Here is a 50,479-nt window from a genome sequence, read left to right on the forward strand (position 1 = left end):
GTCGGCGTGCCTGCGCGCGGGCGGCCCCGGGCCGGTGTCGATGGAATTCGGGGCGGCTGCCCCGGTTCGTCACGCGCCCGCCTGTCGGCGCAGCCGCGCGTGCGCGGGACGATCAGACGATCGATCGCTCACGGTTCTCCGGCAGCCCGCCCTGCTGCGGGTGGCGGCATCGGGCCGGCGGTGCCGCCCAGCCGGGCGGGCGGACAACGACTGCGGGGGCTCGTGCGGAAGCGGGCCGGAGACGGCAACTGCGGTGCGGTCCCCGAGGTGCGGCGCACCGTCAGTCCTCCTCGGGCTCCTCCGTCGCCAGGGACGCGTTCAGGCGCTCCCTCGCGCCGTCCAGCCAGTGGCGGCAGACCTTTGCCAGCTCCTCGCCGCGCTCCCAGAGCGCCAGGGACGCCTCCAGGCTCGTGCCGCCCGCCTCGAGGCGGCGCACGACCTCGATCAGTTCGTCGCGCGCCTGCTCGTAGCCGAGCGCGCTCGTCGGCTCCGGCTCGGTGCCCGTATCCGTCTTGGCCATGGATCCCACCTTAGAGGCGGGCACCGACAGTCAGGCTCCGCGCAGCCGGAAGCCCGGTTCAGTTCTGCGTCTGCTCGAAGTGCAGCGCCGCCGCCATCTTCGCCAGGTCCGCGTACGGGGCCGTGCCCGTCACGACCGTGGTGGCCTTGCCCGTCTTACGGACCAGGGCGTCGTAGTGGTCGCCCTTCCAGCGCTGCCACTCCTCGCCGCCGACGCGCTGCGTCTTGCCCGTGTTCGTGGCGTTCTGGCTCACGCTCGTCACGTACTCCTTGGCGGGCGCCGTCGACTGCTCGATGGCCACGTACTGGCCCTGGGGGTCGAGGAAGCCGATGTGCCAGGCGGCGCCCTTGTCCTGCTGGTACGTGACCGACGTCGGCTTCCACGCCTTCGACAGGCCCACCGGCGCGGCGACGGGGTAGGGCGCGGCGCGGCGGGCCGTGATCAGTTCGACGCGGTAGTCGACGCGCTTGACGGGCGTCGCCTTGTCGTTGTGCGGGATGAAGAAGGTGTAGATCACCGCGACGGCCGCGCCGATGACCAGCAGGGAGAGGATCATGCCCGAGACCGACCTGTTGCCTCGTCGGCGCGGTTTCGCGGTCGCGCCGCCCGCGTTCCCGGGGATGCCACCATCGCCGCCGTCTCCGCCTCCGGTGGCGCCGCTCCCCGCGTCGCCGCCGTCGCCGACGGGAACATCTTCCACGGGCGCGGTCCGCTGCCCCGGGGGGAGCGCCTCGGCGGACCGCTCCTGGGCAGCCTGCTCCGGGGCCGCGTGCTCGTACGGGGTCCGCTCCGCTGCCTTCGGCTGCCGCGCCGTCGTGCCCTGCTGCTCTTCGCCTGCCACGTCCCATATGGTCGCACCTCGCCCACGCGCTCATCCGTGGGGCCCACTGCTCAATCTGGCGACTTCCCGATAGAGTCGGATCATCCGCTCTCCCTACCGGGGGGCGGGCAGGGCCGTCACCCCGACTCACCGACCGGCACCGCAGTGCCGAAAGAGCACTGCCGAGCAGCAGAAAGGTGCGCGCACCGATGACCGATCATCACCTGCCGCCGCCGCTGGAGGTGGCGCCCGAGGCGCCCGACCGCAACCTGGCCCTGGAGCTCGTCCGCGTCACGGAGGCCGCCGCGATGGCCGCCGGGCGCTGGGTGGGCCGCGGCGACAAGAACGGCGCGGACGGCGCCGCCGTCAACGCCATGCGCACCCTCGTGTCCACCGTTTCGATGAACGGCGTCGTCGTGATCGGTGAGGGCGAGAAGGACGAGGCGCCCATGCTGTTCAACGGCGAGCACATCGGCGACGGCAGCGGGCCCGAGGTCGACATCGCCGTGGACCCGATCGACGGCACGACCCTCAACGCCAAGGGGATGCCCAACGCGATCGCCGTGCTGGCGGCCGCCGACCGCGGCACGATGTTCGACCCGTCGGCGGTCTTCTACATGGACAAGCTGGTGACGGGCCCCGAGGCCGCCGACTTCGTCGACATCAACGCGCCCGTCTCGGTCAACATCCGCCGCGTGGCGAAGGCCAAGCACTCCTCGCCCCAGGACGTCACCGTCGTGGTCCTCGACCGTCCGCGCCACGACGCCATCGTCAAGGAGATCAGGGAGACGGGCGCCCGCATCAAGTTCATCTCCGACGGCGACGTGGCCGGCGCGATCATGGCCGTGCGGGACGGCACAGGCGTCGACCTGCTCATGGGCATCGGCGGCACGCCGGAGGGCATCATCACGGCCTGCGCCATGAAGTGCCTCGGCGGCGTCATCCAGGGCAAGTTGTGGCCCAAGGACGACGCGGAGCGGCAGCGGGCCATCGACGCGGGCCACGACCTCGACCGCGTACTGACCACGGACGACCTCGTGAGCGGCGAGAACGTGTTCTTCGTCGCGACCGGCATCACCGACGGCGAACTGCTGCGCGGCGTGCGCTACCGCTCGGAGACGGCCACGACGCAGTCGCTGGTGATGCGGTCGAAGTCCGGCACGATCCGGCAGATCGACTCCACGCACCGGCTGTCGAAGCTGCGCGCGTACAGCGCCGTCGACTTCGACCGGGCCAAGTAGCGAGGCAGCCCACGTAGCCGGCCAGACGAGCGGCCGAGCGGACGAGCGGCCGGGCAGCCGAAGCAGCCACCGCGGAAACACGCGTGAGGTGCCCCCGTTGTGCGGCGGGGGCACCTCACGTGCCCGCGAAGGGCGGCCGGCTCAGCCGGCCGCGGCTATGCGCCCCGACGTCGTGGCGGCCGCCCGCAGTTCCGCGTCCCTGCGCCTGCGGCGCGCGAGCACCACACGGCGCTCGGCGGCGGTGAGGCCGCCCCAGACGCCGTACGGCTCGGGCTGGACCAGGGCGTGCTCCCGGCAGTCGACCATGACGGGGCACCGGGCGCAGACGCGCTTCGCCGCGTCCTCCCGCGAAAGCCGCGCGGCGGTCGGTTCCTTGGAGGGGGCGAAGAAGAGCCCTGCCTCGTCCCGACGGCACACAGCCTCCGCGTGCCACGGCCCTGCCTGATCCTCCCGCGTGGGGTTGTGCTGGGACAAAGCGGCGGCGACCTGCAGTGGCTTCTGCGGCAGATGCAGCACGGTCTACTCCTGACGACGGCTTCGCGAGCGAGAGACGATGCTGGGGTCCCTACCCGCTGTACGCGCGCCTAAGCACTGCGTGGCACTCGGTTCCGGCGCCCGGAACGCAGTACGAAATACCGGACGTGGAACCCGATTCGGCCGAAGTACGGGCAAGGCAATCGCCCGAATCCCGGCAATGCCGAATGGCGCGGGCCGGACCCGTGAGCCGGCCCCGCGAGCCGGATCGCGCACGCCGCGAACCCCGATTGCGGCGTCAGCGCTCCAAATGCTTGCGCAGGCGGTCGTGGAGGTCGGCGATCAGCTTGCCCCGCTTGGGCTTCGCCTCCACGTTCCCGAAAACCGACAGCCCGTTGACGACGACCACCGGCGCGTCCGGATCGGCCGCTTCGAGCGTCTTCACCTCGAAATTGCCGAAAATGCCCGTGCCGTTGCCGCGCAGCGAGATGTTCTCCGGCACGCGCACCTCGACATTGCCGAAAATCGAGGTCGCGTTGATGACCGTGCGCCGCTGCCCGAACAGCGCCTCTGTGAGGTCGATCTCGACATTGCCGAACAGCGTGAACGCGTTCGTGCGCGGGCCGATGCGCCAGCGGCCCTTGCGCGTCGTCGAGCTGAACACGGCGACGAGGTTCTCCGCCGGCGCCGCGTCCTCGGGGCCGTACCCGTACCCCTGGCCTTCCGGGGCGGGCGCCGGACGCGGCGCACCGCCCGCCGCGGGCAGGTCGCGCACGAGCGGCTCCAGCTCGCCCACGGTCTTCGCGCGGTAGGCCGCCTCGACGCGCTCGCCGTGCTCCTCCGCGTCGAGACGCCCCTCGGCCAGGGCCTCCTTGAGGATGTCGGCGATCCTGTCGCGGTCGGCGTCGGAGGCCCGGATGCCCGCGGGCTCCGTCGGCGCCACGGGATTCTGGGGGTGCTTTTCGAGGTCCACGGAGCCAGACTAGCGAAACGCGATAGATCGCGACTAGGGGCTATCGCGTTCCGGCGTGCCGCGGGCTGGCGGTTCCTGCCCGCGCCGATGCCCCCGCAATGCCCGCGCCCGTACGAGCGCGCCCCGCGCGAGATGAGCGGCACCTCACACAAGCGCTGTCAGGGGCTCGTCCTACGCTGGGAGGGCTGCCAGGACGCTGCCGATGACGAGGGCAGCCGCCGGCCCGTCGAGTGAGGAATGGCCCCAACATGCCTGAGTTCGCGTACTCCGATCTGCTGCCCACGGGCGAGGACACCACGCCGTACCGGCTGGTGACCGCCGAGGGCGTCTCCACCGTCGAGGCCGACGGACGTACGTTCCTCAAGGTGGAGCCGGAGGCGCTGCGCGCGCTCGCGGCCGAGGCCATGCACGACATCTCGCACTACCTGCGCCCCACGCACCTCGCGCAGCTGCGCCGGATCGTCGACGACCCCGAGGCGTCGTCCAACGACAAGTTCGTCGCGCTCGACCTCCTGAAGAACGCGAACATCGCGGCGGCGGGCGTGCTGCCGATGTGCCAGGACACCGGCACGGCCATCGTGATGGGCAAGCGCGGGCAGAACGTGCTCACGCGCGGCGGCGACGAGGAGGCCCTCTCCCGCGGCATCTTCGACGCCTACACGAAGCTCAACCTGCGCTATTCGCAGATGGCTCCGCTCACCATGTGGGAGGAGAAGAACACCGGGTCGAACCTGCCGGCGCAGATCGAGCTGTACGCGACGGACGGCGGCGCGTACAAGTTCCTCTTCATGGCGAAGGGCGGCGGCAGCGCCAACAAGTCGTTCCTCTTCCAGGAGACGAAGGCGATCCTCAACGAGGCCGCCATGATGCGCTTCCTCGAGGAGAAGATCCGCTCGCTCGGCACGGCCGCCTGCCCGCCGTACCACCTGGCGATCGTCGTGGGCGGCACATCGGCGGAGTTCGCGCTGAAGACCGCCAAGTACGCCTCCGCGCACTACCTGGACGAGCTGCCCGCGGAGGGTTCGCCGGTCGGGCACGGCTTCCGGGACAAGGAGCTCGAGCAGCGCGTCTTCGAGCTGACGCAGAAGATCGGCATCGGCGCGCAGTTCGGCGGCAAGTACTTCTGCCACGACGTGCGCGTCGTGCGGCTGCCCCGCCACGGCGCGTCCCTGCCGGTGGCGATCGCCGTGTCCTGCTCCGCCGACCGCCAGGCACTCGCCAAGATCACGGCCGAGGGTGTCTTCCTGGAGCAGCTGGAGACCGACCCCGCGCGCTTCCTGCCGGAGACCACGGACGAGCACCTGTCGGACGAGGACGTCGTCAGGGTCGACCTGAACCGGCCGATGGACGACATCCTCGCGGAGCTGACCAAGTACCCGGTCAAGACGCGCCTGTCGCTGACGGGCCCGCTCGTCGTGGCGCGCGACATCGCGCACGCCAAGATCAAGGAGCGCCTCGACGCGGGCGAGGAGATGCCGCAGTACCTCAAGGACCACCCGGTCTACTACGCGGGCCCGGCGAAGACGCCGACCGGGTACGCGTCCGGCTCGTTCGGCCCGACGACGGCCGGGCGCATGGACAGCTACGTCGAGCAGTTCCAGGCTGCGGGCGGCTCCAGGGTGATGCTGGCCAAGGGGAACAGGTCGAAGCAGGTGACGGACGCGTGCGGCGCGCACGGCGGCTTCTACCTGGGCTCGATCGGCGGCCCCGCGGCCCGTCTCGCGCAGGAATGCATCAAGAAGGTCGAGGTCGTCGAGTACGAGGAGCTCGGCATGGAGGCGGTCTGGAGGATCGAGGTGGAGGACTTCCCGGCGTTCATCGTCGTCGACGACAAGGGCAACGACTTCTTCACCGAGCCGGCTCCCGCGCCGACGTTCACGTCGATCCCGGTCCGCGGCCCCGGCCTGGCCTGAGCCTGGGCCTGACCGCGTCAGGGGGCCGCGGCCGAGCCCGCGCCCGTGGGCCGCGGCCAAGCGCGCGTCCGGGGGCCGCACCACGCGGCCCCCGGGCCCCCGGCCCCGGCCGGATGTGAGACGCGTCGCGCGGGGAACACGTTTGGCTGCGGGGGCGCTGACGTGGTGCAGGAGGTACGACGAGAGATGACGACCGAACCGACGAGCGGCACGGCGAGCAGTGCGGCCGGCCCCGCGAGCTCCGCGCCCGCCTACCGGACCGAGCACGACTCCATGGGCGAGGTGCGGGTGCCCGCGCACGCCAAGTGGCGGGCCCAGACGCAGCGCGCCGTGGAGAACTTCCCCGTCTCGGGGCAGCGCATCGAGCGCGCCCACATCCAGGCGCTGGCCCGCATCAAGGCCGCCGCCGCGAAGGTGAACGCCGAGCTCGGGGTCGTCGACGCGGACATCGCGCAGGCGATCGCGTCCGCCGCCGATGAGGTCGCCGAAGGGCAGTGGGACGACCACTTCCCGATCGACGTCTTCCAGACGGGTTCGGGCACCTCGTCGAACATGAACGCCAACGAGGTGATCGCCACGCTCGCCGGCGAGCGCCTCGGCCGTCCCGTCCATCCCAACGATCACGTCAACGCGAGCCAGAGCTCCAACGACGTCTTCCCGTCCTCCCTGCACGTGGCGGCCGCCGCGGCCGTCACGCGCGACCTCATGCCGGCGCTCGACCACCTGGCCGCCTCACTCGAGCGCAAGAGCTCGGAGTTCGCCGGCGTCGTGAAGGCGGGCCGCACCCACCTGATGGACGCGACGCCGGTCACCCTCGGCCAGGAGTTCGGCGGGTACGCGGCGCAGGTGCGCTACGCGGTCGAGCGGCTGGCGGCGTCGCTGCCGCGCCTGGCGGAGCTGCCGCTGGGCGGCACGGCGGTCGGCACGGGGATCAACACGCCGCCCGGGTTCGCGGCCGCGGTGATCGCCGAGGTCGCGCGCGTGACGGGGCTGCCGCTCACCGAGGCGCGCGACCACTTCGAGGCGCAGGGCGCGCGTGACGGCCTGGTGGAGACGTCCGGGCAGCTGCGGACGCTCGCCGTGTCGCTCACGAAGATCGCCAACGACCTGCGCTGGATGGCCTCGGGGCCGCGCACGGGCCTCGCGGAGATCCGGCTGCCCGACCTCCAGCCGGGCTCGTCGATCATGCCGGGCAAGGTCAACCCCGTGATCCCGGAGGCCGTCCTTCAGGTGGCGGCGCAGGTCATCGGCAACGACGCGACGGTCGCCACGGCCGGCGCTGCGGGCAACTTCGAGCTGAACGTGATGCTGCCGGTCATCGCGAAGAACCTGCTGGAGTCGGTGCGGCTGCTGGCCAGCGTGGTCCGCCTGCTCGCCGACCGCACGATCGACGGCATCGAGGCCGACGAGGAGCGGGCGCGCGCCTACGCCGAGTCGTCGGCGTCCGTGGTCACGCCGCTGAACAAGTACATCGGCTACGAGGAGGCGGCGAAGGTCGCCAAGAAGTCGCTGGCCGAGGAGAAGACGATCAGGGAGGTCGTACTGGAGTCCGGGTACGTCGAACGCGGCGAGGTGACCGTCGAACAGCTCGACGAGGCGCTCGACGTGCTGCGCATGACGCACCCGTAGGATCCCCGCATGACGGACACCAGAGCGAGCGAAGGGCAGTACTGGGCTCCCGGCACGCAGATCCTGTGGCGCTACCGGGAGAACGCGGGCGAGCGCATCCACATCTGCCGCCCCGTGACCGTGGCGCACGACGACGCCGACGTCCTCGCGCTCTGGCTCTCCCCCGGTACGCCCTGCGTGCGCCCCGTCATGCTCGACGGCCGGCTGCCGTACGAGGAGCCGCTCGTGAGCCGCTACACAGCGCCGCGCACCGTCAAGCGGGTCCCGTGGGCGGGCAACGGCATCCTGTCGCTGATGCGGCCGGGCGAGCCGTGGTCGGTGTGGCTGTGGTGGGCCGACGGCTGGCGCTTCAAGAGCTGGTACGTCAATCTGGAGAGCCCTTACTCCCGCGGGCCGGGCACCGTCGACTCGGAGGACCACTTCCTCGACATCGACGTCTTCCCCGACCGCACCTGGCGGTGGCGGGACGAGGACGAGTTCGCGCAGGCACGGCAGGACGGACTGATGGATGCGGACCAGGCAGGGACGGTCGAGGCGGCCGGGCGGAAAGCCCTTGCCTCGATCGCCGCGTGGGCGTCGCCGTTCTCGGACGGCTGGGAGGACTGGCGGCCTGATCCGGCCTGGCCCGTGCCCGAACTACCCGGCGACTGGGACCGGATCACGTCGGCTCCGCCCGTACCGTCGGCGTGAGACCCTTGGTGGAGTCACAGGGTCGAAACGTAGGATCGCCGTCCCGACCACGGGGCCCCAAGAGGCGCTCCTCGCTCGCGACCTGATCGCAAGTCATACGCAGCGGACGTGAGAAAGCCGAGTACCACGACGAGGGGGAGGCGGACCATGCGGACCAGCGACCGTCCACTCCCTGCCGGGGCGGCCGCCCACCAGGCGCCCGTCCCAGCCGGGGCGGCCGCCCATGAGGCGCCGGCTTCGCGCACCCATCGGCCCGGACGGACGGAAATCCACGCGTGACGGAGCACCCCACTTCCAAGGAAGGCCGGCAGTCCCTGGCCCCCAGGGCCCAGGGCACCAGGCCGCGCCTGGACGCCCCCGGCGAGGCCGGCCAGGCGCCGACCGCGGCGCCGCCACGCCCCGGGCTCGACCCCGGGGTCGGGGCCAGGCGCGAGGGCGACATGCTCCGTTTCGTGGGCGCTGCGACGCGGCGCATCGCGCGCGGCATGGATCTGGACGAGATCGTGCTCGGCCTGTGCCGGGCGACGGTGCCCACGTTCTCCGACGCGATACTCGTCTACCTGCGCGACCCGCTGCCCGTCGGCGACGAGCGGCCGGTGTCACCGTTCGTGCTGCGGCTGCGCCGCACGGACCGGCTTCGCCTGTCGGGCGAGGACGTCGAGACGCTGAACGGCATCCCGCCGCAGCTCTCCGACCTCGCCGAACTCTCCGGCGTGCCGTCCACCAGCTCGCTGCTGCTCGACCCCGGAAGCGACGTGCTGCCCGCGGCCGAGCTGTGCGAGGTCAGGATGGGCGGCTCGCTCGGCGAGGTGCTGCGCGGCGTGCGTCCGCTGTTCGGTGACGCGCCCACGGCGCGTGAGGCGCTGCCCGAGTTGCTGGGCGAGAACCGGCTGCTGCCCTCGGGGCACCGGGTGATCCTCGCGCCGCTGCGCGGCAGGCGGCGCGTGATCGGCGCCGCGGTGTTCCTGCGCAGGCCGGAGCGCGCGGTGTTCGAGCCGAACGACCTGCTGGTGGCGGGGCAGCTCGCCACGCACACGGCGCTCGGCATCGACAAGGCGATGCTGTACGGCCGCGAGGCGTACATCGCGGACGAGTTGCAGCGCACGATGCTTCCGGAGAACCTGCCGCAGCCGACGGGCGTGCGGCTGGCCTCGCGCTACCTGCCCGCGGCGGAGACCGCGCGGGTCGGCGGCGACTGGTACGACGCGATCCCGCTGCCCGGCAGCCGGGTCGCCCTCGTCGTGGGCGACGTGATGGGCCACTCGATGACGTCGGCCGCGGTCATGGGCCAGTTCCGCACGACCGCGCAGACGCTCGCCGGGCTCGACCTGCCGCCCCAGGAGGTCCTGCACCACCTGGACGAGCAGGCGCAGCGGCTCGGCACGGACCGCATGGCGACCTGCATGTACGTGGTGTACGACCCGGTGGCGCACCGGATCACGATCGCCAACGCGGGCCACCCGCCGCCGATACTGCTGCACATGGGCGGGCGCGCCGAGGTGCTGAAGGTGCCGCCGGGCGCGCCGATCGGCGTGGGCGGGGTCGACTTCGAGGCGGTCGAGCTCGACGCGCCCTCGGGGGCGACTCTGCTGCTGTACACGGACGGCCTCGTGGAGTCCCGGCTGCGTGACGTGTGGACGGGCATCGAGCAGCTGCGCGAGCGCCTGGAGGCGACGTCGCGGCTGACGGGCCCCGACCACGCGCCGCCGCTCGAAGCGCTCTGCGACGACGTGCTGGACGTGCTGGGCCCGGGCGACAGGGACGACGACATCGCCCTGCTGGCCGCCCGCTTCGACGGGATCGCGCCGAGCGACGTCGCGTACTGGTTCCTGGAGCCTGAGCACGCGGCGCCGGGCAGGGCGCGGCGGCTGGCCCGCAAGGCGCTGTCGCGCTGGGGCCTGGACGACCTGAGCGACTCGGTCGAGCTGCTGATCAGCGAGGTCGTGACGAACGCCGTGCGGTACGCGGAGCGGCCCGTGACGCTGCGGCTGCTGCGCACGGACGTGCTGCGGTGCGAGGTCGGCGACGACTCGCCGCAGCTGCCGAGGCAGCGGCGCGCCCGCGACACGGACGAGGGCGGCCGCGGGCTCTTCCTCGTCAACCGGCTGGCACGGCGATGGGGCGCGACGCGCCTGTCGACGGGCAAGGTCGTCTGGTTCGAGATCCCGACGGGGAACTGACCGGAACCGAGCATGACGAGGGCCCCGGCCCGGCGCGAGTACTCGCGCCGGGCCGGGGCCCTCGTGTGCCGGTCCTGCGGACCTCGGCCTGCTGGGCCGCTAGCCGAGCAGGCCTCCGCCACCGTTGCCGTTTCCGTTGCCCTTCCCGTTCCCGCCGTTGCCGTTGCCCGGCGGAGTGACGGGCGGGGAGGACGACGTCGTCGGCGACGACGGTGAGCCGCCCGGCGGTTCGGCGGTGTCCGACGGGGTCCCGCCGTCGGTCGACGAGGCCGGAGGCGAGGCCGGCGCGCTCGACGTCGGCGGCGCGGGCGGGCTCGCGGAGTGCGTCGGCGACGTGGTCTCGCTCGGCGTGCTGCTCGGCGACTGGGAGTTCGACGGCGAGGTGGTCGGCTTGACGCCCGCGCCCTGGTCGGTCTTGAGGTCGAACTTGCCTGCCTTGCCCGTGGCCGTCTCGGCGTGGGACACGTACGCGTTCCAGATCTCGGCCGGGTAGCCACCACCGTTGACGCGGCCGCCCTGATCGGTGAGCCCACCGGTGCCGGTCAGCGGCACGTGGGCGAACTGGTGCACCTTCTTGCCGTCGATCGTCTCCGCCTTGGCCGCCTCACCGAACAGGCCGACCGAGGTCACCAGGTTGGGCGTGAAGCCGCTGAACCACGCCGACACGTCGTTCTCCGACGTACCGGTCTTGCCCGCGACCTGGTACTTGTCGTTGCGGACCATCGTGGCGGTACCGCTCTTGACCACACCGGTCAGCACGGAGGTGACCGCGTCGGCGGTCGAGCGCTTCAGCACCTGGTCGCCGATCGGGTCCGGCAGCTTGACCTTCTCCCCGCCGTGCTCGGCGGACTTGAGGATGGCGGGCGTGACCAGCTTGCCGTGGTTGTCGAACGTCGCGTACACGCCGGCCATCTGGAGCGGGCTCGCGCCCATCGTGCCGAGTGTCTGCGACGGGTACGGCTTCTGGTTCTTCATGTTCATGCCCAGGGTGCTGCCCATCTTGAGCACGTCGGACATGCCCACGTCGACGCCCATCTGGGCGAAGACCGAGTTGACCGAGTCGTCCATGGCCTTCTGGACGGTGATCTTCCCGTAGTTGACGTGGTCCTCGTTCGTCGGCGCGAAGGCGATGCTGCTGCCCACGACCGGCCGTCCGCTGGTGCCGTCGTACATGGTGCTCGCGGTGATCGGCTTGCCGTCCTGCGTCTGCGAGCCGTTCTTCAGGGCGGTGGCGAAGATGACGGGCTTGAACGTCGAACCGGGCTGGAAGTCCTGGCGCGTGGCGTTGCTCGTCGCGTGCTTCAGGTAGTCCACGCCGCCGTACATGGCGACGATCCTGCCCGTCTTCGGGTCGACCGAGACGGCGCCTGCCTGGGCGTCGGCGTCACGCGGGCGCTTCTTCTTGTCGAGCTTGGAGGTCAGCGTGGTCTTGACCGCGTCCTCCAGCTTCTTCTCCTTGCCCGGGTCGATGTTGAGCGTGATCGTCCAGCCGCCGGCCGCGACGCGCGCCTGCGCGTCGGCCGGGGACGCGCCCTGGTCCTCGAGGTGGCTCTCGAGCTCCTTGTTCGCCGCGTCGACGAGGTAACCGGTCTGCCCGGCCTCGCCCTTCGGCGGCTTGGGCTTCTGCGGGACGGGGAACTTCATGGACGCACGGTCCTGCGCGGAGAGCCAGTGCATGGCGACCATGTTCGTCAGCACCTTGTTCCAGCGCGCCGTCACCAGCTTCTTGCCCGTGGGGCTCGCGACCGCCCAGTCGTACTGGCTCGGGGCCTGTAGCAGCGCGGCCAGGTAGGCGCCCTGGTCGACCGTGAGCTGCGAGGCGTCCACGCCGTAGTAGGCCTGCGCGGCGGCCTGGATGCCGTAGGCGCCGCGGCCGAAGTAGCTGGTGTTGATGTACCCGGCGAGGATGTCGTTCTTCGACTCCTTGCTGTCCACCTTGAGCGAGATGACCAGTTCCTTGAGCTTGCGGCTGATCGTCTGGTTCTGGCTCAGGTAGTAGTTCTTCACGTACTGCTGGGTGATGGTCGAACCACCCTGCTTGCCCTTGCCGGTGACCGTGTTGAACAGGGCGCGCGCGGTGCCCCTGAAGTCGACGCCGGAGTCCTGGTAGAAGGTCTTGTTCTCCAGCGCGACGAACGTGTGCTGGACGCCCTTGGGCACCTGGTCGATGCCGACGATCTCGCGGTTGACCTCGCCGGTCCTCGCTAGGACCTTGCCGTCGCCGTATTTGTAGACGTTGCTCTGCTGCTTCGCCGCGGCGTTGGCCGCGGGCACCTGGACCATGTTGTAGATGACGACGAAGCCGCCGATCACCACCACGATCAGGCCGAGCAGCGTGCCGACGACCTTCTTCCAGGTGAAGAGTCTGCGTATGAAACTCTTCTGGCTCTGGCCGCCCCGGCGGCGACTGCCCCGACCCTGGCGGTGACCGGCCCGGCGCGTCGCCTGCTGGCGCGCGCGTCGTTCTTCAGCTCGGCCCATCGATATGTCGCTCCGCTCTCAGGTCTCGGTACCGGTCACCCGTGTCGAGGCCCCCGTCGCCGGAATCGGCTCATGAACAAACTGCAAATCAGCTCAGAAAGCTAACACCGTGTCCTGTGGCGAACGTGGGCAGGTCCGACTTCGCGGGCGTGAGAAGAACCACCCGCTTCATAGGGAACCGACTCGCGAGGGGCCCCCAGGGTTGCCGGACGGTGCGATGTGATGCCCGAATGCTATATCCGCCGGGGGATCGACCGAGCGGCCGGACGGGCTATACACCGCGTGTATAGTCGTCGGCATGTCCATCGGTCACACCCTCCTCGGTCTCCTGGAGACCGGCCCGCGGCACGGCTACGACCTCAAGCGCGCCTTCGACGACCGGTTCGGCCACGACCGGCCGCTGCACTACGGGCAGGTCTACTCGACCATGTCCAGACTGCTGAAGAACGGGCTCGTCGAGGTCGACAGCGTCGAGTCGGGCGACGGGCCCGAGCGCAAGCGGTACGCCGTCACGGACGCCGGGGTGACCGATGTGCGCGAGTGGCTCGAGAAGCCGGAGAAGCCGGAGCCGTACCTCCAGTCGACCCTGTACACCAAGGTGGTCATCGCGCTGCTGACCGGCCGCGACGCCGCCGTGCTGCTGGACACCCAGCGCGCGGAGCACCTGCGCTGGATGCGCGACCTCACGGAGCGCAAGCGCCGGGGCGACCTCGCGGACCAGCTCATCTGCGACCACGCGCTGTTCCACCTGGACGCCGACATCCGCTGGCTCGAACTGACCGCCGCCCGGCTCGGCCGGCTCGCCGAGGAGGTCAGGAAATGACCGGCGAGGAACCGCTGCTGACCGCCGTCGGCCTGCACAAGGCCTACGGCCCGACCGCGGCGCTCGGCGGCGCGGACTTCTCGATCCGCCACGGCGAGATCGTCGCCGTCATGGGGCCTTCCGGATCCGGTAAGTCCACGCTCCTGCACTGCCTCGCCGGCATCGTCGTGCCGGACTCCGGCTCCGTCACCTACCGGGGCACGGAGCTGACCGGCCTGCCCGACGCGCGCCGCAGCGAACTGCGCCGCACCGACTTCGGGTTCGTGTTCCAGTTCGGCCGGCTCGTGCCGGAGCTGACGTGCCTGGAGAACGTGGCACTGCCGCTGCGCCTCGGCGGCGCACGCCGCAAGGAGGCCGAGGCGGCCGCGGGCGAGTGGCTGGAGCGTCTGGAGGTCGCCGGCGTCGCCCGCAAGCGGCCCGGCGAGATCTCCGGCGGCCAGGGCCAGCGCGTCGCGGTGGCGCGCGCTCTCGTCACCTCGCCGCGCGTCGTCTTCGCGGACGAGCCGACCGGCGCCCTGGACTCGCTCAACGGCGAGCGCGTGATGGAACTGCTCACGGACGCCGCCCGATTCACGGACGCCGCCGTGGTCCTCGTCACCCACGAGACGCGCGTGGCCGCCTACTCCGACCGCGAGGTCGTCGTGCGGGACGGCGCGGCGCGCGACATGGCGACGATCCGGTGAGAGCGCTGCACGACCTCGCGCTCGGCATGCGATTCGCGGTTTCCGGGGGCCGCGAGGGCCGGCTCCGCACGGGACTCACCGCGCTCGGTGTCGGCCTCGGGGTCGCGCTGCTGCTGGCCGCCTCGTCCGTGCCGTCCATCATCGACGGCCGTATGGCGCGCACCGACGCGCGCGGTGTCGCCGCGACGCACTCGGGCGGCGTCGCGCGCTCGGACACGTCGTTCCTGTACATCGACGCGAGCACCGAGTTCCACGGACGCCCCGTCTCCGGGACGCTGCTGCGCGCGGACGGCGCGCACGCGACCCCGCCGCCGGGGGTGGCCGCGGTCCCGCGCCCCGGCGACATGGTGGTCTCCCCCGCGCTGCGCGACCTGATGAACGCCCCGGGCGGCACGCTGCTGCGCCGGCGGCTGCCGTTCCACGACGCCGGCACCGTGGCGGGCGCCGGGCTGCTCGACCCGGGCGAACTGGTCTACTACGCGGGCGACTCGGACCTGTCCACCGATCGGGGCGCGCACCGCGCGAGCGCGTACGGCAGCGACGACGCCCGCGACCCGCTCGACCCGATGCTCATCGCCGTCATCGCGCTGATCTGCGTGGTGCTGCTGGTGCCGGTGATCGTCTTCATCGCGACGGCCGTACGCTTCGGCGGCGAGCGCAGGGACCGCAGGCTCGCCGTGCTGCGGCTCGTCGGCGCCGACGCGCGCGCCACCCGGCGGATGGCGGCGGGCGAGGCGCTGTTCGGCGCGGGCGCGGGTCTTGCCGCGGGCGGCGCGATCTTCGCGGTGGCGCGGCACTTCGCGGGCTCCATCCGGCTGTGGGGCATGTCGGCGTTCCCCGCGGACGTGACGCCGGTCCCGCTGCTCGCGGCGCTGGTCGTGGTGGCCGTCCTGGCCACCTCGGTGGGCGCGGCGCTGTTCGCGCTGCGCTCCGTGTCGATCGAGCCGCTGGGCGTCGTCCGGGAGGCGGAGCCGCGGGCCCGGCGCCTGTGGTGGCGGCTCGCGGCGCCCGCGGCGGGGATCGCGACGCTCGTCCTCACGCACCGGTTCGCGGGGAAGAACGCGGCGCTGCACACCGTGCCGATCATCGTGGGCGCCGCGCTGACGCTGATCGGCCTGGTCGGCCTGCTGCCGTGGCTGGTGGAGAAGGCCGTGGTCCGGCTGCGCGGCGGCCCGGTGCCGTGGCAACTGGCGACCAGAAGACTTCAGTTGAGCGGCGGCTCCGCGTCACGCGCGGTCGGCGGCATCACGGTCGCCGTGGCGGGCGCGATCCTGCTGCAGATGGTGTTCGGCGGCATCCAGGACGACTTCGCGCACCCCGACGACTCGACGGGCGCCGTGCCGACCTCGTCGGCGCACCGCCACGGCGCCCCGCGAGAGGCGGACGTCACGGTGCAGGTCAGCGCCGGGGACATGGGCCTGGCCCGCCGCCTCGCGACGTCCCTCGGCTCCACCCGGGGCGTGAGCGGCGTCGCGGCGACGGTCGAGGCGTACGCGACGCCGCTCGCCGGGACGAGCGCCCGCCCGGGACAGGGGGGCGGCGCCATCACGACCGTCACGGTCGGGGACTGCGCGAGCCTGCGCGCCTTCGCGCGCATCCCGTCCTGCCACGACGGCGACACGTTCGTCTCCCGTACGAGCGCCGCGACGGCGGTCGACGACCGGCCGGGCGAGGTCGTCGCCCTCGACAGCGGCGACGGCGGCCACGGCGCCTCGGCGGCTCGGTTCACCGTGCCGTACTCCGCCCGTACGGTCCGCGCGCTGCCCGGCTGGCAGGGCGAGAGCCACGCGGGCGTACTCGCGACCCCCGCCGCGCTCGACGCGTCGACGATCGGCGGCGCCGTCACATGGGCCCGCGTCTGGACGGACGGCGGCCGCTCACCCGGCACCGTGGAGCGCGTGCGGACGGCCGCGGCCCTGGCCGATCCGGCGGCCCGCGTCGATACGTGGGTCGACGAGGCACGCGACAGGCAGTACGCGAGCGTCCAGACGGGCCTCAAGATCGGCGGCACGGCGACGATGGCGCTCATCGCGGCCGGCCTCCTCGTCTCGGCGATCGAGCAGTTGCGTGAGCGCAGGCGCCTGCTGGCGGTGCTGGTCGCCTTCGGCACGCGCCGCTCCACGCTGGCCTGGTCGGTGCTGTGGCAGACGGCGGTGCCCGTGGTGGTCGGCACGGTGCTCGCGGTGGTGGGCGGCGTCGCGCTCGGCAAGGTGACGCTCGACCTGCTGGCCGAACCGGTCGGCAGCTGGTGGGTGTTCTGGCCGTACGCGTCGATGGGCGCGGCCGTCATCCTGCTGGTGACGCTCGCGTGCATGCCGCCGCTGTGGCGCCTGATGCGGCCCGACGGCCTGCACACGGAGTGACGTGCGGGGCGTGACGTGCGGGGGGTGTGACGTGCGGGGGCCCCGCACCCGGGTAACGCGCCCGGTTCGGCCGGTGCCGTGCCTGTGGGACGCGCAGGATGCCGCGCCCTGCGGTGCCCCCGTCCGGTGGGCCGCGCAAGGCGCCGCACCCGCGCCCGGTCGGCGCAAGAGGCGGGCCGTGCCGCGCCCGGCCGGACGTACGGGATGCGGGGGCCCGGGCCCGTGCGCCTCTCCTGGAGGTTACGTTCCCGACTTGACGGTCTTCATCACCTGGCGCAGGTCGTCCGCCATGGCGGGCTCCAGCACGGTGGTGACGGTATGCGCGGACACGTACTGGGGCCGCAGGTCGACGGCGGCGGCCCGGTGGCCGTCGTACGACGAGTAGACGGTCACGGACAGGGTGAACTCGGCCTGCCCGTCGAGGACCCGCAGCGTCGGGGGCAGGTCGCCGACGGTGTCCGTGATCAGGTAGGCGCGCTCGCCGAGCCCTGGCACGCGCAGCGCGTGCAGTTCGGAGCCCGGCGACTTCGGCGCGGGCAGGGCGTCGAACTCGGGTGCCGGGTCGGTCTTCCGGTGCAGGACGTAGGTGAGGTCGACGAGCCCGCGTGCGGCGCTGTGCGGGCCCGCGTTGGTGGTGGGGCCGTGGAACGGGCCGTCGCGCGGGGCCGGTCCGAGATCGGTGCGGCATGCGGCGCTGTCGACCGCCGCCGTCTCGTCGGAGGTGGCCTCCGGCGTCCCGGTCCTGCCGAGTTCCTTCGACAGCGCGGACAGCGGGGCGTCCAGGCACAGGTTGCGCTCGACGCCGTAGCCGCCGAGGTCGGGGCCCGCGGCGCGGTACGCGTACAGGCCCGCGCCCCAGAGCACGGACGCGGCGAGGGCGCCCCACAGGGCCCATGTGAGGGCCGCGCGGCGCGGTACGGGCCGTGGCGCGCCGTCGGCGACGACGACGGGCTCCCGCGCGGGGTCACCGTCCGGGCCGTCGCCGTACGGGCCGTGGCCGTACGCGTCGCCGCCGTACGGTTCACCCCCGTACGCGTCGCCGCCGAACGGGCCGTCACCCGAGCGCTGTCCCGGGAGCGCGGGTACGGTGCGGCCGGACCGGCTCGACCGGCCGGACCGGCCGACCGCACCGTGAGGCCCGTAGGGCCCGTCCTCGCCCTCGAGCTCGGGTTCCGAGATCACGCGGATCCCTCGCCGCCTCCGCCGCCGTGGGCCTCGGGACCGCCCTCCCCGGCTCCGCCGTGCGGCGGCCCAGGCGATCCTGGCGGCCGCGGCGGGCTCGGCGGGGTCGAGGGGCCCGCCGGCCCGGGCGTGCCCTCACCAGCCGCTGTGGGAGCCGATGTCGGGGCCGATGTCGGGGCGATGCCGACCGCGGTCGCCCCGTGCGGGGGCGGCGACGCTCGCAGCGCCTGCTCGTGCGCGTAGGCGCGCAGGTAGCCGACCACGGTGTTGGTGACGGCGACGAGCGGCACGGCCACCACGGCGCCGCCGATGCCGGCGATGAGGCTGCCCGCCGCGACGGAGAGCACCACGGCGAGCGGGTGGACGCGGACCGCGCGCCCCAGGATGAACGGCTGGAGGATGTGGCCCTCGATCTGCTGCACGGCGAGCACCACGAGCAGCACGATCAGCGCGGTGAACACGCCCTGCGTCACGATGGCGACGACGACCGCGAGCGCCCCGGACACGACCGCGCCGACGAGCGGCACGAACGCGCCGAGGAAGATGATCACCGCGAGGGGCACGGCGAGCGGCACGTGCAGGAAGTAGACGCCGAGGCCGATGAAGATCGCGTCGATCATGGCGACGATCACCGTGCCGCGCACGTACGCCGTCAGCGTGTGCCAGGCGCGCGGGCCCGCGCCCGCGACGCCCTCCCTCGCCTGGTGCGGCACGAGCTTGAGCGCCCACTGCCAGATCCGCGGCCCGTCGTAGAGCAGGAAGATCGTCGAGAAGAACGCGAGGAATACGCCGGTCAGGAACTCGACGATGACGGTGACGCCTTGGAGGCCCGCGGACGTGAGTGCGTCCGTGTTGGTGCCGATCGCCTTGGACAGGTTCCCGGCGATGTCGTTGATCTGCTTCTCCGTCACATGGAACGGACTGTTCAGCAGCCAGTGCTTGAGCTCGTTGACGCCGTCGGTGAGCCGTGCGGACAGCGTGTCGACGTTCTCCGAGACCTGCCAGACGACGAACCATCCGATCAGCCCGAGCACGACGAAGCCGCCCAGCGTGGCCATCGCCGTGGCGACCCCGCGGGGCACGCCGTGCCGCTTCAGCCGGGCGACCGTGGGCTGCAGCAGCGCGGAGATCAGCAGCGCCGCCACGAACGCCAGCACGACCAGGCGCACGGCGCTGACGATGCGCATCAGCACCCAGACCGTCGCCGCGAGCACCAGCAGCCGCCACGCGGCCTCGACGGCGACCCTGATGCCCCACGGGATGGCGGCCACCGGATCGGGCTTCGCCGCGACCGACGGCGCGTAGGTGGGCGGCGGCGGGATCCTGGACGGCTCAGGGGGCACGACGACGGTCTCGGACTCGTGGCGCGCCTCGTGACGCGCGTCGCGCCGCGCCTCCGCCTCGGCCCTGCGCTCGTCCAGACGGCGGCCGAGCCGCGTCAGTTCCGAGCCCATCCTGCCCAGCCACGAGGGCGCTCTCGACATGTTTTTCCTTCTCTCCCCCGGCCGTCTCCCCACACGCTCCACCGGGGAACCGCTTCGGACAGACCGTACACGTAACGAAGCCTCCCGCCGAAGGACGGCGGGAGGCTTCGCGGAGTTGAGCGGGGAAGCGGTCCGCGTGCGGCGGATTTCCCTGACTGCTCAGTGCTGCTCAGTACGCGTGGTGGACCTGCCAGAAGGACCAGGCGCCACACGGGCTGCCGTAGCGGTTGTTCATGTAGTTGAGGCCCCACTTGATCTGGGTGGCCGGGTTGGTGCGCCAGTCGGCGCCTACGGACGCCATCTTGGAGCCGGGCAGCGCCTGCACCAGGCCGTACGCGCCGGAGCTCGGGTTGGTGGCGGTGTAGTTCCAGCCCGACTCGTGCGTGACGATGTTGCTGAAGCACTGGAACTGGCCCGACGGCACGATCTGCCGTGCGAGAGCCTGCGCCTGGGAGGCCGAGTAGGAACTGCGCACGGTGAAGGTGGCGGAGGTGATGGACTCCTGCTGCTTCTTCGCCTCTTCGGCGGCCTTCTTGGCTGCCGCGGCCTTCTTGGCTGCCGCGGCCTTGTCGTCGGCGGCCTGCTTCTTCGCCTTGGCGTCGTGGGCGGCCTGGACGCGTGCCGCCTCTTCGGCGGACTTCTGAGCGGCCTGGTCGGCCGCCGCGGCCTGGGCACTGGCCTGCTGCGCGAGCGACGCGGTCTGCACCTGCGCCTGCTCCCCCGTGGGGATGTCCGACAGCAGCGTTGCGTCCGAAGCGGTCGTCTCGACGTTGTCGCTCGCGTGCTGCGGGTCGCCCGAGGCAACTCCCACGACGGCGCCGACAGTGGTGACCGCGGTGGCCGATGCCACTGCGAATCCCCGGACCGAGATCGGGCTCACACGGTGTCCTTCCAGCATCGCCCGCACGGTGACCCCGCGGGCGCGAATCGTGCCCCTCGCACTGGCCTCCGCTTTGCTGGGTCACGGGAGGCACGGGCCCGGTGGGCAGTCCCGGGGGACTGCCGCGTGTTACGCGGGCGGCATGCGGCGCCTTGTGTTGAGTTGTGGAGAGCACCGAACCGCGTGGTGCCCGAGTGCCGCATGCGGGGCCTGACGGAAGCAAGACTCTGCCGGAAGGCGACGCCGCAGGGCAATTCCCAGTTGCGTGGGAAAGCTCACACCCCGTTTGCCCCAACGGATTTGGTGGAAATACAGCACAGCATGACGCCGCCCGGCTAAGCTCTTCGGCTCGCCGGGCGGCGCGGTGCTGTCAGCGCTCAGATTTGTCCGTCTTCCAGCATCTCCGTCACCAACGCGGCGATCTGCGAACGCTCGGAGCGCGTCAGCGTGATGTGCGCGAAGAGCGGGTGCCCCTTCAGCTTCTCCACGACGGCCACGACGCCGTCGTAGCGACCCACCCTCAGATTGTCGCGCTGGGCGACGTCATGGGTGAGCACGACGCGCGAGCCCGACCCGATCCTCGACAGGACCGTCAGCAGGACGTTGCGCTCCAGGGACTGGGCCTCGTCGACGATGACGAACGCGTCGTGCAGCGAGCGGCCGCGGATGTGCGTGAGCGGCAGCACCTCCAGCATGCCGCGGCCGAGCACCTCCTCGATCACCTCGCGGCCCGCGAACGACGACAGCGTGTCGAACACGGCCTGCGCCCACGGGCTCATCTTCTCGGCCTCGGTGCCCGGCAGGTAGCCGAGCTCCTGCCCGCCGACCGCGTACAGGGGCCGGAAAACCATGACCTTCTTGTGCTGCCTGCGCTCCAGCACGGCCTCGAGGCCGGCGCACAGCGCGAGCGCCGACTTGCCCGTACCGGCCCTGCCACCCATCGAGACGATGCCGACGTCGGGATCGAGCAGCAGGTCGAGGGCGATGCGCTGCTCGGCGCTGCGCCCCCGGATGCCGAACGCCTCGCGGTCGCCGCGCACCAGGCGCACGTTGCCGTCGGGCGTGACGCGGCCGAGCGCCTTGCCGCGCTCGGACTGGAGCACGAGGCCCGTGTGCACGGGGAGCTCGGCCGCCTCGGGCACGTACAGCGACTCCTCGGAGAAGAGGAGGTCGACCTGCTCGCCGGAGAGCGGCAGTTCGCTCATGCCCGTCCAGCCGGAGTCCGTGACGGCCAGTTCGGCGCGGTACTCCTCGGCGAGCAGGCCCACCGACGAGGCCTTGATGCGCAGCGGCAGGTCCTTGGAGACGACCGTGACGTCGTACCCCTCGGCCTGGAGGTTGCGCGCGACCGCGAGGATCCGGGAGTCGTTGTCCCCCAGCCTGAACCCGGCGGGCAGCACCCCCGGGTCCGAGTGGTTGAGCTCGACGCGGAGCGTGCCGCCCATGTCCCCGATCGGCAGGGGGGCGTCGAGGCGCCCGAAGCGGATGCGGAAGTCGTCGAGCAGCCGCAGCGCCTGGCGGGCGAAGTACCCGAGCTCGGGGTGGTGCCTCTTGGCCTCCAGTTCCGTGATCACCACGATCGGGAGCACGACCTCGTGCTCGTCGAAGCGGGACATGGCACCTGGGTCGGCCAGCAGGACGCTGGTGTCGAGTACGTATGTGCGCCGGTCGGAGCGGCGCTTCGTGCTGGTCACCACGGAAGGACGTACCCCCTCGGATGAGGTCGGGGATGCGACGGCGTCGCGGGCGGGTGGACCGGGCTCCTGGCCCCTGCGTGGGCCGAGCGCCGGCCCTCCACGTCGCCCGTACGTCTCACCGCACGGTCGTCCTGGTGCACAGGGCCTCCCGGGCGGCCGGCTGCCTGCCGACCGCTGAGAACGACGTCCGACGACCTGCCCGTGCGGGCCGGTCAGTGCTTTCCGGACATCGACCTGCTGGGGGTATTCCCTCTTCCGTGCGCCGCCATGCCAAGGCGAGGGCCGTACAGTGCGTGAACGCCGGATGGCCCAGCGCCCGGGTTGCGTGTCGGGGCGGGCCGGGGCGGGGGGGGGCCGGAACCGGCCGGACGCCTTACGCCCCAAGGGGTGCGGTCAGACGCCGTAGCGCCGGTGGCGGGCCGCGTGGTCGCGCAGGGCGCGCAGAAAATCGACCTTTCGGAACGCGGGCCAGAAGACGTCGCAGAAGTAGTACTCCGAATGGGCGCTCTGCCACAGCATGAAGCCGGAGAGGCGCTGCTCGCCGCTGGTGCGGATGACCAGGTCGGGGTCGGGCTGGCCGCGGGTGTAGAGGTGCGAGGAGATCATGTCGATGTCGACGATCTCGGCCAGCTCGTCGTACGAGGTGCCGCGCGCGGCGTGGTCGTGCAGGAGCGAGCGTACGGCGTCCGCGATCTCCTGCCGGCCGCCGTAGCCCACGGCGACGTTCACCAGTATCCCCTTGTTGCCGACGGTGGCCTGCTCGGCCTCCTTCAGCACGAGCTGGGTGCCGCCGGGCAGCAGGTCGAGCGTGCCCACGTGGTGGACCTGCCAGCGGCCATCGGCCGCCAGGTCGCGCACGGCGTCCTCGATGATGCCGAGCAGCGGGACGAGCTCACGCTCGGGACGGTCGAGGTTGTCGGTGGACAGCAGCCAGAGGGTGACGACCTCGACATTGGTCTCGGAGCACCAGCCGAGCAGCTCCTGGATCTTGCTGGCGCCCGCCTTGTGGCCCTGCTCCGTGGTGCCGCCCGACGCCTTGGCCCAGCGGCGGTTCCCGTCGAGGATGACGCCGATGTGCTTGGGTCCCTGGGAGAGGTCGAGGCGGCCCTCCACCCGGTGGGCATAGAGCCGGTACACAAGATCGCGCAGCTTCACCGAGTCCACCTCATCCGTCGCGTGTGGGGTCGTCCCGCGGGCCGCGGGGGCGCCATGGCAGGCTGGACGGCTCCGTGGCCGAGGGGCCGGGAGCTCCGGGCCGCGGCGGGGCCCCGAAGCCGTCACACTACTGCGGGGGCGGCGTGAGGGCCCAACCCGGTGTGTCACAAGTCCGTGATAAGCAAAGACGTGTGACTGATTCTTCCCTCTATATCGCGGCAGACGAGCGCTACGACTCCATGGAGTACCGCCGCTCGGGCCGCAGCGGCCTCAAACTGCCCGCCGTCTCCCTCGGCCTGTGGCACAACTTCGGCGACGACTTCGCGCTCGATCGCCAGCGCGCGCTTCTGCGCAGAGCCTTCGACCTGGGCATCACCCACTTCGACCTGGCGAACAACTACGGGCCGCCGCCCGGATCCGCCGAGCTGAACTTCGGCAAGCTGTTCGCGCAGGACTTCGCCCCTTACCGGGACGAGCTGATCATCTCGACCAAGGCGGGCTACCGCATGACGCCGGGCCCGTACGGCGAGTGGGGCTCCCGCAAGTACCTGCTGTCCTCGCTGGACGCCTCGCTGAAGCGGATGGGCCTCGACTACGTCGACATCTTCTACTCCCACCGCCCCGACCCCGACACCCCGCTGGAAGAGACGATGGGCGCCCTCGCGTCCGCCGTGCAGCACGGCAAGGCGCTGTACGTCGGCGTGTCCTCCTACACGGCGGAGACGACGGCGAAGGCGGCGGCCATCCTCAAGGACATGGGGGTGCCCGCGCTGATCCACCAGCCCTCGTACTCGATGATCAACCGCTGGATCGAGGACGACGGCCTGCTCGACACGCTGGAGAACGCCGGCATGGGGTGCATCTCCTTCGTCCCGCTGGCGCAGGGGCTGCTGACCGGCAAGTACCTGGGCGGCATCCCGGAGGGCTCGCGCGCCACCCAGGGCAAGTCGCTCGACCCGAAGCTGCTGTCCGAGGAGGTCACCCGCAGGCTGAACGGGCTGAACGACATCGCGCGCCGCCGCGGCCAGTCGCTCGCCCAGCTGGCCCTCCAGTGGGTGCTGCGCGACCCGCGCATGACGTCGGCGCTGATCGGGGCGTCGAAGGTGGAGCAGATCGAGCAGAACGTGGCGGCGCTCTCGGGCGCGCCGCTGACCGACGAGGAGCTGCGCGAGATCGACGGCTTCGCGGTGGACACCGAGGGCACGAACATCTGGGCGGGCCGGAACTGACGGTCGGCGGCTTCGGCGCGCGGCGCACCCCGGCCGGGGTGCGCGGCGCGGCGCCGCACAGAAAAAGGCGCCGCGTCGCGCAGAAAAAAACGGGCCGGTCCGTGGGGGGGAATACGGACCGGCCCGAGGGGGGGGTTTCCACCATAACCCTTCGTAAGGGGTCCGTGGACCCAAGTCGCCGAAGGTTGACGCTATGGAGGCAACCGGATGCCCGCTGTGGCCTTGCGATTCCGGGCTTCTGGCGGATTCACGCGGTCCGGACCGGCCGGGTGCGGCGCGGGTGTGTCGTCACCCTCAGGAGCGACGGGCCGCCGGGCTGCCGCCTTGACCGGCGCATCGCGCGGCCTCGGCCGGCGGCTCACGGCTTGCGTGCCTCGATGAGGAAGCGGGTGGTCGTGGCGGTGAACGGACCGTCTCGCTCGATGGCGGCGTGCAGCTCGGCGAGGCGGTCCCGGTACCGCTCGACGGTGAAGTCCGGCACCATCCAGATCACCTTGCGCAGGAAGTAGACGACGGCGCCGATGTCGAAGAACTCGGTGCGCAGCGCGGCGGTCCGCAGGGACACCACGTCGAGCCCGGCCGCGATCGCCTCGTCCCGCGCGGCCCCGGGGTCGCGCGCGGCCCGCACCTCGGGCGGCTGCGGCCCGAGGAAGTACTCGACCAGCTCGAACACGGACGCGGGCCCGACCTCCTGGGACAGATACGTGCCGCCCGAGCCCAGTACGCGCGCGATCTCGTCCCAGCGCGCGCGTACGGGGTGGCGGCTGACGACCAGGTCGAACGCGCCGTCGGCGAACGGCAGCGGCGCGCCGTCCACCGTGGCGACGACGGCGGCCCCGCGCGGATGGAGGCGGGCGGTCGCGCGCGCCACGTTGGGCGGCCAGGACTCGGTGGCGACGGTCAGCGTGGGCAACCGCGGGACGGAGTCCAGGACTTCGCCGCCCCCGGTCTCGATGTCGAGCGCGGCGCGGGCACGGGACATCCGCTCGGCGACGGTCCGCGCGTAGCCCCAGCCGGGACGCTCCTCGGTGGCGCGGCCGTCGAGCCAGGAGAAGTCCCATCCGTCGACCGGCACGGTGGCGGCCTCGGAGACGAGGTCGTCGAAGGAGCGGCGACGGTGGCCCTCGCGATGGGAGCGGTCGGTGTCGGACATGGCATCGATGCTGGCAGGACGCTCGCCACGACGCGACCGAATTGGCCCGCGGCCGCGCGGCCCCGCATGCCGCATGCCGCCTGCCGCCCGCCGCCTGCCGCCCGTGGCGCGCCCGGGCGTCGTAGGACCGAAGGCCGAGCGACGACGGGACCGCGGCCAGAGGCAGCGGGCGGGGCGGCCCGCCTAGCGTCGTGCACGGAGTCGTCACCGACGAGGAGGGACACCCGCCATGCGCGCGATCGTGTTGCGGCAGTACGGCAGCCCGGAGGAGCTCAGGATCGAGGAGGTGCCTGAGCCGGTGGCAGGCCCCGGCGAGGTGGTGGTGGACGTCGCCGCCGCCGGGATCCAGTTCGTCGAGACGCAAGTGCGCAGCGGCGGCCTGCGGGGCGTTTCACCGGTCGCGCCCAAAGAGCTGCCGTGGACGCCCGGGAGGGAGGTCGCCGGAGTGGTCGCCTCGGTCGGGGAAGGGGTCGACGGGGCGCTGGTCGGGCAGCGGGTGGCCGGCCAGACCGCCGCCGGTGGCGGATACGCCGAGCGTGCGGTGCTCGCGGTCGACGCCCTGCACCGGCTGCCTCAGGCGCTGGGAAGCGCCGAGGCGGTGTCGCTGCTCGGCACGGGCCGCACGGCGGTGGCGCTGCTGGAGACGGCGGGGATCGGCAAGGGCGACACCGTCCTGGTGGAGTCGGCTGCCGGGGCGGTCGGCACGCTGGTGCTGCAGCTCGCCCGCGCGGCCGGTGCCGAGCGGCTGATCGGGCTGGCCCGAGGCGAGGAGAAGCTGAGGCTGGTACGGGAGTTCGGCGCGGACGCGGCTGTCGACTACACCGCGCCCGACTGGCCCGACCAGGTGCGGCGGGCGGCTCCCGACGGCGTGACCGTGGTCCTGGACGCGGTCGGCGGCCGGACGGGACTCGACGCCTTCGAACTGCTGGCTCCCGGCGGGCGGTTCGTCATCTTCGGATTCTCCGGCGGGAGCATCACCCAGCTCGATCCGGCCTCGGTCGCCGAGCGCGGCATCACCGTCTCGTCGTACTTCGGGCCACCGGCCGGCGATCGGGGCCCCGAGGTGCAGATGCGCCGGGCCCGCGAGGCGCTGACGGCGGCGGCAGAGGGCCGTCTTCGTCCGCTCGTCGGGCAGCGTTTCCCGCTGGCCGAGGCGTCCGCCGCGCACACGGCGATCAGCGCCCGGGCCACCGTCGGCAAGACGGTGCTGATCCCTTGAGCCAGGACGCAGGGCATCACTGACCGGACGCTGCGAGCCCCCCGACGAGCAGCCCGGCCAGCGTTCCGGCGATCATGAACGGCCCGAACGGGATGGCCGCCTTCCGGCCGGCGCGCCTGAGCACCATCAGGCCGACGCCGTAGACCGCGCCGAACAGGAACCCGGCGAACGCGCCGGCGACGAGCACGGGCCAGCCGTACCAGCCGAGGGCGCAGCCGAGCGGGAGGGCGAGCTTGACGTCGCCGAAGCCGAGGCCGTTCGGGTTGACGAGGAAGAGGACGAAGTAGCAGGCGCCGAGGGCCAGTCCGCCGAGCAGCGCGGTGGGCCAGGAGCCGCCGTGCGCGGGGGCGAGCGCGGCGGCACCGAGCAGGAGGGGGGTCGCGGCGGCGAGGGGCAGGGTCAGCTGGTCGGGCAGGCGGCGTACCGCCAGATCGACGGCGGCGAGGAGCGCGGCGAACGGCGCGAGAAGCAGCCAGACGGCGAGTTCGGGGCGCGGCCCGGTGGCTGCGGCGAGCGCGCCGCAGGCGCACGCGGTGACGGCGGCGGGAGCGACAGCCCGCCGCGCCCCGGTCGGTCCGGGCGGGCAGCGCCCGCAGACCGCGCACCCGACCCAGCCCCCCGCCCCGGCCAGCGAATGCCCACCGGGGCAGGCAGCACGCCAGGACTCCCCCGTCTCGACGGACAGGCGGTAGACGGCACGCGGCAGCAGCGCCCCGGCGGCAGCGCCCCAGAGCAACGCGACGGCGATCAACGAGACGTACACGTCGCCGTCTCCGTCGGCCCGCTTCGACGCCGGCTCATGCGCCCGGCACGCTCAGCGTTCGCGCCCAGCCGCGTGGCCGACGAATTCAACCCAGGCGGAGGCCGCGAAGGTCAGCCTCGGCCCGGTGGCGTTCTTGGAGTCGCGCACCAGGACCGCGTGGGTGGCTGCCGCCACCTCGACGCAGTCGTTGTCGTTGCTCCCGCTGTAACTGCTCTTGAACCATCGGGTCCCGGGGGTCTCCAGGGCATCGCGCTCGCGGTTCATGTCTCGTCCCGTACTTTCTCGATGAAGGCCAGCGACTCTCGCGGGCTGAGAGCCTGTGATCGGATGATTCCATAGCGCAGTTCGAGAACCTGCACGTCTTTGGGGTATGCAAGGACTCGGGTCGTGAGCTGGCCCGCCACGTAACCGTATGTCGAGCCGTCACCGAGTTTCAGCACCTCCAACTCCCCGCCCATGCCCGCATGGTCCTCCGTCGTCGTGGGCATCACCTGGATCACGACGTTCCTGCGCTGCGCGATGCCCATCAGGTGTTCGAGTTGCTTCCGCAGAACCATTGTGCCGCCGATCGGGCGTCGTAGCGTGACCTCTTCCAGGACGAAGGTGAGCGTCACCAAGGGGGCCCTGTCCACGATGCGCTGCCGCGCCATGCGCGCCCCGACGAACCTCTCCAAGTCGTCAGAGCCCAGCGATGGCCGCCGCATGTCGAACAACGCCCTTGCGTACTCCTCCGTCTGAAGCAGACCGTGCAAGTTGTGGTTGAGGTAGGCGCCCAACTCGACGGCGTCCGCCTCCAACTTGGCCAGATCGCGGACCTTCTTCGGGTACCGCGCCTCTCGCACGTCCCTCTTCATCGCCGCGATCTTGCCGCTGGCGCCGAGGACTTCGTCCGCCATGTCGAGGTACTCCGGACGCGGGATGCGTTTGCCCGCCTCCACCTTGTAGACGAGGTTCTCGCCGTACCCGATCGCCACGCCGAACTCCTTCGGCCTGAGACCCGCGCTCTCCCGCCACAGCTTCAACTGACGTCCGACAGCGGCGATCACCGCGCCTGACTCGTCGTCGTCCGGGTCGATCGACCCGTCGTGCATGTCCGCTTCTTCCTGCACCGCACACCCACTCGCCTCGTCGGGACGAACACGTCGCTTCACAGGTTACGCACGGATGGCTACCAAGAGTGATGGCACTGCGAATGACCACCTCTCACGGGTCAGCCCGGCCTGCCACTGTTGCCGTTAGCGTGGCCGCATGGGCGGATGGCGGGACGGCAGAGGGACGTTGACCGTGGAGACGGGCTCGGAGCCCGGGCGGCCCGTGGCTGTGGAGATCGCCGCCTCTTACCGCACACGGCGGCGCGGGCTGCTCGGGCGGGACGGGATCGACGGAGCGCTGCTGCTGACGCCGTGCGGAAGTGTGCACACCTTCGGAATGCGGTTCGCCATCGACGTGGCCTATCTCGACCGCCGCATGCGGGTATTGGGGACGCAGACACTGCACCCCGGCAGGCTGCCACTACCGAGGCTCAGGGCCCGGCATGTGCTGGAGGCGGAGGCGGGCGCCATGGCCGAGTGGGGCCTGCGGGTGGGCGTCACGGTGCGGATCGAGCCCGAACAGCCCGCCTGACGCGCCGTCGGGCCATGCGGGCCGCCTGCCTCGCGTGTGGCACTCGGATCTCGGGGCTTGGGGCTCGGGTTATGAGCGGACGGTGCGCGGCCAGGCCGTGTGACCTGCGGGTTCGCCGTCCCCTCGACCGCCCGGAGCTCAAGCGGCGATCTTCGAGCGATGCTTGTGAGGATCGGTTGGGTTGTTTGACCCACCCACCACCCCTCCCCACCCACCTGTGGTGTTGACTTTCCGCGATCGGCTTGCCACAGGGCGTGACGGCACATTAGCTTGCTTCAGACAAACTTCAGCCCCCACCAGGCGCTAGCAACACCTGTGGGGGCCTGACCACGAAGATCGAGAAAGGCCGATCCCATGGCTGAAGCGAAGCTTAGTGCTGCCCCGCCTCCTCCGCACGTCCCTCAGCACCCGATGGCGAGTCCCGGGTACGGCAAGCGAACCGCGCCTGGTCAACGGGCGCGTTCCCGTGACGACTTCCGTGGCCTGCCGCGCCGCGAGGCCGAGATCGCCGCGTTCATCGACCGTCTGCCCGAAGGTGCTGACATCTCGGTGAAGATGCTGGCGAAGGTCATGAACTACGGCCAGTGCGCGCTCAGTACGGCCCTCACACGCATCCAGCGCGCCGGGCACCTGCGGCGTGGCCGCGAGCAGTTCGTAGGCCCCGACGGTGCGCGCTGGGTGACCCGCACGTACTTCTCGCGCACCGCGCGCGAGGACGCGTGGTGGGAAGCGTTCACCGCCGGTGAGGTGAAGCAGGACGAGGGGCGGTCGGTGTCCTCCGATCCTCCGGTGATTGCGGAAGCCACGGCCATCGCCGTCGCAGCCGCCCCTGCGGAGGATGCGCCAACCGTCGCCGCCGTACCTCCCGAAGCCGTGGGTGTGGAGCTGTCACCCGCCTACTTGGTCCTCGCCTCGGTGGGCCGTGCGCATCCCGCCATGGGGCTGTCCGCCCAGGAGTGCGTTGACCTGGAGCCGCTCGCGGCCGAGTGGCTCAGGCGAGGCGCGAGCCAGGAGCAGGTCCTCTGCGCCCTCACGAGTGGGCTGCCCGCGACGGGGGTGGCGCGCCCCGGTTCGTTCGCCCGCTCGCGCCTCACCAGGCGGCTGCCGCCCGAGATCGCACCGCCCTCCGATGGTGACGTGCCAGAGTCGGGGGCGGGGCGCGAGCGCATGGCACTGCGCATCCTGGAGTGTTCCCGCTGCGGGACGCCGCGTTCGGCGGCGGCGCTGAGCGGTGGTGAGTGCCCGGCGTGCCGTGGCCTGCACCCCGTACCACCAGCCCTCGCACCGGAGGACGTGTCCAGGTACGCGGCGGACATCCGTGCCCGTACGCGCGAGGCCGGGCCCGGCGTCCAGCACTGACGCGGACTACGCCTGATGGGCGGTCGCCCCGACGTCTCAGGCCGCGAGCGCGGCCGCGGTGGCGCCCGCGAAGACCTCCGGATTGTCCAGCATGATGTTGTGTCCGCAGTCCGGAATCGCGACGACGGACACGCCGGCCTCGGTGAGAACCTGGGCGCCCGGGAGCGGGCCGTCGGCCTCGGGCAGCAGGTAGGTGCGGGAAATCGGCGAGTGCAGCAAGAGCTCACTTATGGTGGGGACCGTGCCGCGGACGAGGTGGACCGCACTGCGGTGCAGCGCCTCACGGCCGGCCAGGCGCATCGTGGACCACCAATGGGAGCCGGCCCGGTCACGGACCTCATCCCATCCGCCCCCGCCAGGAACTCCCGCTCGAAATAGGAAGCGATGTCGCTGCTGCCTCCCGTGATCGGCGTGGGCGGGAGCGGGTTCGGCTGTGGAGCGAGCAGTTGGACCTGGTCACCAAGAGCGGCGCCGACCTGGATGCGGGCGCGATGCGGCGGGCGAACCAGGTGCGGGCGACCTACACGAGGACAGGAGGAATGAGAGCCAGCGGGTTCAGCCAACCGCGGCTTCACGGACGAATGATGGCTTGCTCAAGCAAGTCATGAAGGACGCGCTGCTGCTGCGGTGTGAGGCCGCCCAGCGGTGAGTCCTGGGCGAGCAGTTCGAGGAGCTGTTCACGGAGGGAACCGCCCTCGGCTGTGAGGACGAGTTGCTTGGCGCGGCGATCGGTGGGGTGCGCGCGCCGTTCGACCAGGCCCTGTTTCTCAAGCTTGTCGATGACGAAGGTGGTGTTGGAGGGCTCGCAGCTCATGCGTTCGGCGAGCTCTCGCATGGTCATCGGCCCGGTCATCTCCCGCAGCGCGGTTGCCTGGGCCGCGGTGAGGCCCAGCGCAACGGCGCGTCCGCGTACATGATCGGCGATCTGCTGGGCCAGTCCGTTCACCAGGCCACACACCTCTCGCTCGGCGATGGCCTGCGGCTCGGGGAGCTTCGTCATGCAACCCACCCTACCAAATCCATCAAGCCATAACATTTTAAGCTTGCATGATTCTAATTTGATGCTTATGGTCAAGTCGTCGGCGCCCACTCGATGTCGGCGACGACCCGATACCGAAGAAGGAGCGAGGGACCATGGCGTATCCCGCGGTTGAGCAGGGCGAGCGGCTGAACCGGCCGGCGGGTATCCGCTCGGTACGGCTGGGCGACATAAGGGTGTCCTACGTACCGGACGGGGCGGTGCAGCTCAAGCCGCGCGCTATGTTCCCCGACACCACCAGCGAGGTGTGGGCCGCCCGACCCGAGTTCTTGGGCGAGTGCGGCAACCTGGTGGCGAGCATCGGTGGCCTGCTGGTGGAGAACGGCGACCGCGCACTGCTGATCGACGCGGGGTTCGGGCCGCAGTCCTGGCCGCCCGAGGCGGACGGGCCGCGCGGCGCGATCCATGGGGGTGCGGTCCTGGACAGCCTGGCAAAAATCGGCCGTAGGCCCGAGGAGATCGAGGCGGTGGCCTTCACTCACCTGCACCCCGATCACGTCGGCTGGGCCTGGCATCCTGCCCCGGGTGGTGACCAGCTCGCGTTCACCCATGCCCACTACTTGGTGTCCGAACCGGAATGGGCCCAGCACAATTTGCTGGAGGCGCAGGGCATGGCCAAGGAGATCGCCGGTCTGGCCCCGCGCGTCCGCACGGTGGCGGACGGGCAGGAGATCTTCCCGGGAGTACGTATGCGGATCACCGCCGGTCACACGTCCGGACATGCTGAATACGTCATCGCATCGGGCAAGCAGCGGCTGATCGCCTTCGGCGACGCCATGCACTCACCGATCCAGGTCGAGCACCCCGCATGGTCCTCGGCCTTCGACCACGACCCCATCCGGTCCGCCACCCATCGCCGACGTCTCGTAGCCGAGCTGGGAGAGCCCGACACGATCGGCTTCGGCAACCACTTCGCGGACGTGGTGTTCGGACATGTCCGGCGGGACGGCGATGGACCCGCCTGGCGTCCCCTGGACGCCTGACCGCCGGGCGACGAGGGATGACGACGGATGACGATGGCGTACGGGCCCATCACGAAGTGGCCCACCAGATACTGGCCGGGCTACGCCGCTACAGCAGTGGGCCGGCCCACCACCAAGCGGATGGCCGCACGCCTGCTCACACCCGTGGTGCTCGCCGGCGCCGCGGGTGGCTCCCGGCGCTGGTTCCGCAGGTGGTGCAATGCCGTGGCCCACGCCGCCCCGCGCGGTCAGAATGGCCGGATGCGCCGCATCGTCGTCATTGACGCTCCGTCCAACCTCGGCCTCCGACCGCCCGCCGAAGGAACCGTGCCCGGGTGCTACAAGCTGGCAGGCGCGCTGCGCGAGCAGAGGCTGGTGCAACGGCTCGGGGCGTACGAGGGGGGAGTCGTTGTGCCGCCCCGCTACGACCGCGGCGGTTGGAGGGAGGGCGACGGCGTGTTCAACGCTGCCGCGATCGCCACGTACACCTGCAAGCTCGCCGACCGCATCGAGCACCACATCCGGGCAGGGGCCTTCCCGATCGTCCTGGGCGGGGACTGTTCCATCCAGCTCGGCGCCTCGCTCGCCCTCCGCCGCATCGGGCGATACGGACTCGCCGTCATCGACGGATCGGCGGACTTCCGGCACCCCGGGAACTCCGACCGTATCGGTGCCGCGGGTGGCGAAGAGCTGGCCATCGCTACCGGCCGCGGCCAGGTCGACCTGACGGATCTCGAAGGGCTGCAGCCGTATATCAGAGACGAGGACGTGCGGGTCTTCGGAATCCGGGACTACGACGCGGAGCGGACCGAGCTCACGGAGTTGAAGATCCCGAACGCGACGGTCGGGGAGATCCGGGAGCGGGGCGCCGAGGAACTGGGGGGCGCGGTTCTGCAGACTCTTGAAGTGCCCGTGACCGAGGGGTTCTGGGTGCATCTGGACGCCGACGTGCTGGACCCGTCCGTCATGCCCGCCGTCGACAGCCCCGACCCCGGCGGGCTCCTGCCCGACGAACTCGTCCCGCTGCTACGGACCTTGGTGCGGTCGGAACGGTGCGTAGGCTTCAACCTCACCATCTACGACCCCGACCTCGACCCCGACGGCTCCTGCGCGGCCCTCCTCGCCGACCTCCTCCAGACGGCCTTCACCCACCCCTGACCGGCAGCGGGTCTGATCAGCAGGTCCATGACCATGTGCCGTCGATATCGAGGGCGGCGGCCCGTGCGAGGGTGCGAGATTGCCGTATCGGCCCTGTTCTCGTGTAGCTACAGTCAGCTGTTTTGTAGCGCTGAGCAACCACCTGGCAACGGTTGCGTTCTTCTGGTCTCCCCTGACCCCGTCTCACGACGCTGCGGTGATCCAACCGATTGGGCGAGGAAGCACGGGTGCAGAGGGCCGCGCCCCGGGCGAGTAGGGACGCGTACAGCTCGGTACGGAACGCCGTCACCGCCGCGAACACGTCTCGTTGGACCCAGTGCTCGACCTGTTCCATGATCCGGCCTCCACCGCCGCGCCACTCCTTCCCGCAGGATCAGACCACAGGCCCACGGACATGCCGTGAACAGGAGAAAACCCGAACAAGTTCGAGCCCCGTTCGGCGGCGGACCAAAAACGGCAAACCAAGCGTAGATCGCCGCCCTCTGTCGCAGCACTCCGCACGACATCCCGTCGACTTTGCCGGCTCTTTACAACGTGGTGTGACGCTGCCTCGTCTCTCCTCTCGATCTCCCGCCCAGCCCGCCGGCCGAGGCCGCTGCGGGTGGGCCGAACGAAAGAGAGCGATTCATGCGCCGAACTGTCCTCAGCGCCACGGCACTCGCGTGCGCCGCCGTGGTCGCGGGTGCCGTGCCCGCGTTTGCCGATGGGGCGAGCCCCGTACCCAGCCGTGCGTCGCACACGAGCCCGACGAAGGCGGCGACCCCCGCGCCCGCGCGGCAGTCACCGTCGAGCCGGGCTGCCGCCACCAAGGCACCGAGCGCTGTACCCAGCGCCGCGCCCACCCGTGACTCGCGGCGTGGCCAGGTCTCCGTCGTGCCGAAGGGCGCGGCCGACACCGGAGTGGTGGCGTCCTCCGCGCACTCCGCGAGCCAGGGCGGGCTTGTCGGCGGGGGCGCGGCCGCCGCGTTCGCCGTCGGGGGCGCCGCCGTCTTCGTCGTGCGCCGCCGGAGGGCGACCGGGGCATGACGCTGCCCTCAGGGCCCGCCAGGCGCGCGTTCGCCGCCGCGGCCCTGGCGTCGGTGCTCGTGGCCGGCGGGGCCGTCGGCTGCGGGGCCCCGGCGCCGGGGCATCGTGTCACCGCGGGGCACTCGGCGAGCGCGCCGGCCCCGGCCGGACGGGCGACGACCGCGACCGTGCACGCGCTCGCGCGTTCCGTGCCCGTGCGGTTGGAGATACCGTCCATCGGCGTCGACACGCCCGTCATGCGTCTTGGACTCGCCGCGGACGGCACCGTCCAGGTGCCGCCGATCACGTCGCACGACCGGGCCGGCTGGTACCGGAACTCGCCGACGCCCGGCCAGGTCGGGCCGTCGGTGATCCTCGCCCACGTCACGGTCGGCGCGTATGGGGACGGCGTCTTCCGCCACCTCGCGCAGGTGCACGAGGGCGACAGGATCGTCGCACGCCTGGAGGACGGCAAGGACGCGGTGTTCGCCGCGCGCTCCGTGCGGACGGTCGCCAAGTCGCGGTTTCCGACCGACGCCGTGTACGGGGACGTCGACCGCCCCGAGCTGCGGCTCATCACCTGCGGCGGCCCGCGCAGCGGTGACGGATACCGCGACAACGTGATCGTCTTCGCCGATCTGGTGCCGACCGCTTCCTGAGGCGCGGGCCGCCGGTGTCCGTTTCCGGGCCAGGGAACGGGCACCGGTCGGCCCGGCTCTTCCCCCGAGAGCCCCACGAGCACGACCGAGCCGTCCCCACCGACTCTGGAGAACGTTGAAACGGTCCCGCGAGAAGGCCGCGTCCGAGCTGTTCGCCGCCCTCTACCCGCGCCTCGCCGGCTGGTGCACGCGTCTCGTCGACGACGACGAGACGGCCCACGAGATCGCCTCGGAGGCGTTCACCCGGCTCTGGGCGCGATGGACGGCGGTGGCGGAGCCGCGCGGGTTCCTCTACGTCACCGCGGCCAACCTGGTACGTGACCACTGGCGCAAGCTGGAGCGCGAGCGCAGGGCCGTGCACCGTGCCACCACCGAGGCCGCCCTGCTGCCGAGCAACGAGCAGGCCGACCCGTCGGTCCGGCTGCTCGTGCAGTCGCTGCCCGAGCGGCTGCGCGTCCCGATCCTGCTGCACTACTACGCTGACATGCCGATCCTCGAGGTGTCCCGGCTGACAGGACGCAAGGAAGGAACCGTCAAGGCCGATCTCCACGCGGCCAGAGAACTGCTCCGCGCCCACCTGAGGAGAAGTCTTGATCACGCACGATGACGACGACGGCCCGGAGTTCGGGCCCGACGACCCGCTCGCCGTCATCCTGCGACCACCCTCCGATCAACTCGCCGCGCCTTCCGGCCGGTTCGAGACGATCCGCAGGGGCGCGGCCCGGCGCAGGACGGTGCGCGCCGCCGCCGGAGCCGGCCTGACGTGTGCCGTCGCCGCGCTCGTCGCGGTGCCGATGCTCCTGTCGGGCCCCGGCACGCCCACGCCTCCGGCCGTCCCGCTCGCGCCGCCGGCCGCGGGCAGCCCGTCCGCGCCGGGCCCCTCCGCGACGCGCTCACCCTCGCCGCCGTCGCCCTCTGTGCCGTCACCCTCGGCGTCCGGGGCCACCGCCCCCGGTCCCACGAAGGCCCCTCCCACGCCCAGCGCGCGTTCAACGGTGCGGGGCGGCGGGCGCACCACCGCATCCCGATCCCCGTCCGCCACCAGGCGGGCCCCCTCCTCCAGCCCGACGGCGGCCCGTCGCTCACCGCGCTGACCCGGGACTATCCGGCCCCCGCCGTCCGTGCGTTGCGTATAGGGTGCCGGGCATGAGTCAGGAGCCGGTGCGGTGGACGGGTGGGGCACAGCCGGATCAGCGGGTCTCGCACGACGACCGGGAGCAGGTCGCCGAGGTGCTGAGGGTGTCGGCGGGTGACGGGCGGCTGAGCCTGGAAGAGCTTGAGGAGCGGCTGGAGAGCTGCTTCGCGGCGCGGACGTACGGCGAGCTGGCCCCGCTCGTGGCCGATCTGCAGGGCCAGGCGAAGGCCCTGGCCGAGCAGGCCCCGGCCAGGGACGTCGCACGGGTCCACCGGGAGGGCGGGAACGTGCGGTACGAGGGCGCCTGGGTGGTGCCGCGCCGCATGGAGTTCGAGGTGGCGGGCGGCAATGTCCTGCTGGACTTCACGTCGGCCGCAGTGCGGGAGCCCGTCACCGAGGTGGAGATCGACATGCGCGGCGGCAACCTGCGGCTGGTCGTCCCCGACGGCTACGCGGTGGACGCCGAGGAGGTGGAGATCCGTGGCGGCTCGGTCGTGCACCGCAACGTGAAGGACCGTGATCCGCACGCGCCGGTCGTGCACCGCGTCATCGTCACCGGCGAGATGGCGGGCGGCAACATCGTCGTCCGTCCACCGCGCGCCCCGCGCGAGCCCGGACGCCTGCGCCGCATGCTGGGTGGCGGCGACCGGTAGGCGGTTCGTCCGCAGCGACTGAGCCCCGCCGCAGGTCGGGGACATACAATATTCGCATCATGCGCATGAGCAAGGGCGTCGAGTGGGCCCTCCACACGCTGCTCAACCTGGACATGACGGGAGGCGGACCGCTGGGCAACGGCCGGCTCGCCGAAGCCCACGGGCTCCCGGCCCCCTATCTCAGCAAGCAGCTGCAGCAGCTCACGAAGGCGGGCCTGCTCGCGTCCGTACCCGGCCCCCGGGGCGGGTTCCGGCTGGCCAGGCCGCTCGAGGACATCACTCTGCTCGACGTCGTCGAGGCGATCGAGGGCGAGACCGAGCTGTTCCACTGCACCGAGATCCGATGCTCCGGCAGGATCGGCGAGCTCTCGCCGCCGCCCACGGGCGCGTGCGCGGTGAAGGCCGCCATGCACCGTGCCGACCAGGCATGGCGCGAGGCGCTCGCGGCCCAGACCCTGGCGGGCATCCGCACCGAACTCGACGCGACCCCGGCCATGAGGAACGTGCTGCGGGCCGTCTTCGACTGAACCGCGTCTTCGAGTGAACCTCGGCGACAAAACCCCGACATCAACGATCCTGGATATCCAATGTCCAGGATCAGCGGTACGGTGAGGGAAAGCCGCGAACGGCACGTGCCGCGCGCCGGATGACGAAGGGCCGAGCCATGCAGTGCGCAGTCATCGGAGGAACGGGGCTCATCGGGTCCCGTGTCGTGGACGATCTCAACGCGGCAGGGCACCGTGCGACGCCGCACTCCCTGTCGACCGGGGTGGACATCCTCACCGGGAAGGGCCTCGACCAGGCCGTCGACGGCGCCGAGGTGGTCGTCAACCTGACGAACTCCCCCACGTTCGACGACGCGTCGGCCGGGTTCTTCCGGACGTCGATGGACAACCTGCTCGCCGCGAGCGGCAAGGCCGGCGTCCGGCACTTCGTCGTCCTGTCCATCGTCGGCGTCGACCAGGCGCAGGACCTGGACTACTACCGGGCGAAGGTGCTCCAGGAGGACATCCTCAAGGCCGGGCCGATCCCGTACTCGATCGTGCGCGCCACGCAGTTCATGGAGTTCGTGCAGGAGGTGCTCTCCTGGACCTCGGACGACCACACCGTCCGCCTGCCCAGCACGCCGATCCAGCCGATCGCCGCGGCGGACGTGGCCGCGGCCGTCAGCGAGGTCGCCGCGGGCGCTCCGCTGAACGGCACCGTCGACGTGGCGGGTCCCGACGTCTACCCGCTGGACGAGCTGGGCCGGATCACCCTGGCCGCCAAGGGCGACGGGCGCGGCGTCGTCACCGACGGCGCGGCCGGCATGTTCGCCGCGGTCCGGGGCGACGTCCTGACGAACCGCGGCGCCCGACTCGCCCCGACCCACTACGAGGACTGGCTCGCCCGGGCCTGAGCCCGGGTCGGCGCGCGGGCCTGAGCCGGGCCGAAGCCCGGGCCTGAGCCCGGGTCGGCCACGGTCGGCTACTCCAGTGCGGGCAGCAGCTTGTCCAGCGTGACCGGCAGGTCACGCACCCGCACACCGCAGGCGTGCCACACCGCGTTCGACACCGCGGCCGCCGTGCCGACGATGCCGATCTCCCCGATGCCCTTCGACCCCATGGCGTTGACGTGCGGGTCGTGCTCGGTGAGCCAGTGCGCCTCGACCACGTCGACGTCGGCGTTGGCGGTGATGTGGTACTCGGCGAGGTCGTGGTTGACGACGTGGCCGGTGCGCGGGTCGAGCACGCTGTCCTCGTGCAGCGCCATCGACAGGCCCATCGTCATCCCGCCGATGAACTGGGAGCGCGCTGTGCGCGGGTTGATGATGCGGCCTGCGGCGAACACGCCGAGCAGGCGCGGCACGCGCACCTCGCCGGTGTCCACGTTGACGTGCGCCTCGACGAACTGCGCGCCGTAGGCGTGCTTCGCGTACTTCTGGTCGGGGTCGCCGACGCTGCCCGTCGCCTCCGCGCCGTCCGGCGGCTCGGTGCCGTACCTGGCGCGGAAGGCGCGCGCCGCCTCGACGACGGCCGAGCCCCACGTCGTCGTGCCGGAGGATCCGCCGGCCACCGACGCCATCGGCAGGTCGGTGTCGCCGATGCGCACCTCAACCCGCGAGACCGGCACGCCGAGCGCGTCCGCGGCGATCTGCGGCAGCGTCGTCCACGTACCGGTGCCGAGGTCGGCCGCGCCGATCTCGGTGACGTAGCAGTCGCCTTCGAGGCGGATCGTGGCGGTCGACTGCGCCATCCGGTTCACCGGGTACGTGGACGACGCGACGCCCGTGCCGACCAGCCAGTCGCCGCGGCGGCGCACGCCGGGCCGCGGGTCGCGCTCGGACCAGCCGAAGCGCGACGCGCCCTCGCGCAGGCAGCCGACGAGGTTGCGGCTGGAGAAGGGCTTGCCGGAGCCGGGCTCGACGTCGGGCTCGTTGCGGATGCGCAGCTCGATCGGGTCCATGCCGAGGCGCTCCGCCAGCTCGTCCATCACGACCTCGGGCCCGAACATGCCGGGGCACTCGCCGGGGGCGCGCATCCAGGACGGCACGGGGACGTCGAGGGCGGCGAGCCGGTGCGTGGTGCGCCGGTTGGGCGAGGCGTACATGGTGCGCGCGGGCAGGCCGGTCTGCTCGGCGAACTCCTTGATGCGGGAGGTGCGTTCGACGACGTCGACGGCGAGGGCGGTGATCGTGCCGGCCTTGTCGGCGCCGAGCCTGCACCGCTGGATGGTGGGGGTGCGGTGGCCCGCGAGGGAGAACATCTGCTGGCGGGTCAGGGCCAGCCGTACGGGCCTGCCCGGCAGGGCGCGCGCGGCCAGCGCGGCGAGCACCACATGGACGTGCGGCTGCCCCTTCGAGCCGAACCCGCCGCCGACGTACGGGCAGACGACGCGGACACGGTCCTCATCGAGGCCGAACACCGACGCGATGGTGGTGCGCGTCGGGTGGACGCCCTGCGTGGAGTCCCACAGAGTGAGGAAGCCGTCGCCGTCGGGGTCCCACAGGGCCGTCGTGGCGTGCGGTTCCATCGGGTTGTTGTGGTACATCGCGGTGGTGTACGTCTCGTCGACGGTCACCTCGGCGGCCGCCATCGCCGCGTCGACGTCGCCTTCCGCGGTGTCGCTCGGGAAGTCGGGGTTCACCGACTCCGGCGTGTACAGGTCGTCGCGGTCGGCCCGCAACTCGGTCTCGTGTGCGGCCTGTTCGTAGCCGACGCGGACGAGCGCGGCGGCGTGCCGCGCCACCTCGGAGCTGTCGGCGATCACGGCGGCGACGATCTGGCCGCGGAAGCCCACCTCCTCGTCCTGGAGGGCCGCGAGCTCCCTGTCATCGGTGGAGGCGAGGCGCTCGGCGGTGCCGGGGGTGAGCACGGCGAGCACGCCGTCGAGCGCCTCGGCGGCGGTGGTGTCCAGTTCGGTGACACGGCCGCGGGCGATCGTGGACTGGACCGGGTGCAGGTGGACCGCGCCGTCCAGCGGGGTCTCGAAGGCGTAGGTGGCGGAGCCGAGCACCTTGGCGGCCCCGTCGCGGCGTGGCAGGTCGCGGCCGATGGCCTCGGTGTCGCTCAGGAAGGTCATCAGGCGTCCTCTCGGGCCAGGTCGCGCAGGGTGGCGGTGAGCGTGCGGCGCAGCAGGGGGATCTTGAACGCGTTGCCGCCTTCGAGTCCCTCGGCGGGCCGGGCGTCGGCGAGTTCGGCGTCGGCTGCGGCGCGGTAGCTGCTGTCCGAGGCGGCGGCGCCGCGCAGCGCCTCCTCGGCGCGGTGTGCGCGCCACGGCTTGTGCGCGACGCCGCCGAACGCGATGCGCGCGTCGGCGATCACGCCGTCCTTGACGTCGAGTGCGGCGGCCACGCTGACCAGCGCGAACGCGTAGGAAGCGCGGTCGCGCACCTTGCGGTACGCGGATCGGCGGGCGATCGTCTGGGCCGGCAGGTCGATCGCGGTGATCAGCTCGCCGTGTTCGAGCACGGTGTCGCGTTCCGGCGTGTCGCCGGGCAGACGGTGCAGGTCGGTGAAGGGGATGATGCGCTCGCCGTCCGGGCCGAGCACGCGCACCTGCGCGTCGAGCGCGGCCATCGCGACGGCCATGTCGGACGGGTGGACCGCGATGCACTGGTCGGACGCGCCGAGGATCGCGTGGTAGCGGGTCCAGCCCCCGATCGCGGAGCAACCCGAGCCGGGCGTGCGCTTGTTGCACGGCGTCGTGACGTCCTGGAAGTACACGCAGCGGGTGCGTTGCAGCGGGTTGCCGCCGGTGGTGGCCATGTTGCGCAGCTGCCCGGACGCGCCCGACAGCAGCGCCTGGGACAGGACGGGAAACCACTCGCGCACCCGGGGGTGCGCGGCGAGCTCGCTGTTGCTGACGCCCGCGCCGATCCTGAGGGCGCCGCCGCCGAGCTCCTCGATCTCGGCGGGCAGCAGGTCGGTGACGCCGACGACGAGGTCGGGTTCGGCCACGCCCAGCTTGAGGTGGTCCACGAGGTTCGTGCCGCCGCCGAGGTAGACGGCGTCAGGGTCGGCGGCGACGGTGCGCACGGCGGCCGCGGCGTCGGCCGGGTGCCGGTAGTCGAACGGCTTCACCGGGCCACCCCCGTACCGGCCGCGCCCTCAGACGTCCTCGCGGCGGATGCCTCGGCGGCCTGCTGCACCGCGGGCACGATGTTGACGTAGGCGGCGCAGCGGCACAGGTTGCCGCTCATCCGCTCGGCCACCTCGGCGCGGTCGAGCCGTGGCGCCTCGGTACCGCTGGTAACGGCGCTCGGCCAGCCCCTGGCGAACTCGTCGAGCATCCCGACGGCGGAAACGACCTGGCCGGGGGTGCAGTAGCCGCACTGGAAGGCGTCGCAGTCGATGAAGGCACGCTGCACGGGGTGCAGGCAGCGGCCGGCGGCGTGCGTGCCGTCGTGCGTGCCCTCATGTTGTCGCTGTTCATGTCGCTGTTCGTGCGCTTCGTCGGTGGTGGCGGTCTCGGAGGCGAGTCCCTCGGCGGTGACGACCTGGGCGCCGGCCTGCGTGACGGCGAGAGTCAGGCAGCTCAGCACGCGCTGCCCGCCGGACAGCACCGTGCACGCGCCGCACTGCCCGTGGTCGCACCCCTTCTTGGGGCTCGTCACCCCCAGCCGTTCCCGCAGGGCATCGAGCAGCGTCGTGCGTGTGTCGACGGTCAGCCGGCGTGGGACGCCGTCGACCCGCACGGTGATTTCGGTATCCATCGCACGAGGGTTCCCTGCACCGGCGCGCGTCACACGGTGCGTGGCGCCCACTCACACAAGTGGCGGCACCCGTCAGGAGGTGGTGCGGGGGAAGGTGACTTCCACCCGGCGGTTCTTCTTGCGGCCGGCCTCCGTGCTGTTGTCCGCGATCGGGTACTCCTCGCCGTAGCCCCGGATCTCGTAGGTGATGGCGGCGGTCGAGAGCTGCTGTTCGAGGACGCTGTGCACGGCCTCGGCGCGCTGCTTGGACAGGACGAGTCCGTGTGCGGACGACCCGAGGTTGTCGGTGAAGCCGAACACGCGGACGGTGGTGGCGTGCTGCTGCCTGACCACGTCGGCGATGGCGGCGATCCGGTCGGTCGCGTCGTGCGACAGCTTGGCGCTGTCCTTGGAGAAGAGGACCTCGGCCTGGAGGGCGAACGTCACGGAGTCCGGCGTGTCGGAGCGGCGCTCCTCGCCGCCCTGCGACTCCACGACGGACACGATGTCGAGCACGCGCGCGGGCGCGAGCGTCGCACCGGCGCGGAGCTTGAGCCCCGGGGCGCCCGCGTCGACCCGAGGCGGCGGCGAGGTCTGCGCGGCGCCGGGCGGCAGGGGCGTGTCGTCACCGTAGGCGGGCACGGCCGTCGCGGGGAGCGCGAGGCCGAGCACGAGCAGGGCGACGACGACGGGCCGCGCCGGCCGCGCGAGCCGCTTGGGCGCGGGCCGCTTGGGCGCGAGCCGCATGGGCGCGTGGCACTCGGACGCGGGCCGCTTGGGCGCGGGCATCACGAGATCGCAATCGTCGCGGGCGGGAGGCCCGGGAAGTCCATCTCCACCTTGCTGGTGGACGACGGCGGTGCGGGGAACTGCGCGAAGAAGGGGATGACCGCGTTCGGCTGGAAGTTGGGGATGTCCACCGTCGTCAGCGCGTGGCCCCCGGTGTCGCGGAGCACGTAGTAGCGCTTCTTCTGGGCCGTGTCGACCAGGGTCATCGCCGCCAGCGAGGAGCCGTTCTTGTTGACCTGCGACTCGTCCCCGTTCCAGGCGGTGGGTGCGATCTGCACCTGCCCGGTGAGGTTGGTGATGGTGCCGGCGATGGTCAGGAACCCGCCCTTGTCGCGCTTCGCGGAATTGACGGCGAACTGGAACGTCCCGCTGCTCGCTTTCGCGATGACCTGGGGTGGAGCGGACGACGTGCTGCCCTCGCCGGACGCCGATTTCTGAGCCTGAGGCGGGCTCGCCGAAGATCCCGCGGCAGGTGTGTGCCCGCCGCCGTCCTTGCCCTGGCCACCGTCGCCGCCGCAGGCGGTCAGGGAAACTGCCAGGGCCACAGCGGCGGCGGCCGCTCCTGCCGCCCTGTATGCCCGCACACCGTGCCACGTCTTCATGGTTGACGTTCCTTATCGTTCATGCGAGTCAGCTCTTCACGAGTCGGACGGTGAACAAGTCGGCCATGTCAGGGAGGTCGTCGAGATGTGCCGGGTCGATGGTGATGTCGTCCCCGCCCTGGCAGCGCAGAGCGCCCGGCGAAACGGGCTTCGGCGGCTTCGGCTCGCCGTCCTTGCCACCCGCCGGAGGCCGGCTCGAACCATCCTGTGGGCTGGGCGTCCCCGTCGCTCCCGTCGAGAGATCGAAGGTACACCGAGGCTCGACCACCGCCGTCGCGTCGGCGTCGGCCTTCATGCTCTCGGTGCCGGGCACCACGCTCTTGCCGACCGCGTTACGCGTGGTGACGCCGACGGTGAACCCCCAGCGACCGTCGCTCAAGGCAGAGCAGCCACGCACCACGGCGTTATTCGCGTTCGCGAATGCAGCGGCCGCTCCGCAGGCATCACCCGCCGGGCCCACCTCGGCACCGTCGAAGACCTTGGCGAGGAAGCCGGGATCGAGGGCGCCCGCGAGGAACGCATCCTTGAAGTCGTCCCTCGACTGCTGGGCGGCGGCCAGGGCCGCGGCATCCGCCGCGGACTGGCCGCCGTTGCGCGTGGCACCCGCCCGGCCGTAGACGAAGAACGCGAGCGCCGCGAACAACACGCCCGCCACCATCACGATGTACAGCGCGGCCGCCTGCCCGGAGTCCCGGCGATCCCGTCTCAGCCGCCGGCGCTGGTCACCTTGGCCACGGCCGACTTCAGCGCGTCCGCGATGGTCTTGTCGATCCCCGTACCCACGATCGCCACGATGATCAGCGCCACCAGGATGATGATCCCGAGGTACTCGATCGACCCCTGACCCCGGTCGCGAGCGCGGTCGCGGTCGCGAGCCCCGCGGCGGAGTGCGCGGGCCGCCGTGTTCGCCCATGTGCCGACGTACACCCGCGCCCTTGCCGCGGCCCCCAGCGTCCTGTGCGTCACGGTGGTCACCTCCGTCACCTCTGCCACTGTCATCCCCAGTCACGGCCTCCTCACGGCCTGTGACACTGGTGACCCCGGCACCGTAAGTCCCCCGCGCGGCCGTGCGCGTGGGTCCCTGGGCCCAACCGTGGGCCCACTCGCGATCAGTCATGGCCCCGCGAACCCCCTCCCCCTCCCGTGGTGCCGTGCCAGCGGGCGATCGCCTCGCCCCTGCTGCCCGCGCCGAGCTTGGCGAAGATGCGGTTGATATGGTTCTTCACCGTCTTCTGGCTGATGAAGCACGCGGCGGCGATCTGCTGGTTCGTCATGCCCGAGCCGATCAGGTCCATGATCTCCACCTCCCGCCCACTCAGCCCCGACGAATGTCCCACATTCGCTTGCTCTTGCAAAGACACCGGGAAGGGTGGGGGGTTGGGCGCTGAGTTGGGCCGGGAGTCGGGCGCGGGCGCCGCCCCGCCCCGCAGCGCCTGCAGCACCGCGCTCGACGCCGAAGGCGTCAGGTGCGGCCTGCCCTCGCGCACCCCGCGTACCGCCGCCACCAGCTGGTCAGCGGTGAACTCGCCGTGCACCAGGTAGCCGCCCGCGCCAAGGCGCAGCGCCTCCTGGACCGTCGCAGGCTCGGCACTGTACGTCGTCATCAGGACCGGCGCGAGCCGCACCAGGTACGGCAGGGCCGCGATCCCGTCGTACCGCGGCATCCGTACGTCGAGCAGTACCACGTCGGGCCGGGTGCGCACCGTCGCCTCGTAGGCCTCGCGTCCGTCGGCCGCGCCCGCCACCACCTCGATGCCGTCACGGTCCGACAGCAGCGCCGTGAGTCCCGCGCGCACCACCAGGTTGTCGTCCGCCACGACCACGCGCAACACGTCAGCCCGTCTCACCCGCCGTCACCTCCCTCCGGTCCTTCCGGGAGGAACAGGAGACCCCCGCCGTCGACGCACGTGGCGGCAGCGGGGCCTCCCGCGCCCGCCGTCACGTAAGTGGCCCGCAAGCCGTGCCGTTGCTGGAACTCGGCGGCGTTTGCCGCCAGTTCGGCCGGCAGGGCGACGCCGTCCCCGTCGCCCGCCGTCCGCACCCGGCGCAGGTCGGAGAGGAGTTCGCGGGACTCGGCCGCCGCGCGGCGCGCCGAGCGTGCGACGAGCTCCGCGCGCGCCCTGACCGCGTCGGGGCCCATCGCGCCCGCGGACCCCGCGAGGCCGGCGGCCGCGACGCAGAGTCCTGGCAGCAGCACGTCCATGCCGTGCACGCGCCCACCGCCGGTCACCGCGTACGCGCCGGCGAGCAGCAGCGCCTGGAGCACGGCGAAGACCGCCGCCCCCCGCCACCCGTACAGGCACAGCAGGACGCGCCCGAACCGCTCCCAGTCGCGCACCAGCACGTAGGACACCATGAAGGTGACGAGCACGGCCGCGCCGACCAGCACGATCGGCAGGCCGCGCGCGGTGCCGCGCAGCGCGAACGGCGTCGCGAGCACGACCATCGCCATGCGGAAGCCGAGTACCTGCCTGCTCAGCGCCTGCAGGGCGTTGAGCTGCAGGGGCAGGGGCGGCACGTACCGGGGCGGCATGCGCCGTGGCGGCATGCGCCGTGGCGCGTCGGCCGGGGTGCGCGTCTTCGTCCGTCGCACCGGCTGTCCCTCCCTTCCCCGCGATCGTCGTCACCGTGCCCGCACGCCGTCTCAGCCGCCCAGCAGCTGCCCGAAGTCCACCCCCGACCCGTAGTAGAAGCTCATCGCGATCAGCAGCAGCGTCGCCGGCAGCATCACCAGCGTGACCACCAGCGTCGTCTTCGGCACGGCGCGCGCCGCCGTGCGCCGCGCGTTCTGCGCGTCGGTGCGGCGCATGTCCTCGGCGATCTGGATCAGCGTGTCGACGATCGGCGCGCCGAGTTCCTCGCCCTGCTGGAGCGCGCTGACGAACATCGACACCTGCTCGCTGTCGTTGCGCCGGCGCAGCTGGTCGAACGCCTCCCTGCGCGGCACGCCGAGGTCCATCTGGCGGATGGTGACGCGCAGTTCGTCGGCCCACGGGCCCTGGTACTTCTCCGCGACGCGCTCCAGCGCCTGGCGGAAGCCGAGCCCGGCGGACACGACGACGGCGAGCACGTCGAGGAAGTCGGGCAGGGTGCGTTCGATGTCGGCGCGGCGCCTGCGCGTGGCGACGCGGATCACGACGTCCGTCCACACCAGGCCGAACACGAGCGCGGCGATCCCGAGCGGCAGTTGGCCACTGGCCGTCAGGGCGAGCGACGCGACGACGCCGAGGCCGCCGAAGACAGCGCGCCGTGCCGCGTACCGGTCGACGGTGAGGCCGCCGGGGTTGCCCGCGCGATCCAGCCTCTTGCGCAGCGCGCCCACGCGCCTCGGCCCCATCAGGCGCAGCACGGCGGGCGCGAACCGCATGCCGATCCTGTCGATGCCTGAGCCGACGGCCGAGGTCCTGGTGGCGCCCACTTCGAGTGCGACGCTCAGGTCCTCGGGGAGCTTGGCGTCCGCGCGGTACATGCGGATGCCGTGGAAGGCCCCGTAGACGGAGAGGCCGAGGACGGCGGCGAGTGCGAGTGCGGTCATGGCGTGTCCCGTTGCCCTTCCCGCTCAGACCCGTACGGCGGACATGCGGCGGATGAGGAAGAGGCCGGCGCCGTAGAGCACGAACGCGAGTACGGTCGCGATCCTGCCGATGCCCGAGCCGGTCATCCGGTCGAGCGCGCCGGGCGTCGCCTGGTTGATCAGCAGCAGGAAGCCGAGGCCGAGCGCGGGTACGGCGACGGCCGTCACCTTGATCTGCGACAGCATCGTGGTGACCTCCCTGCGGGTCTCCTTGCGCTCCTCCAGGGTCTTCGTGAGGTTGCGCAGCGAGCTGACGACCTGGCCGCCCGCGCGGTTGGACAGGACGAGCGTGGTGACGAGGACGACCAGTTCGCGCGACGGCAGCCGGGCGGCGAGCTCGTCGAGCGCGTCCTCGAAGGCGTGGCCGACGGCGAGCCTGTCGGAGACCCTGCGCAGCTCCTCACCGGCCGGGTCGTCCAGCTCCTCGGCGGCCATCGACAGCGCGGTGCGCATCGCGAGCCCGGCCTGCGTGGCGTTGGCGAGCACCCGGGTGAGCTCGGGGAGCTGGTTGATGAACGCCTCGGTGCGCTTGGTGCGCTGCCAGCTGAGGAACGCGTTGGCGCCCCACAGGCCCGCGAGTGCGGCGAGCACGCCGAAGAAGGGCGCGAAGAACGAGCCGACGACGAAGTACACGACCAGCAGCCCCGCCACGGTGTAGACGGCGAACTCGCCCGGCGTCAGGTCGAGTCCCGTGACGGCGATCTTGCGGTCGATGCGACGGCCGAGGCCGGTGCGGCGCAGCCTGCGGTCCACCCCGGGGAAACGAGGCCTGCGGCCGCCCGCGGGAAGCTCGGGGCGTTCCGCCTCCGCCATCCTGGCGATCAGCTCGCGGCGCTGCGAGCGGCCCGCCGCGTAGGTGTGCACGCCGAGGACGGCGAACAGCAGGGCGAGGAGCGTCACGCCGAGCGTCAGGAGCGAGAGGTCGGTCTTGTCCATGGTGCGGGTTGCCTCCTCGGGTCAGTAGGTGGTGGGCGGCGGGACGGGGCCCTGGAGCTGCCCGGCGGGCGGGGCGTGGCGGCCGGCCGGCAGCCGCAGGGCGGCGGAGCCGCGTGTCGCGAGCTGCTCGTCGGTGTGGGCGACGCCGAAGCCCGCCGGTACGCTCTCGCCCTTCATGTAGAGCCGCTCGGCGACCGCGCGGGGCAGCGGGTAGTACGCGAAGCGGCCGTGCACGCGGCCGTCGGGCGTCATCGGCTCGGCGAGGAAGCGGCAGACGGACACGATGCGGTACTCCTCGTGGCCGTACGAGTCGACGACGGCGATCTCGGTGATGCGGCGCGAGCCGTCCGCGTGCCGGGTGAGCTGCACGATGACGTCGACGGCGCTGTTGATCTGGTCCTTGATGGCGCCGAACGGGATCTCGACCTCGGACATGGACGACAGCGTCTGCAGCCGCATCAGCGCGTCCTCGGCACTGTTGGCGTGCACGGTGGCCAGCGAGCCGTCGTGGCCTGTGGACATGGCCTGGAGCATGTCGAGCGTCTCGCCGCCGCGCACCTCGCCGACGATGATCCGGTCGGGCCGCATGCGCAGGGAGTTGCGCACGAGGTCGCGGATGGTGATCTCGCCCTTGCCCTCGACGTTGGCGGGCCGGCTCTCCAGCGTGATCACGTGGTGCTGCTGGAGCTGGAGTTCGGCGGAGTCCTCGATGGTGACGATGCGCTCGCCGTCGGGGATCGTCGCGGACAGCGCGTTGAGGAGTGTCGTCTTTCCGGTGCCGGTCGCGCCGGAGACGATCACGTTGAACTTGGCGCGCACGAGCGCCGCGACCAGCAGCATCATCTGCTCGTCGAGCGAGCCGAGGCCGATCAGTTCGGCGAGGGTGTAGGAGCGCGGGAAGCGGCGGATGGTGAGGATGGGGCCGGTCAGGGAGAGCGGCGGGATGATGACGTTGACGCGCTCGCCGGACGGCAGGCGCGCGTCCACCATCGGATTGGCCTCGTCCACGCGGCGGTTGACGGTCGACACGATCCGCTCGATGGTCTGCATCAGCTGGTCGTCGGAGCTGAACCGCAGCGGCAGCTTCTCGATCCGGCCGCCGCGCTCGACGAAGACCTGGTCGGCGCCGTTGACCATGATCTCGCTGATCGACGCGTCCTCAAGCAGCGGTTCGAGGATGCCGAGGCCCAGCGCCTCGTCCACGACCCGCCGGATGAGCTGGGAGCGCTCGGCGCTGGAGAGCACCGGGCCCTCACGGCTGATGATGTGGCCGAGCACGCGTTCGAGGCGCGCCCTGCGGTCGGCGGCGGCGAGCGCCGACATCTCGGCGAGGTCGATCTCTTCGAGCAGCTTGGTCCTGTAGGCCGCGACGAGCAGGCTCTCCTGGCTGTGCCCGCCCGCGGGCTCGGGGGCGGCGATGCGGGAACGCAGGCTCACTTCGTCACTCCTTGGGCTCCTTGGGCTTGAGAGCCTTGGGCTCCGCCGGGCAGCGTGTCGAGGGGCATGGTCACGCTCCGTGTCGCGTCGCCGAAGTCGAACACGGGGATGAGCGCGGGGATGTGGACGCGGGCGGTGACCTCGATGCCCGTGCCGGTCGGCGTCTCGCTGAACCGCCCGTCGAGCCAGCCGCTGATGGCGGCCTGCCCGGCGGCCTGGTAGCTGTCGCCCCTGGTCTCCCGGTAGGTGGCGGCGCGGGCGGCGGCCCGCGCGCCCGTGCCGGCCTGCTGGACGGTGTACGCGACGATGCCGAGCTGCAGGGCCGCGAGCGCGACGAACAGGAGGAGGGTGACGACGCCTACGTACTCCAGCGCGGCCTGCCCGCCGTCGCGGCGCGAGCTTCTCCCGTTGGAGGCTGTCGTCCTACGAGCCCGCATGCTGGTCCTCCCGCACGGCGGCGCCGTAGCCCGTCACGTCGATCGGGAGGGTGAAGCCCGGGAAGAGGACGGGCACGCCGATCTTGACGTCGGCCGTCGCCATCGTCCCGCCGGGGTTACACCGCGGCATCACATGGAACGCCGCGGGGGCCGCACGCTGTGCGGCCGCCTGGCAATTGCCGCCGACGGCCGCGGCGTGGGCGGCCTCGTCGGCCGCGTCACCTGCCACGGAGAACGCGTAGCCGATGAGGGCGGCCTCCCACATGAGGGCGAGCGTGACGAGGATGACGGGGATCATGCCGGTGAACTCGATGGCCGCCTGCCCGCGGTCCCCGCGCAGCGCGGCGATCCGCGCCGCGGCCCGGTGGCGCAGCGCCCGCGCCGCG

At 72.0% G+C, this 50,479-nt stretch carries 50 protein-coding genes and 1 pseudogene; 20 read left to right on the forward strand and 31 right to left on the reverse strand.

Annotation, left to right across the window (positions count from 1 at the left end; all coding sequences use genetic code 11):
* Window positions 1-280: 280 nt before the first annotated feature.
* Together JFN87_RS11970 and JFN87_RS11975 are read right to left on the reverse strand one after the other, a co-directional pair.
* Window positions 281-520 (reverse strand): exodeoxyribonuclease VII small subunit, encoded by a 240-nt coding sequence (locus JFN87_RS11970; protein ID WP_209339977.1) that lies wholly within the window; start codon window positions 518-520, stop codon window positions 281-283.
* A 58-nt stretch (window positions 521-578) separates the two neighbouring features.
* A complete protein-coding gene (locus JFN87_RS11975; RefSeq protein WP_443732203.1) occupies window positions 579-1,142 on the reverse strand; it encodes a DUF4245 domain-containing protein in 564 nt (187 codons plus the stop codon).
* Window positions 1,143-1,549: 407 nt separating this feature from the next.
* Here JFN87_RS11975 and glpX point away from each other — a divergent pair, with 407 nt between their 5' ends.
* Entirely contained in the window at window positions 1,550-2,581 is a 1,032-nt protein-coding gene (gene glpX, locus JFN87_RS11980) for a class II fructose-bisphosphatase (RefSeq protein ID WP_209339978.1), read from the forward strand.
* 141 nt (window positions 2,582-2,722) lie between these two features.
* On the opposite strand, the gene JFN87_RS11985 is transcribed toward glpX, so the two are convergent.
* The gene (locus tag JFN87_RS11985) at window positions 2,723-3,097 is read right to left on the reverse strand and encodes a WhiB family transcriptional regulator (protein ID WP_209339979.1); all 375 of its coding nucleotides are present in this window, start codon (window positions 3,095-3,097) and stop codon (window positions 2,723-2,725) included.
* Window positions 3,098-3,353: 256 nt separating this feature from the next.
* On the reverse strand, window positions 3,354-4,028 hold the full coding sequence (locus JFN87_RS11990) for a DUF1707 SHOCT-like domain-containing protein (RefSeq protein ID WP_209339980.1): 675 nt from the start codon (window positions 4,026-4,028) through the stop codon (window positions 3,354-3,356).
* A 248-nt stretch (window positions 4,029-4,276) separates the two neighbouring features.
* On the opposite strand from JFN87_RS11990, the gene JFN87_RS11995 reads away from it, so the two are divergent.
* The 4 genes from JFN87_RS11995 (at window position 4,277) to JFN87_RS12010 (ending at window position 10,440) form a co-directional block, all read left to right on the forward strand.
* A complete protein-coding gene (locus JFN87_RS11995) occupies window positions 4,277-5,941 on the forward strand; it encodes a fumarate hydratase (protein WP_209339981.1) in 1,665 nt (554 codons plus the stop codon).
* Between the two features lie 186 nt (window positions 5,942-6,127).
* Window positions 6,128-7,570, forward strand: a complete 1,443-nt coding sequence (locus tag JFN87_RS12000; protein ID WP_209339982.1) for a class II fumarate hydratase — start codon at window positions 6,128-6,130, stop codon at window positions 7,568-7,570.
* A gap of 9 nt (window positions 7,571-7,579) precedes the next feature.
* Entirely contained in the window at window positions 7,580-8,260 is a 681-nt protein-coding gene (fomD, locus tag JFN87_RS12005; protein ID WP_209339983.1) for a cytidylyl-2-hydroxypropylphosphonate hydrolase, read from the forward strand.
* 275 nt (window positions 8,261-8,535) lie between these two features.
* Complete coding sequence (locus JFN87_RS12010; protein ID WP_209339984.1) at window positions 8,536-10,440, forward strand: ATP-binding SpoIIE family protein phosphatase; 1,905 nt, start codon at window positions 8,536-8,538, stop codon at window positions 10,438-10,440.
* 99 nt (window positions 10,441-10,539) lie between these two features.
* Here the strand turns inward: JFN87_RS12010 and JFN87_RS12015 are convergent, their stop codons facing one another.
* Window positions 10,540-12,921 carry a transglycosylase domain-containing protein gene (locus JFN87_RS12015; RefSeq protein ID WP_209339985.1) on the reverse strand — a complete coding sequence of 794 codons (2,382 nt, stop codon included), beginning with the start codon at window positions 12,919-12,921 and terminating at the stop codon, window positions 10,540-10,542.
* A 298-nt stretch (window positions 12,922-13,219) separates the two neighbouring features.
* Between JFN87_RS12015 and JFN87_RS12020 the strand changes: the two genes are divergently transcribed.
* Genes JFN87_RS12020 through JFN87_RS12030 form a run of 3 tightly spaced genes read left to right on the forward strand, consistent with a single transcriptional unit; the run spans window position 13,220 to window position 16,790 of the window.
* Window positions 13,220-13,744, forward strand: a complete 525-nt coding sequence (locus JFN87_RS12020; protein WP_209339986.1) for a PadR family transcriptional regulator — start codon at window positions 13,220-13,222, stop codon at window positions 13,742-13,744.
* Entirely contained in the window at window positions 13,741-14,427 is a 687-nt protein-coding gene (locus JFN87_RS12025) for an ABC transporter ATP-binding protein (protein ID WP_209339987.1), read from the forward strand. Before JFN87_RS12020 ends, JFN87_RS12025 begins: the two co-directional genes overlap by 4 nt.
* On the forward strand, window positions 14,424-16,790 hold the full coding sequence (locus JFN87_RS12030) for an ABC transporter permease (protein WP_209339988.1): 2,367 nt from the start codon (window positions 14,424-14,426) through the stop codon (window positions 16,788-16,790). Before JFN87_RS12025 ends, JFN87_RS12030 begins: the two co-directional genes overlap by 4 nt.
* A gap of 240 nt (window positions 16,791-17,030) precedes the next feature.
* On the opposite strand, the gene JFN87_RS12035 is transcribed toward JFN87_RS12030, so the two are convergent.
* The 5 genes from JFN87_RS12035 to JFN87_RS12055 all read right to left on the reverse strand — a co-directional run bounded on the left by JFN87_RS12035 (window position 17,031) and on the right by JFN87_RS12055 (window position 23,188).
* On the reverse strand, window positions 17,031-17,972 hold the full coding sequence (locus JFN87_RS12035; protein ID WP_209339989.1) for a hypothetical protein: 942 nt from the start codon (window positions 17,970-17,972) through the stop codon (window positions 17,031-17,033).
* Complete coding sequence (locus JFN87_RS12040; RefSeq protein ID WP_209339990.1) at window positions 17,969-19,456, reverse strand: AI-2E family transporter; 1,488 nt, start codon at window positions 19,454-19,456, stop codon at window positions 17,969-17,971. Before JFN87_RS12040 ends, JFN87_RS12035 begins: the two co-directional genes overlap by 4 nt.
* A 169-nt stretch (window positions 19,457-19,625) precedes the next feature.
* Complete coding sequence (locus JFN87_RS12045; protein WP_372449222.1) at window positions 19,626-20,336, reverse strand: aggregation-promoting factor C-terminal-like domain-containing protein; 711 nt, start codon at window positions 20,334-20,336, stop codon at window positions 19,626-19,628.
* A 377-nt stretch (window positions 20,337-20,713) separates the two neighbouring features.
* The gene (gene phoH2 / locus JFN87_RS12050) at window positions 20,714-22,033 is read right to left on the reverse strand and encodes an RNA 5'-3' helicase PhoH2 (RefSeq protein ID WP_209339992.1); all 1,320 of its coding nucleotides are present in this window, start codon (window positions 22,031-22,033) and stop codon (window positions 20,714-20,716) included.
* A gap of 393 nt (window positions 22,034-22,426) precedes the next feature.
* Window positions 22,427-23,188 carry an isoprenyl transferase gene (locus JFN87_RS12055; RefSeq protein WP_209339993.1) on the reverse strand — a complete coding sequence of 254 codons (762 nt, stop codon included), beginning with the start codon at window positions 23,186-23,188 and terminating at the stop codon, window positions 22,427-22,429.
* 191 nt (window positions 23,189-23,379) lie between these two features.
* Here JFN87_RS12055 and mgrA point away from each other — a divergent pair, with 191 nt between their 5' ends.
* Window positions 23,380-24,417, forward strand: a complete 1,038-nt coding sequence (mgrA, locus tag JFN87_RS12060; RefSeq protein ID WP_209339994.1) for an L-glyceraldehyde 3-phosphate reductase — start codon at window positions 23,380-23,382, stop codon at window positions 24,415-24,417.
* A gap of 358 nt (window positions 24,418-24,775) precedes the next feature.
* Here mgrA and JFN87_RS12065 read toward each other — a convergent pair whose 3' ends face one another.
* On the reverse strand, window positions 24,776-25,570 hold the full coding sequence (locus tag JFN87_RS12065; RefSeq protein WP_209339995.1) for a class I SAM-dependent methyltransferase: 795 nt from the start codon (window positions 25,568-25,570) through the stop codon (window positions 24,776-24,778).
* A 229-nt stretch (window positions 25,571-25,799) separates the two neighbouring features.
* On the opposite strand from JFN87_RS12065, the gene JFN87_RS12070 reads away from it, so the two are divergent.
* Complete coding sequence (locus JFN87_RS12070) at window positions 25,800-26,789, forward strand: zinc-binding dehydrogenase (protein ID WP_209339996.1); 990 nt, start codon at window positions 25,800-25,802, stop codon at window positions 26,787-26,789.
* Between the two features lie 16 nt (window positions 26,790-26,805).
* Here JFN87_RS12070 and JFN87_RS12075 read toward each other — a convergent pair whose 3' ends face one another.
* Genes JFN87_RS12075 through JFN87_RS12085 form a run of 3 tightly spaced genes read right to left on the reverse strand, consistent with a single transcriptional unit; the run spans window position 26,806 to window position 28,643 of the window.
* Complete coding sequence (locus JFN87_RS12075) at window positions 26,806-27,552, reverse strand: prepilin peptidase (protein WP_209339997.1); 747 nt, start codon at window positions 27,550-27,552, stop codon at window positions 26,806-26,808.
* Between the two features lie 51 nt (window positions 27,553-27,603).
* Entirely contained in the window at window positions 27,604-27,816 is a 213-nt protein-coding gene (locus JFN87_RS12080; RefSeq protein ID WP_209339998.1) for a DUF397 domain-containing protein, read from the reverse strand.
* Window positions 27,813-28,643: a helix-turn-helix domain-containing protein gene (locus JFN87_RS12085; protein WP_209339999.1), complete on the reverse strand. Its 831-nt coding sequence runs from the start codon at window positions 28,641-28,643 to the stop codon at window positions 27,813-27,815. The genes JFN87_RS12080 and JFN87_RS12085 overlap by 4 nt, the downstream gene beginning before the upstream one ends.
* A gap of 157 nt (window positions 28,644-28,800) precedes the next feature.
* Between JFN87_RS12085 and JFN87_RS12090 the strand changes: the two genes are divergently transcribed.
* Both JFN87_RS12090 and JFN87_RS12095 read left to right on the forward strand, forming a co-directional pair.
* Window positions 28,801-29,175, forward strand: coding sequence for a DUF192 domain-containing protein (locus JFN87_RS12090; protein ID WP_209340000.1), 375 nt, complete (start codon window positions 28,801-28,803; stop codon window positions 29,173-29,175).
* A 411-nt stretch (window positions 29,176-29,586) separates the two neighbouring features.
* The gene (locus JFN87_RS12095) at window positions 29,587-30,534 is read left to right on the forward strand and encodes a hypothetical protein (RefSeq protein ID WP_245179257.1); all 948 of its coding nucleotides are present in this window, start codon (window positions 29,587-29,589) and stop codon (window positions 30,532-30,534) included.
* 36 nt (window positions 30,535-30,570) lie between these two features.
* Here JFN87_RS12095 and JFN87_RS12100 read toward each other — a convergent pair.
* A pseudogene (locus JFN87_RS12100) lies at window positions 30,571-30,944 on the reverse strand (alpha/beta fold hydrolase); the annotation flags it as partial.
* Between the two features lie 161 nt (window positions 30,945-31,105).
* Window positions 31,106-31,534, reverse strand: coding sequence for a MarR family winged helix-turn-helix transcriptional regulator (locus JFN87_RS12105; protein WP_209340002.1), 429 nt, complete (start codon window positions 31,532-31,534; stop codon window positions 31,106-31,108).
* A 134-nt stretch (window positions 31,535-31,668) separates the two neighbouring features.
* Here JFN87_RS12105 and JFN87_RS12110 point away from each other — a divergent pair, with 134 nt between their 5' ends.
* From JFN87_RS12110 to JFN87_RS12130, 5 genes are all read left to right on the forward strand, one after another.
* Window positions 31,669-32,556, forward strand: a complete 888-nt coding sequence (locus JFN87_RS12110; protein ID WP_209340003.1) for an MBL fold metallo-hydrolase — start codon at window positions 31,669-31,671, stop codon at window positions 32,554-32,556.
* Between the two features lie 240 nt (window positions 32,557-32,796).
* Window positions 32,797-33,693 (forward strand): arginase family protein, encoded by an 897-nt coding sequence (locus tag JFN87_RS12115; protein ID WP_209340004.1) that lies wholly within the window; start codon window positions 32,797-32,799, stop codon window positions 33,691-33,693.
* Window positions 33,694-34,320: 627 nt separating this feature from the next.
* Window positions 34,321-34,719: a Tat pathway signal sequence domain protein gene (locus JFN87_RS12120; RefSeq protein WP_209340005.1), complete on the forward strand. Its 399-nt coding sequence runs from the start codon at window positions 34,321-34,323 to the stop codon at window positions 34,717-34,719.
* Window positions 34,716-35,357, forward strand: coding sequence for a class F sortase (locus tag JFN87_RS12125; RefSeq protein WP_209340006.1), 642 nt, complete (start codon window positions 34,716-34,718; stop codon window positions 35,355-35,357). Before JFN87_RS12120 ends, JFN87_RS12125 begins: the two co-directional genes overlap by 4 nt.
* Window positions 35,358-35,472: 115 nt before the next feature.
* Window positions 35,473-35,964 carry an RNA polymerase sigma factor gene (locus JFN87_RS12130; RefSeq protein WP_209340007.1) on the forward strand — a complete coding sequence of 164 codons (492 nt, stop codon included), beginning with the start codon at window positions 35,473-35,475 and terminating at the stop codon, window positions 35,962-35,964.
* A 63-nt stretch (window positions 35,965-36,027) separates the two neighbouring features.
* Here the strand turns inward: JFN87_RS12130 and JFN87_RS12135 are convergent, their stop codons facing one another.
* The gene (locus tag JFN87_RS12135; protein ID WP_209340008.1) at window positions 36,028-36,318 is read right to left on the reverse strand and encodes a hypothetical protein; all 291 of its coding nucleotides are present in this window, start codon (window positions 36,316-36,318) and stop codon (window positions 36,028-36,030) included.
* A gap of 185 nt (window positions 36,319-36,503) precedes the next feature.
* On the opposite strand from JFN87_RS12135, the gene JFN87_RS12140 reads away from it, so the two are divergent.
* From JFN87_RS12140 to JFN87_RS12150, 3 genes are all read left to right on the forward strand, one after another.
* Complete coding sequence (locus JFN87_RS12140; protein WP_209340009.1) at window positions 36,504-37,145, forward strand: DUF1707 SHOCT-like domain-containing protein; 642 nt, start codon at window positions 36,504-36,506, stop codon at window positions 37,143-37,145.
* Between the two features lie 59 nt (window positions 37,146-37,204).
* The gene (locus JFN87_RS12145) at window positions 37,205-37,672 is read left to right on the forward strand and encodes an RrF2 family transcriptional regulator (protein WP_245179258.1); all 468 of its coding nucleotides are present in this window, start codon (window positions 37,205-37,207) and stop codon (window positions 37,670-37,672) included.
* A gap of 137 nt (window positions 37,673-37,809) precedes the next feature.
* Window positions 37,810-38,544, forward strand: coding sequence for an SDR family oxidoreductase (locus JFN87_RS12150; protein ID WP_209340010.1), 735 nt, complete (start codon window positions 37,810-37,812; stop codon window positions 38,542-38,544).
* Between the two features lie 68 nt (window positions 38,545-38,612).
* Here the strand turns inward: JFN87_RS12150 and JFN87_RS12155 are convergent, their stop codons facing one another.
* The 14 genes from JFN87_RS12155 to JFN87_RS12220 form a co-directional block, all read right to left on the reverse strand.
* A complete protein-coding gene (locus JFN87_RS12155) occupies window positions 38,613-40,706 on the reverse strand; it encodes a xanthine dehydrogenase family protein molybdopterin-binding subunit (protein WP_209340011.1) in 2,094 nt (697 codons plus the stop codon).
* Window positions 40,706-41,707, reverse strand: coding sequence for an FAD binding domain-containing protein (locus JFN87_RS12160; RefSeq protein ID WP_209340012.1), 1,002 nt, complete (start codon window positions 41,705-41,707; stop codon window positions 40,706-40,708). Before JFN87_RS12160 ends, JFN87_RS12155 begins: the two co-directional genes overlap by 1 nt.
* On the reverse strand, window positions 41,704-42,339 hold the full coding sequence (locus tag JFN87_RS12165; RefSeq protein WP_209340013.1) for a (2Fe-2S)-binding protein: 636 nt from the start codon (window positions 42,337-42,339) through the stop codon (window positions 41,704-41,706). Before JFN87_RS12165 ends, JFN87_RS12160 begins: the two co-directional genes overlap by 4 nt.
* A 72-nt stretch (window positions 42,340-42,411) precedes the next feature.
* Entirely contained in the window at window positions 42,412-43,065 is a 654-nt protein-coding gene (locus JFN87_RS12170) for an OmpA family protein (protein ID WP_209340023.1), read from the reverse strand.
* A 41-nt stretch (window positions 43,066-43,106) separates the two neighbouring features.
* Window positions 43,107-43,709, reverse strand: coding sequence for a hypothetical protein (locus tag JFN87_RS12175; protein WP_209340014.1), 603 nt, complete (start codon window positions 43,707-43,709; stop codon window positions 43,107-43,109).
* Between the two features lie 28 nt (window positions 43,710-43,737).
* The gene (locus tag JFN87_RS12180; protein WP_209340024.1) at window positions 43,738-44,367 is read right to left on the reverse strand and encodes a hypothetical protein; all 630 of its coding nucleotides are present in this window, start codon (window positions 44,365-44,367) and stop codon (window positions 43,738-43,740) included.
* A 47-nt stretch (window positions 44,368-44,414) separates the two neighbouring features.
* Window positions 44,415-44,708: a hypothetical protein gene (locus JFN87_RS12185; protein ID WP_245179260.1), complete on the reverse strand. Its 294-nt coding sequence runs from the start codon at window positions 44,706-44,708 to the stop codon at window positions 44,415-44,417.
* 110 nt (window positions 44,709-44,818) lie between these two features.
* Window positions 44,819-45,556, reverse strand: a complete 738-nt coding sequence (locus tag JFN87_RS12190) for a response regulator transcription factor (RefSeq protein WP_209340015.1) — start codon at window positions 45,554-45,556, stop codon at window positions 44,819-44,821.
* The gene (locus tag JFN87_RS12195) at window positions 45,553-46,302 is read right to left on the reverse strand and encodes a DUF8745 domain-containing protein (RefSeq protein ID WP_209340016.1); all 750 of its coding nucleotides are present in this window, start codon (window positions 46,300-46,302) and stop codon (window positions 45,553-45,555) included. Before JFN87_RS12195 ends, JFN87_RS12190 begins: the two co-directional genes overlap by 4 nt.
* A gap of 51 nt (window positions 46,303-46,353) precedes the next feature.
* Window positions 46,354-47,244: a DUF5936 domain-containing protein gene (locus JFN87_RS12200; protein WP_209340017.1), complete on the reverse strand. Its 891-nt coding sequence runs from the start codon at window positions 47,242-47,244 to the stop codon at window positions 46,354-46,356.
* Between the two features lie 24 nt (window positions 47,245-47,268).
* The gene (locus JFN87_RS12205; RefSeq protein ID WP_209340018.1) at window positions 47,269-48,219 is read right to left on the reverse strand and encodes a type II secretion system F family protein; all 951 of its coding nucleotides are present in this window, start codon (window positions 48,217-48,219) and stop codon (window positions 47,269-47,271) included.
* Window positions 48,220-48,240: 21 nt separating this feature from the next.
* Window positions 48,241-49,656 carry a TadA family conjugal transfer-associated ATPase gene (locus JFN87_RS12210; RefSeq protein ID WP_209340019.1) on the reverse strand — a complete coding sequence of 472 codons (1,416 nt, stop codon included), beginning with the start codon at window positions 49,654-49,656 and terminating at the stop codon, window positions 48,241-48,243.
* A complete protein-coding gene (locus tag JFN87_RS12215; RefSeq protein WP_209340020.1) occupies window positions 49,653-50,093 on the reverse strand; it encodes a TadE/TadG family type IV pilus assembly protein in 441 nt (146 codons plus the stop codon). The genes JFN87_RS12210 and JFN87_RS12215 overlap by 4 nt, the downstream gene beginning before the upstream one ends.
* Window positions 50,080-50,479: TadE/TadG family type IV pilus assembly protein (locus tag JFN87_RS12220; RefSeq protein WP_307865412.1), on the reverse strand; the 400-nt coding region annotated here is incomplete at its 5' end. The genes JFN87_RS12220 and JFN87_RS12215, both read right to left, overlap by 14 nt.

The organism is Streptomyces montanisoli (genome assembly GCF_017813245.1).
GTDB classification, from domain to species: Bacteria; Actinomycetota; Actinomycetes; order Streptomycetales; family Streptomycetaceae; genus Streptomyces; species Streptomyces montanisoli.

Bases quoted from the DNA above. Each gene is read 5' to 3' on its own strand.
- JFN87_RS11995 (WP_209339981.1), top strand. From the start codon at position 4,277: ATGCCTGAGTTCGCGTACTCCGATCTGCTGCCCACGGGCGAGGACACC.
- JFN87_RS12000 (WP_209339982.1), top strand. From the start codon at position 6,128: ATGACGACCGAACCGACGAGCGGCACGGCGAGCAGTGCGGCCGGCCCC.
- JFN87_RS12180 (WP_209340024.1), bottom strand. From the start codon at position 44,367: ATGGTGGCGGGCGTGTTGTTCGCGGCGCTCGCGTTCTTCGTCTACGGC.
- JFN87_RS11970 (WP_209339977.1), bottom strand. From the start codon at position 520: ATGGCCAAGACGGATACGGGCACCGAGCCGGAGCCGACGAGCGCGCTC.
- JFN87_RS12020 (WP_209339986.1), top strand. From the start codon at position 13,220: ATGTCCATCGGTCACACCCTCCTCGGTCTCCTGGAGACCGGCCCGCGG.
- JFN87_RS12015 (WP_209339985.1), bottom strand. From the start codon at position 12,921: ATGGGCCGAGCTGAAGAACGACGCGCGCGCCAGCAGGCGACGCGCCGG.
- JFN87_RS12165 (WP_209340013.1), bottom strand. From the start codon at position 42,339: ATGGATACCGAAATCACCGTGCGGGTCGACGGCGTCCCACGCCGGCTG.
- JFN87_RS12145 (WP_245179258.1), top strand. From the start codon at position 37,205: ATGCGCATGAGCAAGGGCGTCGAGTGGGCCCTCCACACGCTGCTCAAC.
- JFN87_RS12170 (WP_209340023.1), bottom strand. From the start codon at position 43,065: ATGCGGCTCGCGCCCAAGCGGCCCGCGCCCAAGCGGCTCGCGCGGCCG.
- JFN87_RS12185 (WP_245179260.1), bottom strand. From the start codon at position 44,708: ATGACAGTGGCAGAGGTGACGGAGGTGACCACCGTGACGCACAGGACG.
- JFN87_RS12175 (WP_209340014.1), bottom strand. From the start codon at position 43,709: ATGAAGACGTGGCACGGTGTGCGGGCATACAGGGCGGCAGGAGCGGCC.
- fomD (WP_209339983.1), top strand. From the start codon at position 7,580: ATGACGGACACCAGAGCGAGCGAAGGGCAGTACTGGGCTCCCGGCACG.
- JFN87_RS12070 (WP_209339996.1), top strand. From the start codon at position 25,800: ATGCGCGCGATCGTGTTGCGGCAGTACGGCAGCCCGGAGGAGCTCAGG.
- JFN87_RS12125 (WP_209340006.1), top strand. From the start codon at position 34,716: ATGACGCTGCCCTCAGGGCCCGCCAGGCGCGCGTTCGCCGCCGCGGCC.
- JFN87_RS12140 (WP_209340009.1), top strand. From the start codon at position 36,504: ATGAGTCAGGAGCCGGTGCGGTGGACGGGTGGGGCACAGCCGGATCAG.
- JFN87_RS12155 (WP_209340011.1), bottom strand. From the start codon at position 40,706: ATGACCTTCCTGAGCGACACCGAGGCCATCGGCCGCGACCTGCCACGC.
- JFN87_RS12150 (WP_209340010.1), top strand. From the start codon at position 37,810: ATGCAGTGCGCAGTCATCGGAGGAACGGGGCTCATCGGGTCCCGTGTC.
- JFN87_RS12205 (WP_209340018.1), bottom strand. From the start codon at position 48,219: ATGGACAAGACCGACCTCTCGCTCCTGACGCTCGGCGTGACGCTCCTC.
- JFN87_RS12105 (WP_209340002.1), bottom strand. From the start codon at position 31,534: ATGACGAAGCTCCCCGAGCCGCAGGCCATCGCCGAGCGAGAGGTGTGT.
- JFN87_RS12110 (WP_209340003.1), top strand. From the start codon at position 31,669: ATGGCGTATCCCGCGGTTGAGCAGGGCGAGCGGCTGAACCGGCCGGCG.
- JFN87_RS12215 (WP_209340020.1), bottom strand. From the start codon at position 50,093: ATGCGGGCTCGTAGGACGACAGCCTCCAACGGGAGAAGCTCGCGCCGC.
- JFN87_RS12200 (WP_209340017.1), bottom strand. From the start codon at position 47,244: ATGACCGCACTCGCACTCGCCGCCGTCCTCGGCCTCTCCGTCTACGGG.
- JFN87_RS12080 (WP_209339998.1), bottom strand. From the start codon at position 27,816: ATGAACCGCGAGCGCGATGCCCTGGAGACCCCCGGGACCCGATGGTTC.
- JFN87_RS12115 (WP_209340004.1), top strand. From the start codon at position 32,797: ATGCGCCGCATCGTCGTCATTGACGCTCCGTCCAACCTCGGCCTCCGA.
- glpX (WP_209339978.1), top strand. From the start codon at position 1,550: ATGACCGATCATCACCTGCCGCCGCCGCTGGAGGTGGCGCCCGAGGCG.
- JFN87_RS12025 (WP_209339987.1), top strand. From the start codon at position 13,741: ATGACCGGCGAGGAACCGCTGCTGACCGCCGTCGGCCTGCACAAGGCC.
- JFN87_RS12095 (WP_245179257.1), top strand. From the start codon at position 29,587: ATGGCGAGTCCCGGGTACGGCAAGCGAACCGCGCCTGGTCAACGGGCG.
- JFN87_RS12090 (WP_209340000.1), top strand. From the start codon at position 28,801: ATGGGCGGATGGCGGGACGGCAGAGGGACGTTGACCGTGGAGACGGGC.
- JFN87_RS12085 (WP_209339999.1), bottom strand. From the start codon at position 28,643: ATGCACGACGGGTCGATCGACCCGGACGACGACGAGTCAGGCGCGGTG.
- JFN87_RS12065 (WP_209339995.1), bottom strand. From the start codon at position 25,570: ATGTCCGACACCGACCGCTCCCATCGCGAGGGCCACCGTCGCCGCTCC.
- JFN87_RS12120 (WP_209340005.1), top strand. From the start codon at position 34,321: ATGCGCCGAACTGTCCTCAGCGCCACGGCACTCGCGTGCGCCGCCGTG.
- JFN87_RS12040 (WP_209339990.1), bottom strand. From the start codon at position 19,456: ATGTCGAGAGCGCCCTCGTGGCTGGGCAGGATGGGCTCGGAACTGACG.